This window comes from Streptomyces sp. NPDC037410, from assembly GCF_055602235.1.
Genome location: NZ_JBVJWR010000012.1, coordinates 225,524 through 268,681, shown reverse-complemented (window position 1 = coordinate 268,681; position 43,158 = coordinate 225,524). Strand labels below are relative to the sequence as shown.

General features: G+C 73.1%; 41 protein-coding genes, 1 pseudogene and 1 riboswitch (1 of these 43 running past the window's edge). Of the genes and pseudogenes, 29 read left to right on the top strand and 13 right to left on the bottom strand.

Annotated features, from left to right (window positions below):
- Window positions 1-195: 195 nt before the first annotated feature.
- Complete coding sequence (locus ACZ7HT_RS21930) at window positions 196-1,152, bottom strand: FAD-dependent oxidoreductase (protein ID WP_471168287.1); 957 nt, start codon at window positions 1,150-1,152, stop codon at window positions 196-198.
- 70 nt (window positions 1,153-1,222) lie between these two features.
- On the opposite strand from ACZ7HT_RS21930, the gene ACZ7HT_RS21925 reads away from it, so the two are divergent.
- Genes ACZ7HT_RS21925 through ACZ7HT_RS21910 form a run of 4 tightly spaced genes read left to right on the top strand, consistent with a single transcriptional unit; the run spans window position 1,223 to window position 4,481 of the window.
- Window positions 1,223-1,672, top strand: coding sequence for a hypothetical protein (locus tag ACZ7HT_RS21925; protein ID WP_471168284.1), 450 nt, complete (start codon window positions 1,223-1,225; stop codon window positions 1,670-1,672).
- A 13-nt stretch (window positions 1,673-1,685) separates the two neighbouring features.
- The gene (locus tag ACZ7HT_RS21920; RefSeq protein ID WP_471168282.1) at window positions 1,686-3,323 is read left to right on the top strand and encodes an ABC-F family ATP-binding cassette domain-containing protein; all 1,638 of its coding nucleotides are present in this window, start codon (window positions 1,686-1,688) and stop codon (window positions 3,321-3,323) included.
- Window positions 3,324-3,351: 28 nt separating this feature from the next.
- Entirely contained in the window at window positions 3,352-4,083 is a 732-nt protein-coding gene (locus ACZ7HT_RS21915) for a 2-phosphosulfolactate phosphatase (protein ID WP_471168280.1), read from the top strand.
- A complete protein-coding gene (locus ACZ7HT_RS21910; RefSeq protein WP_471168277.1) occupies window positions 4,080-4,481 on the top strand; it encodes a hypothetical protein in 402 nt (133 codons plus the stop codon). Before ACZ7HT_RS21915 ends, ACZ7HT_RS21910 begins: the two co-directional genes overlap by 4 nt.
- Window positions 4,482-4,564: 83 nt before the next feature.
- Here ACZ7HT_RS21910 and ACZ7HT_RS21905 read toward each other — a convergent pair whose 3' ends face one another.
- From ACZ7HT_RS21905 to ACZ7HT_RS21895, 3 genes are all read right to left on the bottom strand, one after another.
- Entirely contained in the window at window positions 4,565-6,985 is a 2,421-nt protein-coding gene (locus ACZ7HT_RS21905; RefSeq protein WP_471168274.1) for a Tex family protein, read from the bottom strand.
- A gap of 96 nt (window positions 6,986-7,081) precedes the next feature.
- Complete coding sequence (locus tag ACZ7HT_RS21900) at window positions 7,082-7,948, bottom strand: SCO6745 family protein (protein ID WP_471168271.1); 867 nt, start codon at window positions 7,946-7,948, stop codon at window positions 7,082-7,084.
- Window positions 7,949-8,012: 64 nt separating this feature from the next.
- Entirely contained in the window at window positions 8,013-8,756 is a 744-nt protein-coding gene (locus tag ACZ7HT_RS21895; RefSeq protein WP_471168269.1) for an enoyl-CoA hydratase/isomerase family protein, read from the bottom strand.
- 120 nt (window positions 8,757-8,876) lie between these two features.
- Here ACZ7HT_RS21895 and ACZ7HT_RS21890 point away from each other — a divergent pair, with 120 nt between their 5' ends.
- Together ACZ7HT_RS21890 and ACZ7HT_RS21885 are read left to right on the top strand one after the other, a co-directional pair.
- Window positions 8,877-9,488 carry an HdeD family acid-resistance protein gene (locus ACZ7HT_RS21890; protein WP_471168323.1) on the top strand — a complete coding sequence of 204 codons (612 nt, stop codon included), beginning with the start codon at window positions 8,877-8,879 and terminating at the stop codon, window positions 9,486-9,488.
- A 130-nt stretch (window positions 9,489-9,618) separates the two neighbouring features.
- Window positions 9,619-10,071 (top strand): ATP-binding protein, encoded by a 453-nt coding sequence (locus tag ACZ7HT_RS21885; RefSeq protein WP_359515986.1) that lies wholly within the window; start codon window positions 9,619-9,621, stop codon window positions 10,069-10,071.
- A 103-nt stretch (window positions 10,072-10,174) separates the two neighbouring features.
- Here the strand turns inward: ACZ7HT_RS21885 and idi are convergent, their stop codons facing one another.
- The 3 genes and pseudogenes from idi to ACZ7HT_RS21870 all read right to left on the bottom strand — a co-directional run bounded on the left by idi (window position 10,175) and on the right by ACZ7HT_RS21870 (window position 13,227).
- Window positions 10,175-10,795 (bottom strand): isopentenyl-diphosphate Delta-isomerase, encoded by a 621-nt coding sequence (idi, locus tag ACZ7HT_RS21880; protein ID WP_471168265.1) that lies wholly within the window; start codon window positions 10,793-10,795, stop codon window positions 10,175-10,177.
- 155 nt (window positions 10,796-10,950) lie between these two features.
- A pseudogene (locus ACZ7HT_RS21875) lies at window positions 10,951-12,088 on the bottom strand (methyltransferase domain-containing protein); the annotation flags it as partial.
- Between the two features lie 197 nt (window positions 12,089-12,285).
- The gene (locus tag ACZ7HT_RS21870) at window positions 12,286-13,227 is read right to left on the bottom strand and encodes a cation diffusion facilitator family transporter (RefSeq protein WP_471168263.1); all 942 of its coding nucleotides are present in this window, start codon (window positions 13,225-13,227) and stop codon (window positions 12,286-12,288) included.
- Window positions 13,228-13,617: 390 nt separating this feature from the next.
- Here ACZ7HT_RS21870 and ACZ7HT_RS21865 point away from each other — a divergent pair, with 390 nt between their 5' ends.
- From ACZ7HT_RS21865 to ACZ7HT_RS21780, 18 genes are all read left to right on the top strand, one after another.
- A complete protein-coding gene (locus tag ACZ7HT_RS21865) occupies window positions 13,618-15,489 on the top strand; it encodes a DUF5941 domain-containing protein (protein ID WP_471168321.1) in 1,872 nt (623 codons plus the stop codon).
- On the top strand, window positions 15,486-16,223 hold the full coding sequence (locus tag ACZ7HT_RS21860; RefSeq protein ID WP_471168260.1) for a phosphocholine cytidylyltransferase family protein: 738 nt from the start codon (window positions 15,486-15,488) through the stop codon (window positions 16,221-16,223). Before ACZ7HT_RS21865 ends, ACZ7HT_RS21860 begins: the two co-directional genes overlap by 4 nt.
- Window positions 16,211-17,272 (top strand): iron-containing alcohol dehydrogenase family protein, encoded by a 1,062-nt coding sequence (locus tag ACZ7HT_RS21855; protein WP_471168257.1) that lies wholly within the window; start codon window positions 16,211-16,213, stop codon window positions 17,270-17,272. Before ACZ7HT_RS21860 ends, ACZ7HT_RS21855 begins: the two co-directional genes overlap by 13 nt.
- 10 nt (window positions 17,273-17,282) lie before the next feature.
- Window positions 17,283-18,062, top strand: a complete 780-nt coding sequence (locus ACZ7HT_RS21850; RefSeq protein WP_471168254.1) for a CDP-alcohol phosphatidyltransferase family protein — start codon at window positions 17,283-17,285, stop codon at window positions 18,060-18,062.
- 47 nt (window positions 18,063-18,109) lie between these two features.
- The gene (locus ACZ7HT_RS21845; protein WP_471168319.1) at window positions 18,110-18,955 is read left to right on the top strand and encodes a glycosyltransferase family 2 protein; all 846 of its coding nucleotides are present in this window, start codon (window positions 18,110-18,112) and stop codon (window positions 18,953-18,955) included.
- Window positions 18,956-19,004: 49 nt separating this feature from the next.
- Entirely contained in the window at window positions 19,005-19,937 is a 933-nt protein-coding gene (locus ACZ7HT_RS21840; protein WP_471168251.1) for an ABC transporter permease, read from the top strand.
- A complete protein-coding gene (locus ACZ7HT_RS21835; protein WP_471168248.1) occupies window positions 19,930-20,715 on the top strand; it encodes an ABC transporter ATP-binding protein in 786 nt (261 codons plus the stop codon). The genes ACZ7HT_RS21840 and ACZ7HT_RS21835 overlap by 8 nt, the downstream gene beginning before the upstream one ends.
- A gap of 113 nt (window positions 20,716-20,828) precedes the next feature.
- Window positions 20,829-21,476 carry a TetR/AcrR family transcriptional regulator gene (locus tag ACZ7HT_RS21830; RefSeq protein WP_471168245.1) on the top strand — a complete coding sequence of 216 codons (648 nt, stop codon included), beginning with the start codon at window positions 20,829-20,831 and terminating at the stop codon, window positions 21,474-21,476.
- Between the two features lie 303 nt (window positions 21,477-21,779).
- Entirely contained in the window at window positions 21,780-22,691 is a 912-nt protein-coding gene (gene hpnC / locus ACZ7HT_RS21825) for a squalene synthase HpnC (protein ID WP_471168243.1), read from the top strand.
- Window positions 22,688-23,638 (top strand): presqualene diphosphate synthase HpnD, encoded by a 951-nt coding sequence (hpnD, locus tag ACZ7HT_RS21820; RefSeq protein WP_471168241.1) that lies wholly within the window; start codon window positions 22,688-22,690, stop codon window positions 23,636-23,638. Before hpnC ends, hpnD begins: the two co-directional genes overlap by 4 nt.
- A gap of 349 nt (window positions 23,639-23,987) precedes the next feature.
- A complete protein-coding gene (gene hpnE, locus ACZ7HT_RS21815) occupies window positions 23,988-25,316 on the top strand; it encodes a hydroxysqualene dehydroxylase HpnE (protein WP_471168317.1) in 1,329 nt (442 codons plus the stop codon).
- Window positions 25,313-26,413: a polyprenyl synthetase family protein gene (locus tag ACZ7HT_RS21810; RefSeq protein ID WP_471168238.1), complete on the top strand. Its 1,101-nt coding sequence runs from the start codon at window positions 25,313-25,315 to the stop codon at window positions 26,411-26,413. Before hpnE ends, ACZ7HT_RS21810 begins: the two co-directional genes overlap by 4 nt.
- Before the next feature lie 107 nt (window positions 26,414-26,520).
- A complete protein-coding gene (shc, locus tag ACZ7HT_RS21805; protein ID WP_471168235.1) occupies window positions 26,521-28,482 on the top strand; it encodes a squalene--hopene cyclase in 1,962 nt (653 codons plus the stop codon).
- Window positions 28,482-29,153 carry a phosphorylase family protein gene (locus tag ACZ7HT_RS21800; RefSeq protein WP_471168233.1) on the top strand — a complete coding sequence of 224 codons (672 nt, stop codon included), beginning with the start codon at window positions 28,482-28,484 and terminating at the stop codon, window positions 29,151-29,153. Before shc ends, ACZ7HT_RS21800 begins: the two co-directional genes overlap by 1 nt.
- 7 nt (window positions 29,154-29,160) lie before the next feature.
- On the top strand, window positions 29,161-30,186 hold the full coding sequence (gene hpnH, locus ACZ7HT_RS21795) for an adenosyl-hopene transferase HpnH (RefSeq protein WP_471168231.1): 1,026 nt from the start codon (window positions 29,161-29,163) through the stop codon (window positions 30,184-30,186).
- Complete coding sequence (locus ACZ7HT_RS21790) at window positions 30,183-31,568, top strand: aspartate aminotransferase family protein (RefSeq protein ID WP_471168228.1); 1,386 nt, start codon at window positions 30,183-30,185, stop codon at window positions 31,566-31,568. The genes hpnH and ACZ7HT_RS21790 overlap by 4 nt, the downstream gene beginning before the upstream one ends.
- Before the next feature lie 74 nt (window positions 31,569-31,642).
- Window positions 31,643-32,272: a helix-turn-helix domain-containing protein gene (locus tag ACZ7HT_RS21785; RefSeq protein WP_471168225.1), complete on the top strand. Its 630-nt coding sequence runs from the start codon at window positions 31,643-31,645 to the stop codon at window positions 32,270-32,272.
- 18 nt (window positions 32,273-32,290) lie between these two features.
- Window positions 32,291-32,449, top strand: a complete 159-nt coding sequence (locus ACZ7HT_RS21780; protein ID WP_352026619.1) for a DUF6126 family protein — start codon at window positions 32,291-32,293, stop codon at window positions 32,447-32,449.
- Window positions 32,450-32,467: 18 nt separating this feature from the next.
- Here ACZ7HT_RS21780 and ACZ7HT_RS21775 read toward each other — a convergent pair whose 3' ends face one another.
- Entirely contained in the window at window positions 32,468-33,289 is an 822-nt protein-coding gene (locus ACZ7HT_RS21775) for a tyrosine-protein phosphatase (protein WP_471168222.1), read from the bottom strand.
- Between the two features lie 394 nt (window positions 33,290-33,683).
- Window positions 33,684-33,839: riboswitch (cyclic di-AMP (ydaO/yuaA leader) on the top strand.
- 2 nt (window positions 33,840-33,841) lie between these two features.
- On the opposite strand from ACZ7HT_RS21775, the gene ACZ7HT_RS21770 reads away from it, so the two are divergent.
- Complete coding sequence (locus ACZ7HT_RS21770; protein ID WP_471168219.1) at window positions 33,842-34,777, top strand: M23 family metallopeptidase; 936 nt, start codon at window positions 33,842-33,844, stop codon at window positions 34,775-34,777.
- Window positions 34,778-34,929: 152 nt separating this feature from the next.
- On the top strand, window positions 34,930-35,724 hold the full coding sequence (locus ACZ7HT_RS21765) for an SGNH/GDSL hydrolase family protein (protein WP_471168216.1): 795 nt from the start codon (window positions 34,930-34,932) through the stop codon (window positions 35,722-35,724).
- Here ACZ7HT_RS21765 and ACZ7HT_RS21760 read toward each other — a convergent pair.
- The 5 genes from ACZ7HT_RS21760 to ACZ7HT_RS21740 are packed head-to-tail and all read right to left on the bottom strand — an operon-like array spanning window position 35,711 to window position 40,927.
- Window positions 35,711-36,574, bottom strand: a complete 864-nt coding sequence (locus ACZ7HT_RS21760; RefSeq protein ID WP_471168213.1) for an STM4011 family radical SAM protein — start codon at window positions 36,572-36,574, stop codon at window positions 35,711-35,713. The genes ACZ7HT_RS21765 and ACZ7HT_RS21760 overlap by 14 nt on opposite strands.
- A 9-nt stretch (window positions 36,575-36,583) precedes the next feature.
- Window positions 36,584-37,915 carry an STM4012 family radical SAM protein gene (locus ACZ7HT_RS21755; protein WP_471168211.1) on the bottom strand — a complete coding sequence of 444 codons (1,332 nt, stop codon included), beginning with the start codon at window positions 37,913-37,915 and terminating at the stop codon, window positions 36,584-36,586.
- The gene (locus ACZ7HT_RS21750) at window positions 37,912-38,733 is read right to left on the bottom strand and encodes an STM4013/SEN3800 family hydrolase (RefSeq protein WP_471168314.1); all 822 of its coding nucleotides are present in this window, start codon (window positions 38,731-38,733) and stop codon (window positions 37,912-37,914) included. Before ACZ7HT_RS21750 ends, ACZ7HT_RS21755 begins: the two co-directional genes overlap by 4 nt.
- Before the next feature lie 26 nt (window positions 38,734-38,759).
- The gene (locus ACZ7HT_RS21745) at window positions 38,760-39,971 is read right to left on the bottom strand and encodes an STM4014 family protein (protein WP_471168208.1); all 1,212 of its coding nucleotides are present in this window, start codon (window positions 39,969-39,971) and stop codon (window positions 38,760-38,762) included.
- Window positions 39,968-40,927 carry an STM4015 family protein gene (locus ACZ7HT_RS21740; protein ID WP_471168206.1) on the bottom strand — a complete coding sequence of 320 codons (960 nt, stop codon included), beginning with the start codon at window positions 40,925-40,927 and terminating at the stop codon, window positions 39,968-39,970. Before ACZ7HT_RS21740 ends, ACZ7HT_RS21745 begins: the two co-directional genes overlap by 4 nt.
- A gap of 166 nt (window positions 40,928-41,093) precedes the next feature.
- On the opposite strand from ACZ7HT_RS21740, the gene ACZ7HT_RS21735 reads away from it, so the two are divergent.
- The 3 genes from ACZ7HT_RS21735 to ACZ7HT_RS21725 all read left to right on the top strand — a co-directional run.
- On the top strand, window positions 41,094-41,420 hold the full coding sequence (locus tag ACZ7HT_RS21735; RefSeq protein ID WP_471168203.1) for a hypothetical protein: 327 nt from the start codon (window positions 41,094-41,096) through the stop codon (window positions 41,418-41,420).
- Between the two features lie 25 nt (window positions 41,421-41,445).
- Window positions 41,446-42,462: a DUF6745 domain-containing protein gene (locus ACZ7HT_RS21730; protein WP_471168201.1), complete on the top strand. Its 1,017-nt coding sequence runs from the start codon at window positions 41,446-41,448 to the stop codon at window positions 42,460-42,462.
- Window positions 42,463-42,601: 139 nt separating this feature from the next.
- A protein-coding gene (locus tag ACZ7HT_RS21725; protein ID WP_471168199.1) for an SIMPL domain-containing protein crosses the window boundary here: on the top strand, window positions 42,602-43,158 show its 5' portion. 211 nt of this gene lie beyond the right edge of the window; only the first 557 of its 768 coding nucleotides appear in the window; its start codon is at window positions 42,602-42,604; the stop codon falls past the right edge of the window.

Below are 43,158 nucleotides of genomic sequence, written 5' to 3'. Positions count from 1 at the left end.
ACGTCCACACAGTCCGCAAAACCGACACCGCCACGTCCCGGAACAAGAAGTCGACGACCCCACGGCCTCGCCGCACAGGTTAAAGATCAAGCTAGTACGTGACGCGGGGCGGTCGCCCTCCGGAAGGAGGCGACCGCCCCGCGGCCGTTCGGGGGCCTTGCGCAGCCGCCGTTCGGGGGCTGCGGGCGGCCCGCCTCAGCCCAGCGCCAGTTCCGCCGCCCGTTCCGCGCAGCCCCAGGCCACCGTCACCCCCGCGCCGCCGTGCCCGTAGTTGTGGACGAGCCGTCCGCCGCCCGGCAGCGGCACCGCCTCGATCCGCACCCCGCCCGCCCGCGCGGGCCGCAGGCCCACCCGGTGGCCGAGGATCCGGGCCCCCGCGATCTCCGGCCGCACCCGCGCGCACCGCGCCACGATCGCCGCCGCCGTCGCCGGATCCGGCGCGAGCCGCTCGTCGTCCTCCTCCGCCGTCCCGCCGAGCACCAGCCGGTCCTCGTGCGGGAAGTAGTACGTGGTCTCGCCCGCCGACTCGTCCGCCGCCGTGAACCACTCCTCGATCCCCGGGTTCTCCACCAGGACCAACTGCCCCCGCACCGACCGCAGTCCGGGATCCGGTACCAGCTCCCGCGCCGCGAGTCCCGTGCAGTCGACGACCACCGGCGCCTCCTCCGCCGCCTCCTCGAAACCGGCGACCTCGCGCCGCTCGAAGGTCCCGCCCAAGGCCTCGAACCGGCCCCGCAGAAAGGTCAGATGGACCGGCATGTCGATCAGCGGCAGGCGCGCGGCGAGCCCCGTCCCGTACGGCCCCGGCACCTCCTCCGGCGCCAACTGCCGCAGCCCCTCGACCTCCTCGGCCCAGGGGCCGAGCTCGTCGAGGACCGTGCCCGCGTGGACCCCGGTCACCCACCGGACCCCGGTCCGCTCCGGATCGACGGCCAACTCCCCGTACACCCGCAGGGAGGTCAGGGCCCAGGCGCCGACCTCGGCCGCCGGTTCGATCCGGTACGGCCACCACAGGGCGCCCGCCACCGCCGAAGTCGTCTCGGGCAGGTCGTCACGGGACCAGATCCGTACCCGACGCCCGCGCTCCGCAAGCCGCGTCGCCGTCGCCAGGCCGACGACCCCGCCCCCCACCACGATCACGTCGCTCTTCATGCCCGGGACCGTACCGGGACCATGACATTTCCGGGACGGCGCGGCCACGGAAGGCCGAAATACTCGAGTCATGCCGGTCCCGCACACGTCCTTCGACCTCGTCCCCGCCGCCCCGTCCGGCGGCGACCACCTTCACCACGACTTCCTCGTCGACGGCAGGCCGCTGCTCCACCGGCTCGACGAGACCGACGGCTTCGACACCGTCTCGCCCCTCGCGGCGGACCTCCCGCCCACCGTCCGTGCCGAGCACGCCCACCGCCTGCTCCTGGCCGACGGCAGCCGCCAGGTGATCCACTCCTGCCCCGACTGCGAGGACCCCGGCTGCGGCGCGGTCACCGCCGTCGTCGCCCGCGACGGCGCGGACGTCGTCTGGCGCGACTTCGCCTGGCAGACCGGCACCGCCGCCGAGCCCGTGCGCGAGGGCTACCCCGGCGTCGGCCCGTACCGCTTCCACGGCCCGGCCTACCGGTCCGTGCTGCTCCGACTCCTCGAATCCTCGGCGTGTCGCCGCGTCGCCTAGGATGCGTTCCCTGATGACTGCCACTCTCGTCGCCAAGGACCTCGCCGCCGGCCACGGCGAACGCACCCTCTTCGCCGGGCTCGACCTCGTCGTCGCCCCCGGTGACGTCATCGGCCTCGTCGGCGTCAACGGCGCCGGCAAGTCGACCCTGCTGCGGCTGCTCGCCGGGCTCGACACCCCGGAGGAGGGCGAGCTGCGGCTCTCCCCGCCCACCGCCGCCGTCGGCCACCTTCCGCAGGAGCCCGAGCGGCGCGCGGGGGAGACCGTGCGGGAGTTCCTCGCTCGCCGCACCGGCGTCGCCGCCGCCCAGGCCGCCATGGACGAGGCCACCCAGGGCCTCGTCGACGGCACGCCCGGCGCGGACGACGCGTACGCCGTCACCCTGGAGCGCTGGCTGAACCTCGGCGGCGCCGACCTCGACGAGCGCGCCGAGGAGGTCGCCGACTCCCTCGGCCTCACCGTCGGCCTCGACCAGTCGATGACCGCCCTCTCCGGCGGCCAGGCAGCCCGCGCCGGCCTCGCCTTGTTGCTCCTCTCCCGCTACGACGTCTTCCTGCTCGACGAGCCCACGAACGACCTCGACCTCGAAGGTTTGGAGCGCCTGGAGTCCTTCGTGAAGGGGCTGCGCGCCGGGACGGTCGTCGTCAGCCACGACCGCGAGTTCCTCACCCGCACCGTCACCAAGGTCCTCGAACTCGACCTCGCCCAGCAGCAGATCACCCTGTACGGCGGCGGCTACGAGGCGTACCTGGAGGAGCGGGACACCGCCCGGCGCCACGCGCGCGAGGAGTACGACGAGTACGCCGACAAGAAGGCCGCCCTCGAAGGGCGCGCCCTCATGCAGCGCAACTGGATGGACAAGGGCGTCCGCAACGCCCGCCGCAAGGCCTCCGACAACGACAAGATCAGCCGGAAGCTGCGCGGCGAGGCCAGCGAGAAGCAGGCGGCGAAGGCCCGGCAGACCCAGCGCATGATCGAGCGCCTCGACGTCGTCGAGGAGCCCCGCAAGGAGTGGGAGCTGCGCATGGAGATCGCCGCCGCGCCCCGCTCCGGCTCGGTCGTCGCGACGCTGCGCGAGGCCGAGGTCCGCCGCGGCGACTTCGCCTTCGGCCCGGTCACCCTCCAGATCGACTGGGCCGACCGGGTCGCCGTCACCGGGGCGAACGGCGCCGGGAAGTCGACCCTGCTCGCCGCGCTCCTCGGCCGTCTCCCGCTGGACTCCGGCGACGCGGTCCTCGGCTCGGGCGTCGTCGTCGGCGAGGTCGACCAGGCCCGGAAGCTGTTCCACGGCACGGAGACCCTCCTGGAGGCGTTCTGCGCGGCCGTGCCCGACACCGAGCCCGCCGAGGTCCGGACGCTGCTCGCCAAGTTCGGCCTCAAGGCCGTCCACGTGCTGCGGCCCGCCACCACGCTCTCCCCGGGCGAGCGGACGCGCGCCGCGCTCGCCCTGCTCCAGGGCCGGGGCGTGAACCTGCTCGTCCTCGACGAGCCGACGAACCACCTGGACCTGCCGGCCATCGAGCAGCTGGAGTCCGCCCTCGACTCGTACACCGGCACGCTGCTGCTCGTCACCCACGACCGGCGCATGCTGGACGCGGTCCGCACCACCCGCCGCATCGAGGTCGCCGACGGCAAGGCGACCGAGCTGTGATCACGGGCGCGTCCGTACGCGGCCGGCGATGACGGTCGCCTTCGGCTGGGGTCCCGCCGGGGCGCGGGCCCTCGCCCCGGCGGCCGCCTGCGTGGTCGTCGTCGACGTGCTGTCCTTCACCACCTCGGTGGGCGTCGCCGTCGAGGGCGGCACCGCCGTGTACCCGTACCGCTGGAGGGACGCCACGGCCGAGGCGTACGCGCGGGAGAAGGACGCCGTGCTCGCCGTCGGCCGGAGCGAGGCCACCGGGGCGCACCCGTGGACGCTCTCCCCGGCCGCCCTGCGCGCCGCCCCGAGGCCGTCGCGACTGGTCCTGCCGTCCCCGAACGGCTCGACCATCGCCGCGGAGGCGGCCGCGGGCGGCGCGGCGGTCGTCGCGGCCTCCCTGCGCAACCATTCGGCCGTCGCCCGCCGGCTCGCCGACCGGGGCTACGGCACGGCCGAGCGGCCGCTTGCCGTCATCGCCTCGGGCGAGCGGTGGCCCGACGGCTCGCTGCGCCCCGCCCTCGAAGACCTGCTGGGCGCGGGAGCCGTGCTCTCCGCCCTCGCGGGCCCGCACACCCGCATGACCCCGGAGGCGACCGCGGCGGCCACGCTGTGGGACGCCACCGAGGACCCGGTCGCCGCCTTGCACGGCTGCGACTCGGGCCGTGAACTGTACGAGTACGGCTTTCCGCAGGACGTGGCCGTGGCCGCCGAGACCGACAGCTCGACGACCGTCCCCGTTCTCGTGGACGGCGCATTCCAGGAGGCACCATGACCGACCTACTGACCCGGCTGACCGAGATGCTGGACGATCTGGACGCGGACGTCGACGCCACGATCGACCTCGCCGACGAGATCGCGGCCTCGGGCGACGCCGGCCTCCTGCCGCGCCTCCAGGCCGAGCTGGACCGCGCCCTCGCCGAGCGGAACGCCTACGCCCGGGAACTCCTCGGCGGCGTCGTCGCCGCCCTCGGCGGCTCCGACACCCTCCCGGCCCTGATCCGCGCCTCCGCCGTCGACCTCGGGGACGACCAGGACGGCCTGGCCGCCGAGATCGTCGACCTGGTCCAGGCGGACCCGAAGACGGCCCGCCGCCTCCTCCAGCCGATGACGGAGGACGACGACCTGTCCGTCGCCAACCGCGCCGACTGGGCGCTGCGCTTCCTGCCGTAACGCGGGCGTACGCGCAGAGGCCCCGGCGAGCGGGACGAGGGGCGCCCTTCCGTGCGTTCTGCCGGAGAGCGCCCCCGCGCCTCCTAGCGGCGCTTGCCGCCGCCCTCGCCGAGCAGGCCCGCCTTGCGCAGGGCGTCCGCCATCGCGCTGTTCGCCGGCGCCGGCGCCGGCGAGCGGTCCCGGCCGCCCCGCTCCCCGCGGTCGTTCCGCTTGTCGCCCTCGGAGCGGCGGCCACCGCCACCCTGACGCTGCTGCGGCGGCCGACCGGAACGGTCGCCGCGGTCGCCGCGCTCGCCCCGGTCGCGCCGGGGCGCGCCGCCCTGGCCCTCGGCGCCCGGCTCGTCGTCCAGCCGCAGCGTCAGCGAGATCCGCTTGCGCGGGATGTCCACGTCCAGGACCTTCACCTTGACCACGTCGCCCGGCTTCACCACGTCACGCGGGTCCTTGACGAAGGTCTTCGACATCGCCGACACGTGCACCAGACCGTCCTGGTGCACACCGACGTCCACGAACGCGCCGAACGCGGCCACGTTGGTGACGACACCCTCCAGGACCATCCCGGACGCCAGGTCGCCGATCTTCTCGACGCCCTCCTTGAACGTGGCCGTGCGGAACGCCGGACGCGGGTCGCGGCCCGGCTTCTCCAGCTCGCGCAGGATGTCCGTCACCGTCGGCAGACCGAAGGTCTCGTCGACGAAGTCGTCGGCCCGCAGCGAGCGCAGCGTGCCCGTGTCGCCGATCAGCGCCGCGACCTCGCCGCCCGTCGCCTTCACCATCCGGCGCACCACCGGGTACGCCTCCGGGTGCACCGACGAGGAGTCCAGCGGGTCGTCGCCGCCCCGGATGCGCAGGAAGCCCGCGCACTGCTCGTACGCCTTCGGGCCGAGCCGCGCCACGTCCTTGAGCGCCTTGCGGGAACGGAAGGGGCCGTTGGCGTCCCGGTGCGCGACGATGTTCTCGGCGAGGCCGCCGCTGATGCCCGAGACCCGCGAAAGCAGCGGCGCCGAGGCGGTGTTGACGTCGACACCGACACCGTTCACACAGTCCTCGACCACCGCGTCGAGGGAGCGCGAGAGCTTCACCTCGGCCAGGTCGTGCTGGTACTGGCCGACGCCGATGGACTTCGGGTCGATCTTCACCAGCTCCGCGAGCGGGTCCTGGAGCCGCCGGGCGATGGAGACGGCGCCGCGCAACGACACGTCCAGGCCCGGGAGTTCCTGCGAGGCGAAGGCGGAGGCCGAGTAGACCGAGGCGCCGGCCTCCGAGACCATCACCTTCGTCAGCTTCAACTCGGGGTGCTTGGCGAGGAGTTCGGTCGCCAGCTTGTCGGTCTCGCGGGAGGCCGTGCCGTTGCCGATCGCGATCAGCTCGACCGCGTGCTCCTTCGCGAGGCGCGCCAGCTTCTCGAGCGCCTGGTCCCACTTGTTGGCGGGGACGTGCGGGTAGATCGTGTCCGTGGCGACGACCTTGCCGGTCGCGTCGACGACGGCGACCTTCACGCCCGTACGGAAACCGGGGTCGAGCCCGAGCGTCGCCCGGGTGCCGGCCGGCGCGGCGAGCAGCAGGTCCCGCAGGTTCGCCGCGAAGACCCGTACGGCCTCGTCCTCGGCGGCCGTCCGCAGCCGCAGCCGCAGATCGATCCCCAGGTGCACCAGGATGCGGGTCCGCCAGGCCCAGCGGACCGTGTCCTGGAGCCACTTGTCACCGGGGCGGCCCCGGTCGGCGACGCCGAAGCGGCCCGCGACGATCCCCTCGTACGAGGAAGGCCCCTCCGTCGGCTCCTCCGGTTCGAGGTCCAGGCTGAGGGCGTCCTCCTTCTCGCCGCGCAGCATCGCGAGCACGCGGTGCGAGGGCAGCGCCGTGAAGGGCTCGGTGAAGTCGAAGTAGTCGGCGAACTTCGCTCCCGCCTCCTCCTGGCCCGCGCGGACCTTCGCCACGAGCCGTCCGCGGCCCCACATGCGCTCGCGCAGCTCACCGATGAGGTCGGCGTCCTCGGAGAACGTCTCGGCGAGGATCGCCCGCGCGCCCTCCAGGGCCGCGGCGGCGTCCGCGACGCCCTTGTCGCCGTCCACGAAGGCCGCGGCGGCGGCCGCCGGCTCGACGGACGGGTCGGCGAGCAGCCCCTCGGCCAGCGGTGCGAGACCGGCCTCGCGGGCGATCTGGGCCTTCGTCCGCCGCTTCGGCTTGAAGGGCAGGTAGATGTCCTCCAGACGCGCCTTGGTGTCGGCGGCCCGGATGCTCGCCTCCAGCGAGTCCGTCAGCTTGCCCTGCTCGCGGACCGAGTCGAGGATCGCCGACCGGCGGTCCTCCAGCTCGCGCAGATAGCGCAGCCGCTCCTCCAGGGTGCGCAGCTGCGCGTCGTCGAGCATCTCGGTCGCTTCCTTGCGGTAGCGCGCGATGAACGGCACGGTCGAACCGCCGTCGAGGAGCTCGACGGCTGCCTTCACCTGTCGCTCGCGTACGCCGAGCTCCTCGGCGATCCTTGCTTCGATGGACGTCGTCACGGTGTCCCGACTCGCCTTCTCGTGCCTCAAGCTTGCGAGTGCATTCTGCCGGGTCGGTCACCCGTACGCGGCAACCGACCCGTCCCGCGCGCCGGATCAGCCCTTGCCGATGAGGTCCGCAGGGAAGGCGCCCGCGCCGGCCGCCGTGACCAGGAAGCCGCGTGCGAGCTCGGTGAGGCGCTCCACCCCGGCCGCGCCGAGGTGCTCGTACGGGGCCGCGTCCAGTCGGTCGGTGTGCTCCTCGACCTCGGCGCGCAGGGCCGTGCCCGACTCCGTCAGCTCGCCGTCGGCGCCGAGGAGCCCGCGCTCGCGCAGCCGCTCCCGCGCCGCCTCCCAGTCCTCGCGCTGCCAGCCGCGCGTGCCGAGGACCCAGCGCGGGGCCATGCCCTTGCCGGTGGCCGTGTGCGAGGCGAGGGCCTCGACGGGGTCGAGCCCGGCGGAGAGCAGCGCCGAGAGGTGGCCGTCGCCGCGGTGCTCACGGAGCAGGGTGGCGGCGAACCAGTAGGCGAGGTGGGGCTGCTCGGGCACCGGCAGGTCGGCGTGGGCCGAGTAGAGCGGCCGGGCGTGCCGGGTGCAGGCCTCGGTGGCGCGCAGGGCGAGCTCCGCCGCCTCGGCCATCTCCGGGGAGGCCACCCCGTCCTCGCCGAGCAGCCGGCGCAGGGTCGCGTCGGCGGTCCGGAGGCGGGCGTCCAGGACCTCGGCGGGGGAGGCGGTCTCCCAGACGGCCGGGAGGTGCCGGGCGAGGAACTCGTGGTTGTAGTTGTAGAAGGTCGCGGCGACCGTGCCCGCGCCCACCGCGCCGAGCGCGGCGCTGCGCGCGGCGAGCCGCATCGCGCTCTTGTCGGTGAAGCCGAGCGCGCCGAACTCGCGGTCCAGGTCCGGCGAGAAGTACAGCGTGGAGTGGATCGGGTTGAGGGCGTTGTGGCAGAGGCGTCCGGCGCGCGGCGCAAGGGCAGTCGTCATGTCACCGAACATTACCGACTGGTCGGTACGACGGGAACGGCTGGAGCGCGTACGGGAAGCGGGCTCAGAGCCCGTACGTGAAGCGGGGCGCGCGGCGCTCCAGGAAGGCGGCGACGCCCTCGGCGGTGTCGCCGCTGCCGCGTGCCTGCTCCGCCCAGTGCGCGTCCCGGTCCAGGCGCCCGTCGGCGAACTCCTTCGCGGCCGCCTGGGTGAGCAGCGAGCGGGAGGCGAGCAGCCGGGCGAACTCGGCCACCCGCTTGTCCAGCGCGCCCGCCGGGTGCAGCTCGTCCACGAACCCGGTCCGCAGCGCCCGCTCCGCGTCCATCAACTCGCCCGAGAACAGCAGGTACTTGGCGGTCGAGGGCCCGACGAGGGCGGTGAGCCTGCGGGTCGAGGAGGAGGCGTAGACGATGCCGAGCTTCGAGGGCGTGATCCCGAAGCGGGCGCCCTCCTCGGCGAAGCGCAGGTCGCAGGCGGCGGCGAGCTGGCTGCCGCCCCCGACGCAGAAGCCCCGTACCGCGGCGAGGGTCGGCTTGGGGAAGGCCGCGAGCGCCTCCTCGGCCCGTACCGCCAGCCCCTGCTGCTCGTCCCCGGGCTCCCGCAGCGCGGCGATGTCCGCGCCCGCGCAGAAGGTGTCGCCCTCGCCGGCGAGGACCAGGACCCGCACGGCCGGGTCGGCGGCGAGCGGCTCCAGGACGCCGGGCAGGGCGCGCCACATTCCGGCGCTCATGGCGTTGCGCTTGGCGGGGTTGGCGATGACGACGGTGGCGATCCCGTCCGTGACGCTGACCTTCAGCTGCGGCTCCATGGGCCGGATGCTATCCGCCGGAGCCGAACGTACGATCAGGAAGGGGCCGCTCCGAGGAGGCGGCACATGTCCGGGGACGCCGGCGGGACGCGAGCCCCCGAGCCGGACCCCGTGCGGCAGATGGCACGCGAGGGGAGGAAGCTGCGCCGCGGTTTCAGCTGGCTGGCCGCGCTCGGCATCGTGCTCGTCGTCGGCGGGATCGTCGGCCTGATCTACACGGCCGCCGCGACGCTGACCTCGATGCTCCTCTTCGGCTGGCTGCTGCTCATCGGCGGGATCGTGGGGCTGCAGGCCGTCCAGTCGCGCGGCACCAGCTACTTCTGGCTCGCCGCGGTGGTGGCCGCCCTGAACATCGCGGCCGGTGTCGTGGTCATCCGCCACCCGGAGGGCTCGGCGGAGGCGCTGACCATGTTCGCCGCCCTGCTGTTCCTCACGGGCGGACTGTTCCGGCTGGTGGGGAGTGTGGTGGTGCGGGGGCCGCAGTTCGGCTGGACCCTGTTCCAGGGAGCCTTCGGGCTGCTCCTCGGTGTGCTGGTCCTGTTCGACTGGCCGGAGAGCAGCCGGTACGTCATCGGCACCTTCTTCTCGCTCGCCCTGCTGTTCGACGGGCTCGGTCTGATCGCGATCGGGGTGGGCGGCAGGCGGATCGTCCGTATGGTGACCCCGGCGGTGCCGCCCGCGGGCCCGCCTCCGGAATCCTCAGAAAGCGCACAGGACCAGTCGAACAACTGACGTTGGCATACTCAGCCGATCAGAAAGTGGCCGATAGGTGTCGACTTCTGGTCAGTAGGCCGGTCCGCCTGCGCGCATTGCCAAGACTCGATCCGTGGCGAGAATCGAGCACGAGGGTGGGAACGGGACCGTGGGGACCCACGGAGGCGTCCCCGCCCGGCAACCGTCCTACGAAGGAGTCTGGCGCTTCACCGCTGCGGCGGTCGACGTCTCCGTCCCGCAGGCCCGGCACGCCGTCCGCGACCTGCTGGTCCGCCAGGGCGTCCCGGTCCATGAGGAGATCATGGACGGCCTGCTGCTGATCGTCTCCGAGCTGGTGACCAACGCCGTACGGCACGCGGCGCTGCTCTCACCGGAGATAGCGGTGGAGGTCGCGATCGGCCCCGAGTGGGTCAGGGTGTCCGTCGAGGACAACCACCCCTACCGCCCCAAGGCCCTGGAGGCGGACTGGGGGCAGACCGGTGGGCGTGGGCTCCTCCTGGTGCGCGAGATCGCCCAGGAGGCCGGCGGCGCCTGCGACGTCGAGCACACCGCGAGCGGCGGGAAGATCATCTGGGCGGCGCTGCCCCTGGGACCCTTCTGACGGCTCCCGCCGGTCCGGCGCGAACCGCCTCCGGCGCGAACCGCCGGACGGGCCCCGGCCCCGATGGCACCGGGGCCGGGAGGCGCGCCTCGGGAGCCGGCGGTCACCAGCCCCCGGACGGACCCGTCAGCTCCCTGATCGCCGGACGCGCCGCGTCCAGGACCGTCATGAACCAGGCGGAGAAGGGCAGGGCGGCGTGCCGCTCGGCCAGCTCCTCGGGGGTGACGAAGTCGGTGGACTCGATCTCCTCCGGGTCCGGCTGCGGCGCGGCCTGCACCAGGCCGACGAAGAGGTGGTTGTACTCCTGCTCCACCAGGCCGGAAGCCGGGTCCGGGTGGTTGTAGCGGACGGTGCCGGCCTCCGCGAGCAGCGACGGCGAGACGCCGAGCTCCTCGAAGGTGCGCCGGGCCGCCGCGGCGAACGGCGCCTCGCCCGGGTAGGGGTGGCCGCAGCAGGTGTTCGACCAGACGCCGGGGGAGTGGTACTTGCCGAGCGCGCGCCGCTGGAGCAGCAGCCGGCCCGACTCGTCGAAGAGGAAGACGGAGAAGGCGCGGTGGAGCCGCCCCGGCGCCTGGTGGGCGGCGAGCTTCTCCGCGGTGCCGATGGTCCTCCCCTCCTCGTCGACCAGTTCGAGCATGATCGGCGCCGGGACTCCGGACGGCTGGACGCCGTTCGACGCGATCTCCGGCGAGATCTGAGCCGCGGTGGCTGGTGTGGTCGGCATAAACCATCCTTCGCATCGGTCCTCGGCCCGTGGGGGCCACCACAGTCTGCCGTACAAAACCGGCTTGTCCGTACTTCGGCGGCCGGACGTGGCCGCTCCCGCCGCACCGGAGTACATCCGGTGCGGCGGGAGCGGCGCCCCTCGCGGGGCGTCTCCACCCCGAAAGCCGCCGGATAGGCGATCGTGCCCGGGGGAACCGGCCGCGAACCGTCCAGGACGAGCGCCATCATGGCCTCGTCCGGAACCTCGAAACCTGGCTTGATCCCGTACTCGGACGCCCGTACGAACCCGAACCGCGGGTAGTACCGAGCGCGGCCGCCGGGACGCCGCCCACCAGGCAGCGGGTGATCAGCGCGTGCGCCGCCACCGTGCCGTCCGGGGCCTCGCCACGTACGACAGGCCCGGAAGCCAGGCGCCGTCGTCCCGCCGGAGCGCGTCGACCAGCTCGGCCTCCGTCGCCGACGGCTCGGCCTCCGACCCGAAGGCCGTGGACACGACCCGTCGGATCGCCGCCGCGTCCGCCCCGGCCTCCGGGCGGGTGTGCCGGCGCGGATCGGCGGGCCGCAGGACGAAGCCCGCGTACCCGTAGTCGGAGCCGTGCGCGCGCCGCAGCGCGATCTCGGCGCGTGCCCCCGCCACCGCCTCGGCCATGCCGGGCACGGAGGTGTCCGCCGCGTCCGCGTGCGCGGCGAGCGGGATGTAGTACTCGTCCCAGTCGCTCTCGGGCTGCGGGAAGGTCCCCAGGACGTGGTAGCCGGCCCGGACGGCCGCCGCCGCGTTCCCGGCGACGGTACGGAGGGTGTAGTGGTTCTCCCAGAAGGCGCGGGCCGCCGGGCCCGGCTCCTCGGTGGTCCAGACGCACTCGGTGAGCACCAGGGTGCCCCCGGGCGCGAGGAGCCTGCGCCACTCGGCAAGGGCCCGGTCGAAGCCGAGGACGAAGACCGAGCTCTCGGCCCAGACCAGGTCGAAGGAGCCGTCGGGGAACGCCAGCGCGCCCATGTCGGCGTTCAGGGTGCGCACCGCCCCGTCGAGCCCGCGGGCCGCGGCGGTCTCCCGCAGCTCCGCGAGGAACGGCTCGTGGGTGTCGACGGCGGTCACGTCGGCGCCCGCCTCGGCGGCCAGGAGCAGCGCGGAGCGGCCGGGGCCGCAGCCCAGGTCGAGCACGCGCGGGCGCCCGGGAAGGCGGCCCGCGAGCGCGAGGAGCCGACGGGTGGTGGTGTCGGAGCCCGGACCCTGGCGCGGAAGGCCGTGGTGCAGGGCGAAGAAGGAGTCGTGCAGAGCGTTGTCGGACAACGTGGAAACCCTTGGATGAAAGGGCCCCGGCCGACGACGTGACGTACCGGTGGGAAGACCGGGATCAGGTCAGCCGGAGACCCGGAGGCTGAGGGACGACCGGGTGCTGCCGCACAGGGCAGCCTCCATCGCGACGGTCATCAACCTCAGCTCCTCTCCACACGCGCTCGTACGGCGAGACTAACAGCCGGGGCCGCTCAGAGGCAGAGCTTCGCCTCGTGCTCCGCGTGCCCGACCGGCTCCAGCTGGAAGGTGCAGTGCTCCACGTCGAAGTGCGAGCCCAGGCAGCCCTGGAGGTCGTGCAGCATCTTCTCGTGCCCGACCGAGTCCAGCGCGTCCTGGTCGACGACCACGTGCGCGGAGAGCACCGGCATGCCCGAGGTGATCGTCCAGGCGTGCAGGTCGTGCACGTCCTCGACGCCCGGCAGGGCCAGGATGTGCGCCCGTACCTCCGCCATGTCGACGCCCTTCGGGGCCGCCTCCAGGAGCACGTCCAGGGTCTCGCGCAGCAGCTTGAGCGTGCGCGGCACGATCATCAGACCGATCACGATCGAGGCGATCGGGTCGGCGTACTGCCAGCCCGTCGCCAGGATGATCCCGGACGCGACGATCACGGTGACCGAACCCAGCGCGTCCGCGAGCACCTCCAGATACGCCCCGCGCACATTGAGGCTCTCCTTCTGGCCCCGCATCAGCAGCGACAGCGAGATCACATTGGCCACCAGGCCGATCACCGCGAACGCGATCGCCAGACCGCCCTTGGTCTCGGCCGGCTCGATGAACCGCTGGATCGCCTCGTACAGCACGTAACCGCCGACGACGAGCAGCAGCAGACAGTTGGCGAGCGCCGCCAGGATCTCGGCCCGGGCGTACCCGAAGGTGCGGTTCCCCGAGGGCGGCCGGTTCGCGAAGTGGATCGCGAGGAGCGCCATCGCGAGGCCGACCGCGTCGGTCGCCATGTGGGCCGCGTCCGCGATCAGCGCGAGCGAGTCGGCGACGAGCCCGCCGATGATCTCGATCACCATCACGGAGAGCGTGATGCCGAGCGCGATCCGCAGTCGGTTCTTGTACGCGGCGGCCGCCGTACCCGTCGGCGGCGGGCCGCCGTGGCTGTGCCCGTGGTCGTGTCCAGCCCCCATGACAAGGCCTCCCGGTCGTGTCTCTCGTGTGCCCCGATTCGCAAGTGAACTACGGGTGGGGGGTATGTGCAACACGGTACTGAACACCGTTGTCATATGCTCTGACCTGCGACGACGTCAGAACGGGAGGTCGGTGCCGGTGGCCTCCCGGAACGGGGTTTGTCGGGCGGGCCGCCGATCGCCCATGATGATCTCCACGGAACGCGGCGCACCCGGACGGACACGGACGGTCCCGGGGGAGTACTGGCGACGAAGCCTCGGTGAAATCGCGCTCCGTTCATCCGATAGCCTCAGCCGACGTGTCGCCGCCCGGTGCCCGGGCCACACCGCCGCGCCCGGGGCCGCCATGGCCCCGCCGGCCCCTCCGTCAGCTTCAAGGAGTGAGTTCGTCTGTCGACCGCCATCCTCACCGGCCCGCCGGCACCCGGATCCTCGCTCGACGGTGATCTGCGGTCGCTCGGCTTCGACGTCCGGATCGCCTCCGGCGCCGAGGAGGCCGGCGCCCTGCTGGCCGCCGTCCCGGCGGGCGAGCGCGTCGCGCTCGTCGACCCCCGGTTCGTCGGTCACCTGCACGCCCTGCGCCTCACCCTGACCGACCCCCGCTTCCCCGCGGCCGCCGCCCCCGGCGCGCTCACCGCGCAGCCCGAGGCCCGCCCTGCGCTCGCCAGGGCCCTGGGCGCGCTCGCCACGACCGCCGGAGCCGCCGCCCCCGGCGCGCGCACCGAGGCGCACGGTCGCGCCGACGCGCCGGCCCTCACCGAGGCGGGCGCCCGCACCGACGCGGACGTCCTCACCGACGCGCTCGCCGAGACCCTCGACGCCGACGGCGTCGCCGTGCACCGGCCCCAGCTCGGCACCCTCGTCGCCGCCGTGCCCACCGACGCGGAGGCCCGCCACGCGGCCCGCGCCGCCGTGGACGCCGTCGACGACGAGGCCGTACGGCTGCGCTCCGCCGTCAAGGCGCACGACGGCTTCTTCACCACCTTCTTCATCAGCCCGTACTCGCGCTACATCGCCCGCTGGTGCGCGCGCCGCGGACTCACCCCGAACCAGGTCACCACCGCCTCGCTGCTCACCGCGCTGATCGCGGCCGGCTGCGCGGCCACCGGCGCGCGCGGCGGCTACATCGCCGCCGGCGTCCTCCTCCTGGTCTCCTTCGTCCTCGACTGCACGGACGGGCAGCTCGCCCGCTACGCGCTGAAGTACTCGACGATGGGCGCCTGGCTCGACGCCACCTTCGACCGGGCCAAGGAGTACGCCTTCTACGCGGGCCTCGCCCTCGGCGCCGCCCGCAACGGCGACGACGTCTGGGCCCTCGCGCTCGGCGCCATGGTCCTCATGACCTGCCGGCACGTCGTGGACTTCTCGTTCAACGAGGCCAACCACGACGCCACCGCGAACACCAGCCCCACCGCGGCCCTCTCCGACCGGCTCGACAGCCTCGGCTGGACCGTCTGGGCCCGCCGCATGATCATCCTGCCGATCGGTGAGCGCTGGGCGATGATCGCCGTCCTCACCGCCGCCACCAACCCCCGGATCGTCTTCTGGGCCCTGATCATCGGCTGCGCCTTCGGCGCCTGCTACACCACGGCCGGCCGCGTCCTGCGCTCCCTGACCCGCAAGGCGAAGCGGACCGACCGGGCCGCGCAGGCGCTGGCGGACCTCGCGGACTCGGGCCCGCTGGCCACGGCGTTCGCCCGCATCGGACGCCGGGGTCCGCGTTCCGCCTTCACGGCGCCGGTCCTCGCGGCCATCGGCGCGGCGACGGTGCTCGTCAACGCGTACGTCATCGGCCCGGGGCCGTCGAACGTGGCCGCTGCCCTCGGCTACGCCGGCCTCGCCGGCTTCGCCGTCGCCGCGCCCCTCAAGGGCCCCCTGGACTGGCTGCTGCCGCCGCTCTTCCGCGCCGCCGAGTACGGCACGATCCTGATCCTCGCGGCGAAGTCGGACGCCCCGCAGGCCATCCCCGCCGCATTCGGGCTGGTCGCGGCCGTCGCCTACCATCACTACGACACGGTGTACCGCATTCGCGGCGGCACCGGCGCGCCGCCCGCCTGGCTGGTGCGCGTCACCGGCGGACACGAGGGGCGCACGCTCCTGGTGACCGTCCTCGCCGCCCTGCTGGCGGACCGCGGCGACGACTTCACCCTGGCACTGACCGCGCTGGCGGTCGCCGTCGCGCTGGTGGTGCTCGTGGAGTCCATCCGCTTCTGGGTCTCCTCCGGAGCACCCGCCGTTCACGACGAAGGAGAAACAGCATGATCGGCCTCGTACTGGCAGCCGGTGCCGGACGGCGTCTGCGCCCCTACACCGACACCCTCCCGAAGGCCCTCGTGCCCGTCGACGGTGACACCACCATCCTCGACCTCACGCTGAAGAACTTCGCCGAGATCGGCCTCACCGAGGTCGCGATCGTCGTCGGCTACCGCAAGGAGGCCGTCTACGACCGCAAGGACGCCCTGGAGGCCAAGTACGGCCTCAAGATCACCCTCGTCGACAACGACAAGGCCGAGGAGTGGAACAACGCCTACTCCCTGTGGTGCGCCCGTGAGGTCCTCAAGCGCGGTGTGATCCTCGCCAACGGCGACACGGTCCACCCGGTCTCCGTCGAGAAGACGCTGCTCGCCGCCCGCGGCGAGGGCCAGAAGATCATCCTCGCCCTCGACGCGGTGAAGAGCCTCGCCGACGAGGAGATGAAGGTCATCACGGCCGAGGGCAAGGGCGTCCAGCGCATCACCAAGCTCATGGACCCGGCCACCGCCACGGGCGAGTACATCGGTGTCACGCTGATCGAGGCCGAGGCCGCCGAGGAGCTCGCCGACGCCCTCAAGGCCACCTTCGAGCGCGACCCCGACCTGTACTACGAGGACGGCTACCAGGAGCTGGTCAACCGCGGCTTCACCGTCGACGTGGCCCCCATCGGCGACGTCAAGTGGGTCGAGATCGACAACCACGACGACCTCGCGAAGGGCCGTGAGATCGCGTGCCAGTACTGACTCGGCTGATCCCTTCGCCGGTCGTCGTCGACATCCGCAGGGGAGCGCTGGACGACCTGTCCGCGCTCCTCGCGGACCAGCGGATCTCCAGCAACGGCAAGATCGCCGTCGCCATCAGCGGCGGCTCGGGCCTCAAGCTGCGTGACCACTTCGCCCCCGAGCTGCCGGGTGCCGACTGGTACCCGGTCTCGGGCGGCACGATCGACGAGGCCGTCAAGCTCGCCGACGCCATGCGCGGCAAGCGGTACGACGCCGTGGTCGCCCTCGGCGGCGGCAAGATCATCGACGTGACCAAGTACGCGGCGGCCCGGGTCGGGCTGCCTCTGGTGGCCATCGCCACCAACCTGTCGCACGACGGGATCTGCTCGCCGATCTCCACCCTGGACAACGACAACGGGCGCGGCTCCTACGGTGTGCCCACCCCGATCGCGCTGGTCATCGACCTCGACGTGATCCGGGACGCCCCCGTGCGGTTCATCCGCTCCGGCATCGGCGACGCGATCTCCAACCTCTCCGCCATCGAGGACTGGGAGCTCTCCCACCGCGAGAACGGCGAGCCCGTCGACGGCCTGGCCGCCGCCATGGCCCGCAGCGCCGGCGAGGCCGTGCTCCGCCACCCCGGCGGCGTGGGCGACGACGACTTCCTCGTCACGCTCTCCGAAGGCCTGGTGATGTCCGGCATCGCCATGTCGATCAGCGGCGACAGCCGCCCCTCCTCGGGCGCCTGCCACGAGATCAGCCACGCCTTCGACCTGCTGTTCCCGACCCGCGCCGCCAGCCACGGCGAGCAGTGCGGACTGGGCGCGGCCTTCGCGATGCACCTGCGCGGTGCGCGCGACGCCTCCGGCGTGATGGTCGAGACCCTGCGCCGGCACGGGCTGCCCGTCCTGCCGGAGGAGATGGGCTTCACCGTGGACGAGTTCGTCCAGGCGGTGTCCTTCGCCCCGCAGACCCGGCCGGGCCGCTTCACCATCCTCGAACACCTCGACCTGTCCGACGACGAGATCAGGGACGCGTACGCCGACTATGCCAAATCCATCGGTAGCTGAGCTCCGTCCCGTGCGGAAGCCGACCGTCGCCGAGCTCCGCCCGGTCGTCCACCCGCCGGGTGTGAAGGACCGGCGCAGCGGCGAGCACTGGGGCGGCCGCCTCTACATGCGGGAGATCTCGCTCAGGATCACCCGTCAGCTCGTCGGCACCAAGGCCACGCCGAACCAGCTCACGTACGTCATGACGCTCGCGGGCGTCCTCGCCGCACCGGCCCTCCTCGTGCCCGGCATCCCGGGGGCGCTGCTCGGCGCGCTCATGGTCCAGCTCTACCTGCTGCTCGACTGCGTCGACGGCGAGGTGGCCCGCTGGAAGAAGCAGTACTCGCTGGCCGGTGTCTACCTGGACCGGGTCGGCGCGTACCTGTGCGACGCGGCGGTCCTCGTCGGCTTCGGCCTGCGCGCCGCCGACCTGTGGGGCTCGGGCCGGATCGACTGGCTGTGGGCCTTCCTGGGCACGCTCGCCGCCCTCGGCGCCATCCTGATCAAGGCCGAGACCGACCTCGTCGGCGTCGCCCGCCACCAGGGCGGCCTGCCGCCGGTCAAGGAGGCGGCGTCCGAGCCGCGCTCCTCCGGGATGGCGCTGGCCCGCCGGGCCGCCGGCGCGCTCAAGTTCCACCGGCTCGTCCTCGGCATCGAGGCCTCGCTGCTCATCGTGGTCCTGGCGATCGCGGACCAGGTCAGGGGAGACCTCTTCTACTCCCGGCTCGGTGTCGCCGTCCTCGCCGGCATCGCGCTGCTCCAGACCGTGCTGCACCTCGTGTCGATCATGGTCTCCAGCAGGCTGAAGTGAGGCCGGCCGTCAGTACGCCGCTCAGGGTGGGTGCCGTCGTCATCACGATGGGCACCCGCCCCGACGACCTGCGCGCGCTCATCGACTCGATCGCCGCGCAGGAGGGCGACCCGGTCGAGGTCGTCGTCGTCGGTCAGGGCACCCCGGTCACCGGGGTGCCCGACGGGGTCCGCACCGTCGAGCTGCCCGAGAACCTGGGCATCCCCGGCGGCCGGAACGTCGGCATCGAGGCCTTCGGCCCCGGCGGCACCGACGTCGACGTCCTGCTCTTCCTCGACGACGACGGGCTGCTCGCCCACACGGACACCGCCGAGCTGGTCCGGCAGGCCTTCACCGCCGACCCGCGCCTCGGCATCATCAGCTTCCGGATCGCGGACCCGGACACCGGGGTCACCCAGCGCCGGCACGTGCCGCGGCTGCGCTCGGCCGACCCGATGCGCTCCTCGCGGGTGACCACCTTCCTCGGCGGCGCCAACGCCGTCCGCACCAAGGTCTTCGCCGAAGTCGGCGGTCTGCCGGACGAGTTCTTCTACGCGCACGAGGAGACCGACCTCGCCTGGCGCGCGCTCGACGCCGGCTGGATGATCGACTACCGTGCCGACATGGTGCTGTTGCACCCCACGACAGCCCCGTCCCGGCACGCCTCGTACCACTTCAACGTGGCCCGCAACCGAGTGTGGCTGGCACGTCGCAATCTGCCCGCGCCCCTGGTGCCGGTCTATCTCGGCGTCTGGCTCCTGCTCACCCTGGCCCGGCGGCCCTCGCTCTCCGCGCTGAAGGCGTGGCTCGGCGGATTCCGCGCGGGCTGGACGATCCCCTGCGGACCGCGCCGCCCCATGAGGTGGCGTACGGTGTGGCGGCTGACCCGGCTGGGTCGCCCCCCGGTCGTCTGACATCGTGGTACTTCACGTGCCGCGCATCTTGAACACGAAAGTTTCGACTGTGAGTGACACACACCTGGGCGGGGCGGTCGCGACGAGCGCGCCTCCGCCCGCCGTCCACGAGGGCCTGGACCCGGCCGCCCTCGCCGCGAAGCACGGCCTCGCCGTCAGCGGCGCCCGGCCCGGTCTGTTCGAGTACGTCCGCGATCTGTGGAGCCGGCGCCACTTCATCCTGGCCTTCTCCTCGGCGAAGCTGGCCTCCCAGTACAGCCAGGCGAAGCTGGGTCAGGTGTGGCAGGTGGCGACCCCCCTGCTGAACGCCCTGGTGTACTACCTGATCTTCGGCCTCATCCTGGGCGCCGGACGCGGGATGTCCGAGAACGTCTACATCCCGTTCCTGGTCACGGGCATCTTCGTGTTCACCTTCACCCAGAACTCGGTCATGGCCGGTGTGCGGGCGATCTCGGGCAACCTGGGCCTCGTCCGGGCCCTGCACTTCCCGCGCGCCACCCTCCCGATCTCCTTCTCGCTCCAGCAGCTCCAGCAGCTGCTGTACTCGATGATCGTGCTCGTGGCGGTCGCGCTCTTCTTCGGCAGCTACCCCTCCCTCCGGTGGCTGCTCCTGATCCCCGCGCTGCTCCTGCAGTTCGTGTTCAACACGGGTCTGTCGATGATCGTGGCCAGGATGGGCGCCAAGACGCCCGACCTCGCCCAGCTGATGCCGTTCGTCATGCGCACCTGGATGTACGCCTCGGGCGTCATGTTCTCGATCTCCGCGATGCTGGCCGACAAGCCCGCGTGGATCGCCAAGGTCCTCATGTACAACCCGGCGGCCGTCTACATGGACCTCATCCGCTACTCCCTCATCGAGGGCTACGGCGCGGGGAACCTGCCGCCGCACGTCTGGATCACCGCCCTCGGCTGGGCGCTGGTCTTCGGCATCGGCGGTTTCATCTACTTCTGGAAGGCCGAGGAGGTGTACGGCCGTGGCTGACACGAACCAGGGCAACATCCCCACCGTCATCTGCGACGACGTCCACATCGTCTACCGGGTCCACACCGGAGGCGGAGGCAAGGGCAGCGCCACCGCGGCGCTCAGCCGGATCGTCGGCCGCGGCAAGGCCGAGGTCTCCCGGGGCGTCCGCAAGGTGCACGCCGTCCGCGGCGTCACCTTCACCGCGTACAAGGGCGAGGCCATCGGCCTCATCGGCACCAACGGCTCCGGCAAGTCCACGCTGCTGCGCGCCATCGCCGGTCTGCTCCCCACCGAGAGCGGCAAGGTCTACACCGACGGGCAGCCCTCGCTCCTGGGCGTCAACGCCGCCCTCATGAACGACCTCACCGGCGAGCGCAACGTGATCCTCGGCGGCCTCGCCATGGGCATGAGCCGCGAGGAGGTGCGCTCCCGCTACGAGGACATCGTCGACTTCTCCGGCATCAACGAGAAGGGCGACTTCATCAGCCTGCCGATGCGGACGTACTCCTCCGGCATGGGCGCCCGGCTCCGGTTCGCCATCGCGGCGGCCAAGAACCACGACGTCCTCCTCATCGACGAGGCGCTCGCGACCGGTGACCGCAAGTTCCAGATCCGCTCCGAGGAGCGCATCCGCGAGCTCCGCAAGGAGGCCGGCACGGTCTTCCTGGTGAGCCACAGCAACAAGTCCATCCGGGACACCTGCGACCGGGTGCTCTGGCTGGAGAAGGGGCAGCTCCTGATGGACGGCCCCACGGACGAGGTGCTCAAGGCCTACGAGCGCGAGACCGCGCGCTGAGACCCGTACGCCGAGAACCCCTGCCGGAAATCCGGTGGGGGTTCTTCCGTTTTCCGCGCGTCGCGCCCCCCACTCGTAATGTTCATGCGGTTAACTTCGGGCAGGATGAGCCCATGGCAGCGACCTCGGCGGGAAAGACCTACCACCACGGCGACCTGCGCAACGCGCTGATCTGCGCGGCCGTCGACCTCGCCACCGAAGGCGGCCCCGAGCGGGTCGTCCTGCGCGAGGCGGCCCGCCGGGTCGGCGTCTCGCCCACCGCCGCCTACCGGCACTTCGACGGGCGCGGCGAACTCCTCCGCACCGTCCGGTCCCACGCCCGGCGGGAGCTCGCCGCCTCCATGGAGCGGGCGGCCGCCCGCGAGCCCGGCGCCGACGACCCCGTCCTCGCCGCCGAGCGCCGGGTCACCGCCCTCTGCCGTGGATACGTCGGCTTCGCCGTGGAACAGCCCGGCCTCTACCGGGCCGCGTTCTGCGCCGCCCGCCCCGCCACCGCGGGCGAACCCGCGCCCGGCCGCGCGCCCGCCGAGCCCGAGATCCGCGCGTTCACCCTGCTCAGGGAGGCACTCGAAGCGCTCGCCCGGCTCGGCGCCGGGCGACCCGGCGCCCGACCCGCCACCGGTGCCGCCGCGTGGTCGGCCGTGCACGGACTGTCACTCCTCCTGGTCGACGGTCCGCTCCGCCGGCTCTCCGTGCACGGCAGGAGCGTCGTCGTCGACGCCACCCTCGCCATGGTGGTCTCCGGAACGGCCACCGTCTGAGCCGGAACTCCCTTGCGGTACGGGAGAGTTGGCGCACCGTGCCGGCGGGGGGCGCGACGCCCGCCACCCCGGAATGGCGAAGGTCGTCGTACAACGTAAGCTGGACCGGTCTGTTTCGCGGCAAGTAGGGCGATACCCCGCGGCCATCGGGCCCCGCGGGTGGCGGCCCTACGGGCAGGGGTCGGCGGCGTGTCCGAAATAGGATGGATTGGATCGGCAGTGTAGAACGGGAGTCGTGACGGCCATGACGCAGAATCTCCAGCTCCACGAGGGTGTCGCCGTCCCTCCGTCAGGAAGCGCCCAGTGACGGAGACCCGGCAGGCGCGCACCGACGCCGCCTCGCGCGCCACACTCGGCAAGGCCGCGGACGAGAACTTCCCCGTGGCCCCCTTCTTCCTGCCCCGCGCCTGGCGCGACGACCTCATGGCCGTCTACGGCTTCGCCCGGCTCGTCGACGACATCGGCGACGGCGACCTCGCCCCCGGCGGCGCCGACGCCCGCCACCTCGGCGTCGGCCCCGACGCCGAGGACGACCGGGTCACGCTCCTCGACGCCCTGGAGACCGACCTCCACCGGGTCTTCGACTCCACCCCGCACCACCCCCTGCTGCGCGCCCTCCAGCCGACCGTCCGGCGCCGCGGGCTCACCCCCGGACCCTTCGCCGGCCTGATCGCCGCCAACCGGCAGGACCAGCTGGTCCGCCGCTACGAGACGTACGACGACCTCCTCGCGTACTGCGAGCTCTCCGCCAACACCGTCGGCCGGCTCGTCCTCGCGATCACCGGCACCGACACCCCCGAGCGGATCCGGCGCTCCGACCAGATCTGCACCGCCCTCCAGATCGTCGAACACCTCCAGGACGTCGCCGAGGACCTCGCCCGCGACCGGATCTACCTGCCCGCCGAGGACCTCAAGCGCTTCCACGTCACCGAGCGCGACCTCGCCGCGCCCACCGCCGGCGCCTCCGTCCGGGCCCTGATCGCCTTCGAGGCCGGGCGGGCCCGCGCGCTCCTCCACGCGGGCGCCCCCCTCGTCGGCAGCGTCCACGGCCGGCTCCGCGTCCTCCTCGCCGGCTTCACCGCCGGAGGACTCGCCGCGCTCGACGCGATCACCGACGCCCGGTACGACGTGCTGACCGGACCACCGAAGGCCACCAAGCCGAGCCTGATGCGCCAGGCAGGAGCGGTTCTGCTCCGGGCGCGGAGAGAGGGGTGAGCACGACCGTGGAGGCACCGCACCAGCCGTCCGCACCGGTCCAGGCCGCCTACAGCTACTGCGAGGCGGTCACCGGACAGCAGGCCCGCAACTTCGCCTACGGCATCCGGCTGCTCCCGGCCGAGAAGCGACAGGCGATGTCCGCGCTGTACGCCTTCTCGCGACGCGTCGACGACATCGGCGACGGCACGCTCGCGCCCGAGGAGAAGCGCCACCGGCTCGAGGCCACCCGCGACGTCCTCGACCGCATCCGCAAGGGCCTCGTCGAGGAGGACGACACCGACCCCGTCGCCGTCGCCCTCGCCGACTCCGCCCGCCGCTTCCCGATCCCGCTCGGCGGCCTCGACGAGCTCATCGACGGCGTCCTCATGGACGTGCGCGGCGCGACCTACGAGACCTGGGACGACCTCAAGGTCTACTGCCGCTGCGTCGCCGGCGCGATCGGCCGGCTCTCCCTCGGCGTCTTCGGCACCCAGCCCGGCGCCCAGGGCGTCGACCGCGCGCCCGAGTACGCCGACACCCTGGGCCTCGCGCTCCAACTCACCAACATCCTCAGGGACGTACGCGAGGACGCCGGGAACGGGCGCACCTACCTGCCCGCCGACGACCTCGCCAAGTTCGGCTGCACGGACGGCTTCGGCAGCGAGACCCCGGCCCCCGGCGCCGACTTCGCCGGGCTCGTCCACTTCGAAGTGCGGCGCGCCCGCGCCCTGTTCGCCGAGGGCTACCGGCTGCTTCCCATGCTCGACCGGCGCAGCGGCGCCTGCGTCGCGGCGATGGCCGGCATCTACCGGCGCCTCCTGGACCGGATCGAACGCGACCCCGAGGCCGTCCTGCGCGGCCGCGTCTCGCTCCCGGGCCGCGAGAAGGCGTACGTCGCGGTGCGCGGGCTCTCCGGCCTCGACACCCGCCACATCGCCCGGCGCACCGTCAGGAGGCGCGCCTGATGGGCGGCCCGTCCTCCCGGCGGGCAACCCCGGACGCCGCCCCGGCGTCCCTGCCCGAGGCACCCCCGAACCCGACCGCGACGACCCGAACGGAGGCGGCGTGAACCACGAAGGAACCGAGCGGAACACCCCGCCGGGCACACCGGCCGCCGGGACAGGGTCTGTCTCCGGCACGGGTCGGGGCGCGTCGGCCAGTGGAGCCGGGTCTGTCTCCGGCACGGGTCGGGGCGCACCGGCCACCGGGACAGGGTCTGTCTCCGGTACCGGTCCGGGTGCGTCGGTCACCGGCACCGGGAGCGGCGGCGGCCGGCAGCCCCGTGCCGTCGTCGTCGGCGGCGGGCTCGCCGGGATCACGACGGCGCTCCAGCTCGCCGAGAGCGGCGTGCGCGTCACCCTGCTCGAAGGCCGGCCCCGGCTCGGCGGTCTCGCCTTCTCCTTCCGGCGGGGTGACCTGACCGTCGACAACGGCCAGCACGTCTACCTGCGCTGCTGCACCGCCTACCGCTGGTTCCTCGACCGCGTCGACGCCGCGGAGCTCGCCCCCCTCCAGGACCGCCTCGACGTCCCCGTCCTCGACGTCGCACACCCCCGCGGCCCCCGGCTCGGCCGGATCCGCCGCGACAGCCTCCCCGTACCGCTGCACCTCGCGCGCAGCCTCGCCACGTACCCGCACCTCTCGCTCGCCGAGCGCGCCTCCGTCGGACGGGCCGCGCTCGCCCTGAAGAAGCTCGACCCCGCCGACCCGGCGCTCGACGGCATCGACTTCGCCACCTGGCTCGGCCGGCACGGACAGTCACCGCGGACCGTCGAGGCCCTGTGGGACCTCGTCGGCATCCCCACCCTCAACGCCCCCGCCCCGCACGCCTCCATGGGGCTCGCCGCGATGGTGTTCAAGACCGGCCTGCTCTCCGAGCCCGGCGCCGCCGACATCGGCTGGGCCCACGTCCCGCTCGGCGAACTCCACGACACCCGGGCCGCGAAGGAGCTCGACGCCCTCGGCGTCCGCACCCTGCTCCGCACCAAGGCCGAGCGGATCTCCCGTACCGACGACGGGCGTTGGACCGTCGACGTACCGGGAGAGCGGATCGACGCCGACGCCGTCGTCCTCGCCGTCCCGCAGCACGAGACCCACGGCCTGCTGCCCGAGGGCGCCCTCGACGACCCCGACCGGCTCCTCGACATCGACACCGCCCCCATCCTCAACCTGCACGTCGTCTACGACCGCAAGGTCCTGAAGCGGCCCTTCTTCACCGCGCTCGGCTCCCCGGTGCAGTGGGTCTTCGACCGCACGGACTCCTCCGGACTCACCGGCGGCGGCCAGTACCTCGCCGTGTCCCAGTCCGCCGCCCAGGACGAGATCGACGAACCCGTCGCCGCCCTGCGCGGGAAGTACCTCCCGGAGATGGAGCGGCTGCTGCCCGCCGCCCGCGGCGCCGGGGTCCGCGATTTCTTCGTCACCAGGGAGCGGACGGCCACGTTCGCCCCCACCCCGGGCGTCGGCCGGCTCAGGCCCGGCGCCCGCACCAGGGCCCCGGGGCTGTATCTGGCCGGGGCCTGGACCGCCACCGGCTGGCCCGCGACCATGGAGGGTGCCGTCCGCAGCGGATTCAGCGCCGCGGGCGCCGCGCTCTCCGCCCTCGGCCGCCGCCATGACCACCCGCTGCAGGAGGCGGTATGAGTGTGAGTACCGGAACAAGAGGAGAGACCGTGCCGACAGTGCCGCCGGAGAATCCGGCCGTCGACACCGCGGACGTGTCCGCACTGCTGGAGCGGGGGCGGACCCTGTCCACTCCCGTACTGCGGGCGGCCGTCGACCGCCTCGCGCCGCCCATGGACACCGTGGCCGCCTACCACTTCGGCTGGATCGACGCCCACGGCAACCCGACGGACGCCGACAGCGGAAAGGCCGTCCGCCCGGCGCTCGCCCTGCTGTCGGCCGAGGCCGCGGGCGTCGGGCCCGAGGTCGGGATCCCCGGCGCCGTCGCCGTGGAGCTCGTGCACAACTTCTCGCTGCTCCACGACGACCTCATGGACGGCGACGAGCAGCGCCGCCACCGTGACACGGTGTGGAAGGTGCACGGCCCCGCGCAGGCGATCCTCGTCGGCGACGCGCTGTTCGCGCTGGCCAACGAGATCCTCCTGGAGCTCGGCACGGTCGAGGCCGGCCGCGCCACCCGCCGGCTGACCACGGCCAGCCGCAAGCTCATCGACGGGCAGGCCCAGGACATCTCCTACGAGCACCGCGAGCGGGTCACCGTCGAGGAGTGCCTGGAGATGGAGGGCAACAAGACGGGCGCCCTGCTCGCCTGCGCCGTCTCCATCGGCGCGGTCCTCGGCGGCGCCGACGACCGCACCGCCGACAAGCTGGAGGAGTACGGCTACCACCTCGGCCTCGCCTTCCAGGCCGTGGACGATCTGCTCGGCATCTGGGGCGACCCGGAGGCCACCGGCAAGCAGACCTGGAGCGATCTGCGCCAGCGCAAGAAGTCCCTCCCGGTCGTCGCCGCCCTCGCCGCGGGCGGACCGGCCTCCGAGCGGCTCCAGCGACTCCTCGCCGAGGACGCCAAGTCCAGCGAGTTCGCCTCCTTCACGGAGGACGACTTCGCCTACCGGGCCTCCCTCATCGAGGAGGCCGGAGGACGCGAGTGGACCTCCCAGGAGGCCCGTCGCCAGCACGCCGTCGCGATCGCGGCCCTGAGCGAGGTGGACATGCCCGCCCGCGTGCGGGCGCAGCTCACCGCGCTGGCCGATTTCGTGGTCGTACGGAAGAGATGATCACCATCACCCTGATATGAGTTCGCGGTCGCCGGCCGGCGCCACCCGGCGCCGGCCGACGGCAGACCCGCAGGAGCAGAAGGAACCGACTGCACGAAGGGGAAGCCATGACAGCGACGACCGACGGAAGCACCGGGGCCATGGGCCCCCGGGCAGCCGCGGCCAGCAGGACGAACGACACCGCCGCCGCCGTGCGGGCCGTCGGGCGGGGCGTCGAGCATCTGCTCGCCCGGCAGGACCCGGCCGGCTGGTGGAAGGGCGACCTGGAGACCAACGTCACCATGGACGCCGAGGACCTCCTCCTCCGCCAGTTCCTCGGCATCCTCGACGCCGACACCACCCGCGCCGCCGCGCTCCACATCCGCCGTGAGCAGCACGAGGACGGCGCCTGGGCCACCTTCTACGGCGGACCCGGCGAGCTGTCCGCCACCGTCGAGGCCTATGTGGCCCTGCGGCTCGCCGGAGACCCGCCCGAGGCCCCGCACATGGCCCGCGCCTCCGCCTGGGTCCGCGCCCGCGGCGGGATCGCCTCCGCCCGGGTCTTCACCCGGATCTGGCTGGCCCTCTTCGGCTGGTGGCGCTGGGAGGACCTGCCCGAGCTGCCCCCGGAGCTGCTCTTCCTGCCGAAGTGGTTCCCGCTCAACATCTACGACTTCGGCTGCTGGGCCCGGCAGACGATCGTGCCGCTCACCATCGTCTCCGCGAAGCGCCCCGTCCGCCCCGCGCCCTTCCCGCTGGACGAGCTCCACACCGACCCGGCGCGGCCGAACCCGCCCCGGCCGCTCGCCCCGGCCACCGGCTGGGACGGCGTCTTCCAGCGGCTCGACAAGGCCCTGCACGTCTACCACCGCTTCGCCCCTCGCGGGCTGCGCCGGACGGCCATGAACGTCGCCGCGCGGTGGATCGTCGAGCGCCAGGAGAACGACGGCTGCTGGGGCGGCATCCAGCCCCCCGCCGTCTACTCGGTCATCGCCCTCCACCTCCTCGGCTACGACCTGGAGCACCCCGTCATGCGGGCCGGTCTGGAGTCCCTCGACCGGTTCGCGGTCTGGCGCGAGGACGGCTCGCGGATGATCGAGGCCTGCCAGTCGCCCGTCTGGGACACCTGCCTCGCCGTCATCGCCCTCGCCGACGCCGGGCTCGCCCCCGACCACCCGGCGCTCGTGAAGGCCGTGGACTGGATGCTCGACGAGGAGATCACCCGCACCGGGGACTGGGCCGTGCGACGGCCCGAACTCCCGCCGGGCGGCTGGGCGTTCGAGTTCCACAACGACACCTACCCCGACATCGACGACACCGCCGAGGTGCTGCTCGCGCTGCGCCGGGTCCGGCACCCCGACCCCGCCCGGGTGGAGGCGGCCGTCGCCCGGGGCGCCCGCTGGACGCTCGGCATGCAGTCGCGGGACGGCGGCTGGGGCGCCTTCGACGCCGACAACACCAGCCCCTTCCCCAACCGGCTGCCGTTCTGCGACTTCGGCGAGGTCATCGACCCGCCGTCCGCCGACGTCACCGCCCACGTGGTGGAGATGCTCGCCTACGAGGGCATGACCGACCACCCGCGGGCCCGCCGCGGCATCGAGTGGCTGCTCGCCGCACAGGAGCCCAACGGGGCCTGGTTCGGCCGCTGGGGCGTCAACCACGTGTACGGCACGGGCTCGGTGCTCCCCGCGCTCGCCGCCGCCGGGCTGCCCGCCTCCCACCCGGCGATCCGCCGCGCCGTCGACTGGCTCGGGTCCGCGCAGAACGACGACGGCGGCTGGGGCGAGGACCTCCGCTCGTACAAGGAGGAGGAGTGGGTCGGGCGCGGCCCCTCCACCGCCTCCCAGACCGCCTGGGCCCTGATCGCCCTGCTCGCCGCGGGCGAGCGGGACTCCGAGCCCGTCCGCCGGGGTGTCACCTGGCTGGCCGAGACCCAGCGGGAGGACGGCTCCTGGGACGAGCCGTACTTCACCGGTACCGGCTTCCCCTGGGACTTCTCCATCAACTACCACCTCTACCGGCAGGTGTTCCCGCTCACGGCGCTCGGGCGCTACGTGCACGGGGAGCCCTCGCCGCGCAAGGCGGACTGATGGGCCGCGAGCCCGACCCGGGCGCCGGCCCGCCCCTGCTGATCGCCTGCGCGCTCGGCATCGAGCAGTTCGCCCTGCGCAGCGGGGAGCGGGGCGCCGCGCCGGGCCCGGTGACCGTCCTGCGCACCGGCATGGGGCCGGACCGGGCCCGAAAGGCGGTGTCCCGGGCGCTCGGCGAGGAGCCCTGGCGGGACGCCGCGGTGATCGCCTCCGGCTTCTGCGCGGGCCTCGCGCCCGGCATGCACCCGGGGGACCTGATCGTCGCGGACGAGACCCGCGGCCCCGACGGCACGACCCTGTGCACCGGGACTGAGCTCCTGGTGAAGGCCCTGGTCAAGGCGGTGCCCGGGCGCGCCGTCCACACCGGGCCGCTGATCGGCTCCGACCACGTGGTGCGCGGCCCCGAGCGGGCCGCGCTGGGCGCGGGCGGCGCGATCGCCGTCGACATGGAGTCCGCCGCCACGCTCCGTACCGCCCGGGCCGCCGGAGCGCACGGGGACGGGCCGGACGCCCGCCCGGTTGCGGCCGTCCGGGTGGTCGTGGACGCTCCAGAACATGAGCTGGTGCGGATCGGCACGGTACGCGGGGGAATATCAGCCTTCCGTGTCCTTCGTGCCGTCCTTCCCGCTTTCTACGAATGGCACCGTTCTTTGCTGCTCCCCAGGAGGTGAACGAGTTATGGCCATGCCGCTCCGTCAGTCCGTCCGGGTCGGGACCTACCTCTTCGAACAGAAGCTCCGCAAGCGGGACAAGTTCCCGCTGATCGTCGAGCTGGAGCCGCTCTACGCCTGCAACCTCAAGTGCGAGGGCTGCGGAAAGATCCAGCACCCGGCGGGTGTCCTCAAGCAGCGCATGCCGGTCGCCCAGGCGGTCGGCGCGGTCCTGGAGTCCGGCGCGCCCATGGTGTCCATCGCGGGCGGCGAGCCCCTGATGCACCCTCAGATCGACGAGATCGTACGTCAGTTGGTGGCCCGCCGGAAGTACGTCTTCCTCTGCACCAACGCGCTGCTGCTGCGCAAGAAGCTGGAGAAGTTCACCCCCTCCCCGTACTTCGCCTTCGCCGTGCACATCGACGGGCTGCGGGAGCGGCACGACGAGTCCGTCGCCAAGGAGGGCGTGTTCGACGAGGCGGTGGCGGCCATCAAGGAGGCCAAGCGGCGCGGCTTCCGGGTCACCACCAATTCGACCTTCTTCAACACCGACACCCCGCAGACCATCATCGAGGTCCTCAATTTCCTCAACGACGACCTCCAGGTCGACGAAATGATGATCTCGCCCGCCTACGCCTACGAGAAGGCCCCCGACCAGGAGCACTTCCTCGGCGTCGAACAGACTCGCGAACTGTTCAGGAAGGCCTTCGCCGGCGGGAACAGGCGCCGCTGGCGGCTCAACCACTCGCCGCTCTTCCTGGACTTCCTGGAAGGAAAGGCGGACTTCCCCTGCACCGCCTGGGCCATTCCCAACTACTCCCTCTTCGGCTGGCAGCGCCCCTGCTATCTGATGAGCGACGGATACGTCCCCACGTACCGCGAACTCGTCGAGGACACCGACTGGGACAAGTACGGCCGCGGCAAGGACCCGCGCTGCGCCAACTGCATGGCGCACTGCGGCTACGAGCCCACCGCCGTCCTCGCCACCATGGGCTCCCTCAAGGAGTCCCTGCGCGCCGTCCGCGAGACGGTCTCCGGGAACAACAAGTCATGACCGGCGGGTTCGACCTGCGGGCGCTGCTCTCCGAGCGCGGCGCGGAGCGGTACGAGCTGCACGCCAGGTACCTCAACCACCAGCTGCCCCGCATGCTGCACACCATCGGCTTCGACAAGGTCTACGAGCGGGCCGAGGGCGCCCACTTCTGGGACGCCGACGGCGTCGACCACCTCGACATGCTCGCCGGCTTCGGCGTGATGGGCCTCGGACGGCACCACCCCGTCGTCCGCAAGGCCCTCCACGACGTCCTGGACGCCCAGCTCGCCGACCTCACCCGCTTCGACTGCCAGCCGCTGCCGGGCCTCCTCGCCGAGCGGCTGCTCGCCCACAGTCCGCACCTCGACCGGGTCTTCTTCGGCAACAGCGGCACCGAGGCCGTCGAGACCGCCCTCAAGTTCGCCCGGTACGCCACCGGGCGGCCGAGGGTCCTCTACTGCCACCACGCCTTCCACGGGCTCACCACCGGCTCCCTCTCGGTCAACGGCGAGCAGGGCTTCCGCGAGGGCTTCGACCCGCTGCTGCCGGACACCGCGATCGCCCTCGGCGACCTCGACGCCCTGGAGCGGGAGCTGCGCCGGGGCGACGTGGCCGCCTTCGTCGTCGAGCCCATCCAAGGCAAGGGCGTCCACGAGGCGCCACCGGGCTTCCTCCGGGCCGCGCAGGACCTCCTGCACCGGCACGGCGCGCTGCTCGTCGCCGACGAGGTCCAGACGGGCCTCGGCAGGACCGGCGACTTCTACGCCTACCAGCACGAGGAGGGCGTCGAGCCGGACCTGGTCTGCGTCGCCAAGGCGCTCTCCGGCGGCTACGTGCCGGTCGGCGCCACCCTCGGCAAGGACTGGATCTTCAAGAAGGTGTACTCGTCGATGGACCGGGTCCTGGTCCACTCGGCGAGCTTCGGATCGAACGCGCAGGCCATGGCCGCCGGGCTCGCCGTCCTCTCGGTCATGGAGGACGAGGACACCGTCGCGCACGCCCGCCGGATCGGCGACCTGCTCTCCGGCCGTCTGAAGGAGCTCGTGCCGCGGTACGAGCTGCTGCACGAGATCCGCGGGCGCGGCCTGATGATCGGGATCGAGTTCGGGCGGCCGTCCTCGCTGGGCCTGCGCGGGCGCTGGACGATGCTCCAGGCGGCCCGCAAGGGCCTCTTCGCCCAGATGGTCGTCGTCCCGCTGCTCCAGCGGCACAGGATCCTCACCCAGGTCTCCGGGGACCACCTGGAGGTGATCAAGCTGATCCCGCCGCTGATCATCGACGAGGCGGACGTGGACCGGTTCGTCACCGCCTTCACCGCGGTCATGGACGACGCCCACGGCGGCGGCGGGCTGATGTGGGACTTCGGGAAGACGCTGGTCAAGCAGGCGGTCGCGCAGCGCTGACACGATCGCGACGCCGGTTTTGCCTCTGAGGCAAGAAATTTGCCTCAGAGGCACGAACCTGGCGGAATGGACGCATGGACCACGTCCCCGGGGACACCTCCCCGGACCCCGCCCTCACCGCCGTCCTGCCGGACGTCGCCCCGCAGCTGCGGGCCCTGCGCCGCCGCCGGGGGCTCACCCTGGAGGCCGCCGCCCAGCGGGCCGGTCTCTCTCCGGCCCACCTCTCGCGCCTGGAGACGGGGAACCGGCAGCCCTCGCTGCCGATGCTGCTGGCCCTGTCCCGTATCTACGGTACGACGGTCTCCGAGCTCCTGGGCGAGACGCCCCCCGAGCGCGACCCCGTCGTCCGGGCCGACCGCTCCGAGCCCGTCGAGGCCGACGGCTGGATCTACCGCCAGGCGGGCGGCGCCGGTCGCGCCCTCCAGTGCCTGCGGGTGCACGTGCCCTACGCCACCCGGGCCGACATCGTGCGGGTCCACCCCGGCGAGGAGTGGATCCACGTCCTGGAGGGCCGGGTCCGGCTCGCGCTCGGCGACGCCGTCCATGTCCTCGATCCCGGGGACAGCGCGCACTTCGACTCGCTGACCCCGCACCGGATCGGCGCCGCCACGTCCGGCGGGGCCGAGCTGCTCTTCGTCCACACGCTGATGCAGAGCCCCGCCGCCGACCTGTGCCTCGGCGACGGGACCCCGCATCGGCGCTGACGTCCAGAAAGGACCGACATGTCCGAGAAGTCAGTACGACCGGTCACCGGCGAGGAGCGCGGTGAAGGCAAGTTCCCCAAGGGGCTCGTGCTCCGTCTCTTCGCCTATCTGATCGCGGGCCACCTCTTCGCCGGCTTCCTCTACCTGCTCTTCACGCTCGGCGCGCAGGGCCAGTAGGGCGTACGGGGGCAGGCGTCACGCCTCCGTGAGCAGGCGCTCCCGCAGCCGCTCGCGGGTCTCCGGGGCCAGCTTCAGGCCCTCCGCGAAGTAGGCGTCCACCGAGCCCCAGGTCGTCTCGATCGTCTCGAACGCGGCCCGCAGATACTCCACCCGCGCGTCGAACAGCGGGCTCAGCAGCTCCATCACCTCGGGCGACATCGCGTCCGGGGAGGTGGAGCTGCGGCGCACCTTGTAGCGGCGGTGCGGGGCGTTCGACTTCACGTAGTCGGCCTCGATCGCCTCCCGCTCGACCCCGACCGCGAGCAGGGTGATCGCGATGGCGACCCCGGCCCGGTCCTTGCCGGCCGCGCAGTGCAGGAGGGCCGGGACACTCTCCTCCGCCATGGCGTGCAGGAGCCGGCTGTGCTCCTCGGTCCGCTCCAGCACGTTCTTCCGGTACGAGCGGGACATCCGGGCGGCCGCCTTGCCGTCGCCGAGGACCTCGCGCAGCTGCGCGATCTCGCCGTCGCGCACCAGCTTCCAGAACTCCTTGCCGTCGGCAGGGTCGTTGAGGGGTATGTTCACGTTCTGCACGCCGGGCAGCTCGACGTCGGGGCCCTCGATCCTCCGGTCCGACTCGTTGCGGAAGTCGAAGACGGTGTGCAGGCCGAGCGAGGCGAGGAAGGCGGCGTCGTCCTCCGTCGCGTGGGCGAGGTGGCCGCTGCGGAAGAGGCGCCCGGGGCGGACGGCGCGCCCGTCCGTCGTCGGCAGGCCGCCCACGTCCCGGAAGTTGCGGACCTCCGCCAGCTCGGGCTCGTCGGATTCGGCGGGCGGGACCTGCGGCAGCTGCTGGGTCACGGCTGCTCCTGTTCTGTAGATCGGTTCCTGTGTCCGGTGGATCGGTTCCTGGGGCAATCATCTCGGGTGGGGGCCCGGAGGCGCACCCCCTCGGACGGGAATGGGCGATCTGTCCGTATTGAGAGCTAAGAGGTAACCCGCCCTGGTTGCAGGGGAGATGAGGATTCGCGCGTGAGCAGCGTCATAACCGTGACGGACCGTGCCTGATCGTCTTTTCCAAATACCCCCCGGGAAAAGGAGATCGAGGGGCCGCCGTCGACGGAGGGTGACCGGAATTCCGCCCGGAAATCAAGAAATCCCGGAGTGCGTGAAAACCGTGGCTTGTTCACGCCGACCCCACTCGTCTAGCGTCGCGCTCACTCCGGACGGACCGCCGAATCCTGCCACCGACCGGAATCCGCACTCACCGGTAGAAGGCAGGAGCGGGGGAACCAGGTAAGTCGCCGATCCCTCGAAAGGACGGCTCGGGGTGAAGTCGCGTACTGCACGCGGCCGGACATCTCCAGTCCGAACCCGACAGCTCACCTCGCAGGCGCCGGAGAGGAATTCGCCATGCCCGCGAAGGGTAAGCACCGCCGCACCAAGTCCAACCGCCTGACCCGTGGCCTCGCCGCCGCCGGCACCGGCGGCGCCGTCGTCGCCCTCCCGCTCCTCGGAGCCACCGGCGCCCACGCCGCCACCCCGGCCGCCGCTCCCGCGCAGGCCGTCGCCCAGGTGAAGGCCGCCGCCGTCGAGGCCGCGCCCGCCACCGCGAAGGCCGCGCCGAAGACGTACTCCGTCGTCCGCGGCGACTACCTGTCGAAGATCGCCGCCGAGCACCACCTGGCGGGCGGCTGGCAGAAGCTCTACAAGGACAACCGCCAGGTCGTCGGCGGGAACCCCTCGCTGATCCTGCCCGGCATGAAGCTCACCCTCGGTGCGAAGAGCACCGCCGGGGCCGCGCACCACGACTGGCAGTCCTCCGGCAAGAACGGCGACACCCAGCGCGCCTCGCGCAGCAGCGAGCGCACCTCGGCCCCGGCCGCCCCCGCGCCCGCCGCGCCGTCCGCCGCGCCGTCCTCGTCGGCCGCGCCGAGCTCCTCCGGCTGGGTCGCCCCGATCGCCGGTGCCGGCATGTCGACCCCGTACCACCAGGCCGGCTCCATGTGGTCCTCCGGCTACCACACCGGTGTCGACTTCATCGCCTCCACCGGCACCCCCGTCCACGCGGTCGGCCCCGGCACCGTCTACTCCGCCGGCGACGGCGGCGCGTACGGCAACCAGGTCGTCATCCAGCACGCCGACGGCACCTTCTCGCAGTACGCCCACCTGTCCTCGATCTCCGTCTCCGCCGGCCAGGCCGTCACCGGCGGCCAGGAGATCGGCCTCTCCGGCGCGACCGGCAACGTGACCGGCCCGCACCTGCACTTCGAGATGCGCACCGGGCCGGAGTACGGCTCCGACATCGACCCGCTGGCGGCCCTGCGCCAGCACGGCGTGAGCATCTGACGACACGTCACCCCCCGGATGCCCGGCACACCCGTGCCGGGCATCCGGCGTATTCCGGTTTGGCGGAATCTTTATCGGTGGCATATGTCACCCTGCGTCAACCCTTCCTTACGGTCGCGTAGGTCCCATCCCAAAGGGAAGGATGTGCTCCCGTGGCAGACGATTCGAGATCAACAGACAAGAACGCATTCGGGTCGTACGCGGCGATCGGTGACAGCTTCACCGAGGGCGTCGGAGACCCCGGGCCCGACGGGACGTACGTCGGCTGGGCGGACCGCTTCGCGGTGCTGCTCGCCGACCAGCTGCCGGAGCACGACGGCTTCCGGTACGCCAATCTCGCCGTACGGGGGCGCCTTCTCGACCAGATCGTGGCGGAACAGGTCCCGCGGGCGAAGGAACTCGCCCCCGACCTGGTGACCTTCTGCGCGGGCGGCAACGACATCATCCGCCCCGGGACGGACCCCGACGACGTGGCCGAGCGCTTCGAGCGCGCCGTCGCCGACCTGAGCTCCGCCGTCGGCACCGTCATGGTGACCACCGGCTTCGACACCCGCGACGTGACCCTGCTCAAGCACCTGCGCGGCAAGATCGCCACGTACAACGGGCACGTCCGGGCCATCGCGGACCGCTACGGCTGCCCGGTCCTCGACCTGTGGTCGCTGAAGTCCGTCCAGGACCGGCGCGCCTGGGACGACGACCGGCTGCACCTCTCGCCCGAGGGACACACCCGCGTCGCCCTGCGCGCCGCCCAGGTCCTCGGCATGCCCGTGCCCGCCGACCCGGACCAGCCCTGGCCGCCGGTCCCGCCGCGCGGCACCCTCGAGGTCCGCAAGGACGACATCCACTGGGCCAGGGAGTACCTGGTGCCGTGGATCGGGCGCCGGCTCCGCGGCGAGAGCTCGGGCGACCACGTCGAGGCGAAGCGCCCCGACCTCATGCCCCTGTAGTCGGCGGTGCGGCGGCGGGGATCCGCTCCAGGACCCCACCGGCGAACACGTCGTACAGCGGCAGCGTCTCCAGGTGGACGTAGCCGATGTGGCAGTCGCAGACGGCGAGGGGGCAGGCGCGGGGCCGCAGTGCGGCGCGGTACGAGCCGTCGTACAGGTTCCCGAGCTCGGCCTTGACGAAGTGGCAGCGCCGCACCGTCCCCTCGCCGTCCACCGAGACCACCGACGCGCCGGTGCGGCAGGGCAGCCCCGCCGAGCGGTGCGGATGCCGGCTGTACGGGAAGAGCGGATCGAGCTCCGTCCAGCCCTCGGCCTCCGCGTCGGTGTACGTGCGGCCCTCCGCGGCGTTCACCCAGAGGTAGACGTGCGGCGGCAGCGCGGCCCGCAGCCGGGCGGCGTCCTCCCGGTGCTCGGGCAGGCCGACCACCCCGACGCTGAAACGGATCCCCCGACCGGCCAGCTCGTGGGCCTTCGCGAGGAAGCGCTCGTACGGAGTCTGCCCCGGGTGGTACGTGCACCAGAGGGCCACGCTGTCGGGGTCCGCCTCCGCCAGCCACTCCGTGCGGCAGCTCAGATTCGTCTGGATCGCCACCCGCTCCACGTGCGGCAGCCGGGACAGCTCCACCAGCGCCCGCCGGTACCAGGAGCGCACGAGCCCCTCGCCCCACGGGGTGAAAAGGATCCGCAACCGGTCCCCGGTCTGCCCGGCGGCCCAGCCGGTGAACCGTTCGAGCGCCGCCCGGTCCGCGCGCAGCTGCTCCCGGCTGTCCCGGCGCTTGGCGAAGGGGCAGTACGGGCAGTCGAAGTCGCAGGAGGACAGCGGGCCCCGGTACAGCAGGGTGAGATCCACGGCCGCCGCCTACTTCGCCTCGTACGCGGCCATCGCGGCCCGCACGGCGGGGGAGAAGAGCTCGGGCCCGAGCCCGTCGGAGTGGGCGAGCCCCTCGGGCGACAGCCGCAGCAGCCCCGCCGGGGCGTCCGCGATCCAGCCGTACTCCTCGAAACGGGCGAGCTCCGGGCCGAAGTCCGCGAACGGCGACGACCCGAACCGCTCCTCGTACCCGGCGACCGGCATGCCCTCGGCCTGGAGCAGCGACTGGAGGAGATGACGGCGACGCGCCTCGTCCCCGTCCACCGCCCGGCCCACCTCGGCACGGGAGAAGTCCTCGGTCTCCGTGTACGCGTCGATGATCGAGCGGATCTCCCGCATGTCGACGGCGTAGTCGAAGGAGTAGTGCAGGTCAGAGGTGTACGAGCGGGCACCGCAGCCCAGGCCGATCATGCCGTCCGTCTGGCAGGCGTAGTCGTCCGGACCGGCCGGACCCGCGTCCGCCCGGCGGAACATCCGCATCGACACCTGCTCGTAGCCGTGCGCGAGGAGATGGTCCCGGCCGTACCGGTACAGCCGCAGCCGCCGCTCGTCCCACTCCCGGTCGGCGGCCACCGGGTCCTGGATCCGGCCCAGACCGGTCAGCGGGCGCACGTACAGCGGATAGAGGTACAGCTCCTCCGGCCGCCACGCCAGGGCCGCGTCGAGCGAGAACCGCCAGGACCGCTCCGTCTGCCCGTCGATGCCGTAGATCAGGTCGATGTTCAGCACGGGCACGCCCGTGTCCCGGATCCGGCCGAGCGCCGCCTCGACGTCCGCGCGGCGCTGCGGCCGGACCGCCGCCCGCGCCTCGGCCTCCACGAAGCTCTGCACGCCGATGCTGAGCCGCGTCGCGCCCCGGTCCGCGAGGACAGCGAGCCGGTCGGCGGTCGCGGTCGCCGGCGAGGTCTCCACGGAGAGCGGCACGGCCCGCAGGTCCGCGCCCATCCGCTTCTCGGCGATGTCGCAGAGCCGCTCCAGCTCGGCGGCGGTGAGGAAGGTGGGCGTGCCCCCGCCGAACGCGGCCGTGGCGAACCGCACCGGCGACGCGTCCCCGAGGGCCTCGCGGACGGCGACGGCCTGACGGTCGACCGCGTCGAGGTAGCGGGTGGTCAGCTCGTCCGGCGCGCCGATCCTGGTGAACAGGTTGCAGAAGCCGCAGCGGACCTCGCAGAACGGTATGTGCGCGTACAGGGAGAGCGCGTCCTTCGGCTCGTCCGCCCAGAGGGCGGCGAGCCCAGGGCGCTCCGCGAGCGCCCGGTAGGCCGTCTTGTGCGGGTAGGCGTAGACGTAACTGCGGTACGGGCGGGGGGTGTCGCTCATGCCGCCACCCCGCCCTCGGGCCCGGCCAGGACGAACTGCGCGTACGGCACGGTCCACACCACCTCGTGGCCCAGCCGGTGCCCGGTGAAACCGTCCTCCCCGTACGCCGTGCCGTGGTCGGAGCAGACGATCGCGAAGCACGGGCGGCGGCTGCTCATCGCGGCGAACAGCCGCCCGATGTGTCGGTCGACGTACTCCAGGGCGGCCGCGTGCGTCTCCCGGGAGTCCCCGGCCTCGCGGGTCGCGCCCGGCAGGTGGAACCAGTTGGGCTGGTGCAGCGCGGACACGTTGACGAAGAGGAAGAGCCGCTCCTCACGCGGGAGCCCGGCGACGACCTCCTCCGCGCAGGCCACCTGGGACTCGAAGGAGGTCGGCGAGGCGACGCCGAAGGACGGCTCCCAGTGGCTCTCCCGGAACAGCCCGGGGAGCACGGAGCCCAGGGGCGGCTGCTTGTTGAAGAAGCCCACCCCGCCGACGCACACCGTCCGGTAGCCCTCGTCCGCGAGCGCCGACACGAAGTCCGGGGTGTCGTGGACCCAGGTGTCGCCGGCCGTCGACTCGCTGCCCGCGAAACGGGCCGCGAACAGCCGTGGGTGGGGGCCCCGGGCCGCGGGGGTCGGCAGGAAACCGGCGAAGATCGCCTGGTGGGAGGCGTACGTGAAGCTCCCGGGCGCGTGCCGCCGCTCCCAGACGCCACTGGGGAGATGGCGGGCCAGGTTCGGGATGCGGCCCTCGGCCGCGAGCTCGGCCGCCACGTCGTACCGGAGGGTGTCGAGGGTGACCAGAAGCAGATCGTGGCTGCCGACGATCGCGTTCATGTCGGGTCGGTTCACGTCGGAGGGGTTCACGTGGTGCTCGTTCCTGTGGTGCTCGGATCTGTGGTGCTTGTTCCGGTGGTGCTTGGCCCTGCGGCGCTGGTTCGTGCGGTACTGCTTCGCGCGGCGCTTGTCTCGTACGGGTGCGGGAACTGCGCCGCGACCTGGGCCGCGTACGTGTCGCGTCCCTCGGCGCCGCTGCCGGGCAGGCCCGTGAGACCGGGCAGCAGGTCGCCGAAGGCGTTCACCTCGCCCACGGCGAAGCGGCGCCAGCCGCTCGCGGGCAGCAGGTCGACGCCCACGCACCCGGTGCCCGGGAAGGCGGCGGCGGCCCGCTCGCACACCGACAGCGCGTCCGCCCACCGGCCACCGGCCGCGGCGATCGCCGCCCGCGCCGCGTCGAGATCGCCCCGGGCGCCGCCCAGGTGCAGATTGGTCATGGGGGAGCGGCTGGTGCGGAGCACGGCGTGCGTGGCCCGCCCGTCGATCACCACCACCCGCAGATCGGCCGCCCGGCCGTCCTGCGTGGCCTTCGGCAGCCAGCGCTCGACGTGCAGGCCGTCGGGGGCGAGGGCGTCCACGATCGCGGCGACCTCGTGCTCGCTCGTATAGCGGCGGACGCGCAGGGAGTTGAAGAGCCGTCCGCCGGCCCCGCGTTCCACCGAGGTGGTGGCCTGGACCCGGCCCGCGCCGTTCGTCTCCAGGGCGAGCACCCCCGACGCGGAGGAGCCGTGCGCGAGCTTCACGAACACCCGGCGCATGCCGGCCCCGGCCGTCAGCGCCCGGACGTCCGCCCAGCCGCGCACCGGTGGCGCCCCGGGCCCCGAGGTCGGCGATTCGGGCACCGGCACTCCGGCCGCCCTCAGCCGGCCGTGGCTCAGCCTCTTGTCGAACAAGATCGCGAGCTCGGCGGGGTCGTCGACGAGGACGGCACCCGCCTCCGCCACGGAGCGGGCGAGGTCCGCCACGGCGGCGGTGAACCGCCCGTACCAGCGGCCGGTGCCCTCGACCCGGGCCGGATCGTCGACCCCGCGCAGCAGCCGGTCGGCCTCCGGATCCTCGCCGGGAGAATCGAGCCGCACGGTCTCGTCCCCGGCGAACCACGCCCGGCCCCCGAGCACGTCCAGCCAGGACACCGCCCGCGCCTCGGGCAGCCCGGCGAGCCGCAGCGCGTCCTGGAAGAACGCGACGCGGCGGCCCGCCGGATCGCCGACGACCACGAGGCGCGGGCCGGAGGTCATTCGGCGACCGCGACGTAGCGCCAGACGTCCCCGTCGCCGTCGTCCTCGCCCACCTGCGCGTCACTGAGGTCGACGGTCACGCCGTGCGGGACGAGCGCGGCGCGGACCCGCTCGCACAGGGCCTCCGACAGGTAGTGGTGGGAGAGGTCGAGGTGGGTGAGATGGGTCAGCGGCTGCCCGTCGAGGAGCGCTGCCGCGCCCTCGTCGGTCAGCACGCCCATGGACAGGTCGAGCCGCTCCAGGCGTGCGACGACGGGCGCGCCCGCGACGGCGGCGGCCACGGCGTCCTGGATCACGCTGTCGCACAGGCCCAGGCGGCGCAGGGCGGGGAACGCCGTGCCGGCGAGGAGCGGCGCCAGGTCCTCGGGGGTGCTGTCGCCGCCGTACTCGTCGGTGCCGAGCCAGAGTTCCAGCTCCCGCAGGGCGGGCAGATCGCTGCCCGCGATCCCGCGCACCACCTCGGCGGGCAGGCCGCCGGTCTCCACGACCAGCGTCTCCAGACCGCTGTGCCGGACGGAGGGGAAGGCCAGCTGCGAACCACCGCGCACCCCGAACTCCCTCAGGGCCGGGTAGGCGGCGAGGAGCGGCGTCACGTCGGACTGGATGATCCACGAGATCTCGCAGTCCTCGCCGGTCATGTCCCCGAGGAACACCGCCTCCAGGGCCGTGAGACGGTCGTTGGCGCCGATCAGCGCGGTGACGATGTCGGCGGAGGAGTTCTCGTACGCCTCGTCCCAGCCGCCGACGACGAGCGCGCGCACCCGGCGCGTGTCGACCGACTTCAGGAAGCGCTCGAACCGCTGCTCCCACAGCTCGTCACCGGGATCGGAGTACGTCGGGGCGGAGATCCGCCAGGCGACCGTGTCCGTCGCCGGCAGCTCGACCCGCGCGTCCGCGTCCGGGAAGTCGAACACGGGCAGTCCGCGGAGTTCCTGCAGGTGGGTGCCAACGGTCATGGCGGTGCTCCAGACAACGTTCGGGGCGGGCCGGCTGATGGAGAGAGTTCTACCAAGCGGCACCGACAACGCCCCTCGCCGGGTTGTCCCCGGACGGATTGTCAGTGCCGGGCTCTAGCGTCGTTCTCACGTTCGGCAGCACGTGCCGGACGGGGAGGGGAGAGCCATGTACCGGCAGGGAGACGTGCTGATCGTGCCCATCGCGGAGTCGGCCGTTCCGGAGCGGGTGAAGGAGGCGGCGGGGGAGCCGAGGGACGGCCGGGGCCGCCTGGTCCTCGCCCTCGGCGAGGTCACCGGACACGCCCACGCGATCCCCGGCCCCGGCCGGCTCGTCCGGGAGCCGGGACCGCTGGGCCCGCTCCTGCTCGCACTGCCCGAGGGCGGACGGGTCGTGCACGAGGAGCACGCGCCGATACCCCTCCCGAAGGGCTGGTACCGGGTGGTGCGCCAGCGGGAGTACGTGCCCGGCGCGTACCGGATCGTCGCGGACTGACGTCCGCCGGAGAGGAGCGAAGGACATGGGGGAGAAAGAGATGGACCGCGTCACCGCGGCGGACAGCTGGCGGGCCGTCGGCGCCGCCACCGGGCCCGCCGACCGCGCCGCCGCCGAGGCCGGCCTCCGGCTCGCCTACCGCTCGGCGGGCCTCGCCGAGCCGCAGCGCGTCCTCTGGGCCGACTCGCCGCTCGCGGCCGTCACGCTCCTGTGGGGCCTCGCGGACCCGGGCCGTTCGGTACGGGACGAGGTGCGCACCCGGCCGTGGGCCGAGGAGCGCCGCCGCCTCCACGACGCGCTCGGACCGGCCGGCTGGGCAGCCCACTGGCAGGCGACCGGCGCCCCGCTCTGGGACCTGACGCGGAGCCTCGCGGACCGGATACGGGCCGGGGTCACGGAAGCGGCGGACGCCGACGCGGCCGACGTGCGGCTCCTGCTGCTCGACGCCGTGCTCGGCCAGCACGACGCCGCCTGGCTCGCCGCCTTCGAAGGACAGGGCGTACGGCTCGCGGGCCTCGCCACCGTCGCCGAGCACGCCGGCTGGTGGTGGCCGTACGAGAACGCCGTCGTGATCTGCGAGCGACCCATGGAACTCCACCGGGACGAGGCCGGGCGCCTCGACCGGGGCGACGGCCCCGCGCTCGCCTACCGCGACGGGTTCGCCCTGCACGCCTGGCGGGGCATGCCGGTCTCCGCCGAGTTCCTCGCCGGCCTCACGGGCCTCACCCCCGAGCGGATACGCGACGAGGAGAACGCCGAACTGCGGCGCGTGATGCTGGAGTACTACGGCTACGACCGCTACCTCGCCGCCTCCGGGGCCCGGCACGAGCACAGCGACGAGACGGGCGTCCTGTGGCGGATCGAACTCGCCGACGACGAGGACGTCGTGATGGTCGAGGTCGTCAACTCCACGCCCGAGCCGGACGGCACCCACCGCACGTACTGGCTGCGGGTGCCGCCCGCGACCCGGACCGCGCGGGAGGGCGTCGCCTGGACCTTCGGGCTCCGGCCCGAGGCGTACGAGCCCCTCGTCCAGACCTGAGCCGCGCCCGTGACCGGGTGCGATTGGTGCGGAGAGGTGAAGGGAGCCGCCGGTCAGGAGTGGCGCGCGGGACGCGGCGGCGCCGGGTGCTGGGATGTGCCCGCCGGAGCCCCGGCCCCCACCCCAGGAAGGACCGCCTGTGACGATCCGCCGGCCCAGCGCCGCCCGTACCGCCCGTCTGCTCGCCGCCACCGCCGTACTCGGCGGCCTCCTCGCCGGCACCACGGCCCCCGCCCTGGCCGCCGCGCCCGGTCGGACCGCCCTCCGCGCCGCCGGGGAGACCGCGCCGGCCACGGTCACCGTCACGGGCAACGGGCGCGCGTCCGCCGCGCCCGACCTGGCGATCCTGTCCGCCGGGGTCGAGGCCACCCGCCCGACCGCGAAGGAGGCGATGGCGGTGCAGTCCACCGCGGCCGAGACGCTGCTCGACGTGCTGCACAAGCAGGGGATCGCCGACCGGGACATCCGCACCGACAGCCTCTCGCTCGCCCCCGTCTACACCCAGAACAAGGACGGGGAGAGCAAGGTCACCGGCTACCAGGCGGGCCAGTCGTTCTCCGTGAAGGTCCGCGACCTGGACAGGACCGGCCAGGTCATCGGAGCCGTCAACGACTCCAGCGGGGAGGCGGGCCGGATCAACGGCGTCGTCTTCGACGTCGCCGACCCCTCGGCGCTGCGCGCGAAGGCCCGCGAGGC

Bases quoted from the DNA above. Each gene is read 5' to 3' on its own strand.
- ACZ7HT_RS21845 (WP_471168319.1), top strand. From the start codon at position 18,110: ATGGGCACCCGCCCCGACGACCTGCGCGCGCTCATCGACTCGATCGCC.
- ACZ7HT_RS21740 (WP_471168206.1), bottom strand. From the start codon at position 40,927: ATGACCGTTGGCACCCACCTGCAGGAACTCCGCGGACTGCCCGTGTTC.
- ACZ7HT_RS21920 (WP_471168282.1), top strand. From the start codon at position 1,686: ATGACTGCCACTCTCGTCGCCAAGGACCTCGCCGCCGGCCACGGCGAA.
- ACZ7HT_RS21785 (WP_471168225.1), top strand. From the start codon at position 31,643: ATGGACCACGTCCCCGGGGACACCTCCCCGGACCCCGCCCTCACCGCC.
- ACZ7HT_RS21930 (WP_471168287.1), bottom strand. From the start codon at position 1,152: ATGAAGAGCGACGTGATCGTGGTGGGGGGCGGGGTCGTCGGCCTGGCG.
- ACZ7HT_RS21870 (WP_471168263.1), bottom strand. From the start codon at position 13,227: ATGGGGGCTGGACACGACCACGGGCACAGCCACGGCGGCCCGCCGCCG.
- ACZ7HT_RS21900 (WP_471168271.1), bottom strand. From the start codon at position 7,948: ATGACGACTGCCCTTGCGCCGCGCGCCGGACGCCTCTGCCACAACGCC.
- ACZ7HT_RS21735 (WP_471168203.1), top strand. From the start codon at position 41,094: ATGTACCGGCAGGGAGACGTGCTGATCGTGCCCATCGCGGAGTCGGCC.
- ACZ7HT_RS21915 (WP_471168280.1), top strand. From the start codon at position 3,352: ATGACGGTCGCCTTCGGCTGGGGTCCCGCCGGGGCGCGGGCCCTCGCC.
- shc (WP_471168235.1), top strand. From the start codon at position 26,521: ATGACAGCGACGACCGACGGAAGCACCGGGGCCATGGGCCCCCGGGCA.
- ACZ7HT_RS21745 (WP_471168208.1), bottom strand. From the start codon at position 39,971: ATGACCTCCGGCCCGCGCCTCGTGGTCGTCGGCGATCCGGCGGGCCGC.
- ACZ7HT_RS21730 (WP_471168201.1), top strand. From the start codon at position 41,446: ATGGGGGAGAAAGAGATGGACCGCGTCACCGCGGCGGACAGCTGGCGG.
- ACZ7HT_RS21910 (WP_471168277.1), top strand. From the start codon at position 4,080: ATGACCGACCTACTGACCCGGCTGACCGAGATGCTGGACGATCTGGAC.
- ACZ7HT_RS21810 (WP_471168238.1), top strand. From the start codon at position 25,313: ATGAGTGTGAGTACCGGAACAAGAGGAGAGACCGTGCCGACAGTGCCG.
- ACZ7HT_RS21800 (WP_471168233.1), top strand. From the start codon at position 28,482: ATGGGCCGCGAGCCCGACCCGGGCGCCGGCCCGCCCCTGCTGATCGCC.
- ACZ7HT_RS21830 (WP_471168245.1), top strand. From the start codon at position 20,829: ATGGCAGCGACCTCGGCGGGAAAGACCTACCACCACGGCGACCTGCGC.
- ACZ7HT_RS21750 (WP_471168314.1), bottom strand. From the start codon at position 38,733: ATGAACGCGATCGTCGGCAGCCACGATCTGCTTCTGGTCACCCTCGAC.
- idi (WP_471168265.1), bottom strand. From the start codon at position 10,795: ATGCCGACCACACCAGCCACCGCGGCTCAGATCTCGCCGGAGATCGCG.
- ACZ7HT_RS21925 (WP_471168284.1), top strand. From the start codon at position 1,223: ATGCCGGTCCCGCACACGTCCTTCGACCTCGTCCCCGCCGCCCCGTCC.
- ACZ7HT_RS21790 (WP_471168228.1), top strand. From the start codon at position 30,183: ATGACCGGCGGGTTCGACCTGCGGGCGCTGCTCTCCGAGCGCGGCGCG.
- ACZ7HT_RS21890 (WP_471168323.1), top strand. From the start codon at position 8,877: ATGGCACGCGAGGGGAGGAAGCTGCGCCGCGGTTTCAGCTGGCTGGCC.
- ACZ7HT_RS21770 (WP_471168219.1), top strand. From the start codon at position 33,842: ATGCCCGCGAAGGGTAAGCACCGCCGCACCAAGTCCAACCGCCTGACC.
- ACZ7HT_RS21780 (WP_352026619.1), top strand. From the start codon at position 32,291: ATGTCCGAGAAGTCAGTACGACCGGTCACCGGCGAGGAGCGCGGTGAA.
- ACZ7HT_RS21860 (WP_471168260.1), top strand. From the start codon at position 15,486: ATGATCGGCCTCGTACTGGCAGCCGGTGCCGGACGGCGTCTGCGCCCC.
- ACZ7HT_RS21755 (WP_471168211.1), bottom strand. From the start codon at position 37,915: ATGAGCGACACCCCCCGCCCGTACCGCAGTTACGTCTACGCCTACCCG.
- hpnH (WP_471168231.1), top strand. From the start codon at position 29,161: ATGGCCATGCCGCTCCGTCAGTCCGTCCGGGTCGGGACCTACCTCTTC.
- ACZ7HT_RS21895 (WP_471168269.1), bottom strand. From the start codon at position 8,756: ATGGAGCCGCAGCTGAAGGTCAGCGTCACGGACGGGATCGCCACCGTC.